The following is a 56,561-nucleotide window of genomic DNA, read 5'->3' as shown; positions in this document are numbered from 1 at the left end:
CCGGCCGGCGATCTCGGTCGGCGGCAGATAGCCGGCGTCGTACGCCGCGGCGTCGCAGAACACGACGCGGGCGGCCGGTACGTCGCGCGCCTCCGCGTACGAGGCGATGGCGCCCAGGGCCTTGCCGAGCAGGGCGCTGTTCATCGAGCCCGACGTGTCGAGGACGACGCCGAAGGTGCAGCGGGGCGTCTCCTCCATGGGGAAGTACCGGCCCGCGCGCGGGATGTCCGGGGTGGAGGCCTGTCGGCGGGCGGGGCGCGCGTAGGAGCGTACCGGCTCCGGCCGGGGCACGTACTCGTCGAACCAGCGGGCGAGTCTCGCGTCCCACGGCACGGGCGGATGGGCGAGGGCCCGGATCTCCTGGATCAGCCCGGCGGGCAGCAGTCCACGCTCACCGCACTGGTGCAGATCGAACCCCTGGACCAGACCGCGCCGGTAGAAGTCGTCCAGGTCGGTGTACGGGCGAGCCGCCGCGTGCGGCAGCGGCCCGCCCATGATGTCGCCGACGCCCTTGCCCCGCAGCGTCGCGTGCCGCCGTCGCCTGCGCAGATCCATGGCGATGCGGTCGTACACCTCCTCGACGGACAGGTCCCTCAGCTCCGGGTCGTACAACAGCCCTTCAGGCATGTCGCCGACGCGCATCTGCACGAGCCAGTCGTTCACGACGTAGTCGGCGGCGACGTTGAAGAGGAACGGGTCGCGGGCGCCCGCGCGTTCGCCGTGCCGCAGGGCAGCGTGCAGCATCTCGTGGGCGAGGATGAAACGCCATTCCTCGTCGGTGAAGGTGCGCAGCGGATTGATGTAGATCTCTCCGGCGGCGGAGCTCACGGCGGCGATCGAGATGCCCTGCGCGCGGGCCAGTTCGGCGTCGGCGACAACGGTGAGACCGGCCGCGAGCCCGCCGAGCAGCGGGTACGAGGACACGAACCAGTTCAGCGCGCGATTCCAGGGCCGCTGCGGAACGCGCTCGCCGGTGACCCGGTCGCGGCGTCCGCCCGCCACGTCCATGGCGGCGGACACGCTGCGGGTGAGCGCGTGCGCGAAGGAGGTCTCCCAGTCGGTAACGGTGGTGTCCCACGCCGGCCAGACCGTCAGGACCTGGTCGGGATGTTCGCCCGCGGTGCCGCAGCGTTCGTAGGCGGCTGGGATGCCGTCGCGACGCCAGCGGGCGGCGAGTTGCTCCTCGTCGCCGCCCGGATACGTCTCGGGGAGGTGATCGGGAGGGCTGCCCATCGGGAAAGTGAGCAGGAAGCGGTTGACGACGGTGCAGCGGGCGGCGAGGTCGAACCGGTCGGGCTGCTCGCGCCGCCTGTCCTTGGCCGCGGGCACGTGGCCGAAGCCCAGATGCAGCAGACAGTGCGCCAAGTTCCAGGCCCAGTGGGCCGGTTCGGCCCGCTTGGTGGGATGGACGTGGACGGTGCCGTTCGAGTCGACGGTCGCCAGCCCACCGGCCGGCGTCAGGACGCACTTGTGCTGCCGGCAGAAGTCCGCCTGGACAGCGGCGAAGGCCGGATTGCGTTTGACCATCGCGAGTCCGGCCGCGAACGCCTCCGTGGCCGGGTCCGGCTTGCCCTTCTTTCCGCCCGTCTTCCCTGCAGGTGCGGTCGTCATCGCCGCGCCTCGACCAGCCTGGGCATGTCCCGTGCGGCCTCCACCAGGAACCAGGCAGGCAGCACCGGCTGTCCGTCGGCGTCGTCCGCGATGACGGTCTGCGCGACCTCGACGGAGATCTCCGCGAGCTGGACGAGCAGCGACTTGGAGCGGTAGACGGTCTGACGCAGGGACGCCGAGACGTGTTCCTTCTGCCGGGGCAGCTCCTTCACGAGCCGCCCCCGGAACGCCTCCGCGAGGTAGTAGAGGAGGTCCCTGTCCTCGAGCCGGGTCGGCCAGGAGGCGTCGCCCTTGAGGATCGCCTCGATGCCGAAGGTGTGCCGCACGATCCTCGCGTAGCCGCAGAAGGAGACGGCGTGCGCGGGCGTGAGCGTGCCGTGCACGATCACCTTCAGGGTGTCCTCGTCGAGGCCGGGCCCGAAGGAGTGCAGCGCGTCGGAGAGCATGTGCCAGGAGCGGGGGGTGGAGAACGGCTCCTCGGTCTTCGGCGGCTGCGACCAGAGGTGGTCGGGACGGTCGGTGAGATAGTCCGTCACCCAGGGGTGGATTCCGTGCTCCCCTGCCCACACCAGCCAGTCCTCCGCCGAAGCCCGCAGATGGACATGGGTGAGCCGGTTGACCAGCGCGGACGCGATCGGCCTCGCCAGCGCGTTGTCCGTGGCGCGGTTGCCGGCGCCGATGACGATCGATCCGGCGGGCAGCTCGTACGACCCGATCCGCCGGTCCAGGATCAGCGAGTAGAACGCCTTCTGGACATCGGGGGTGGCGGCGTTGAGCTCATCGAGGAAGAGGCAGTACGGCTCGTCGCGGGCGATGGTCTCCGGCGGGCAGAACACGGACCGTCCGTCGCGGATCTGCGGCACGCCGATCAGGTCCTCGGGCGCGAGCTGCGTCCCCAGGAGACTGACGCACTCCAGCCCCAGCGACTCGGCGAACCTCCGTACGAGCGACGACTTCCCGATCCCCGGCGCTCCCCACAGGAACACGGGCCGCACGGTGGCGAGCCCCAGCAGCAGTTCGGGGATCTGAGCGGGAGTGACGGTGACGGCAGCCTGCACGTGGAGGTGTTCCTTCGGGCCTCGGGAGATCGGGCCCGCCCAGTGTGAGCGGGCCCGGTGCCTCACCGCAGCCGATTTTTGCGCGCGCCGTGACCGGCTCGTCGGGGCGTGATCGGTGGTTGGAGGACGGCCACCGTGGCGGCCGGCCATCGGACATCGTCCTGCTGTCAGTGGCCGCCTCTACCGTGGAGGACGGTGTATCAACACGGCAGCAGAGACGGGAGCACCATCATGTCGGCGACGAGCGGCCCTGTGCCGGAGCTGCCCGAGATCGTGGGGCGTGACGAGTTCGACGCCCTTGTCATCAGGACCGACTACGGCGACGACCGGGTCTGGCAAGCAGTGCTGGCGGACCTGGCCCAGCCGGGGGGTGACAACGGCGAGTTCGAGGGCAGGGTCCACCTCGTCGACGATCGCGTCTGGGCGGGTGCCACCCCCGACGAGGTCCTCGCCGCTGTCCGCCGGGACGAGGACCTGAGCGTGGTGTTCCTGGCCGACAACGTGACCATGCGGTCGGTACACCGCGCGCTGCTGGCGCTCGACATCGACACCGAGGAAGAGGACCTCGACCCGGTGCACTACCAGGAGCTCATCGACTCGCCCCCGCCTCGCGAGTTCCGGACGGCTCCGTCCGGCGTCCACGACATCGATGCGAATCTGTCGATCGCCAACATGGACTTCGAGGAGTACGCCGAGGAAGCGTCCACGGACCCCGACGGCCTGTACCGGTCCTTCCGGTGAGCCGCCGAGGTCTCAGGGCGTCCTGCTGTTTCCACTGCTCATGGTCGATGGCCTGATCGGCGCGGCCGTCGCGGTCGCCGCGATCGGCATCGCCGTCGCACCGCACCTGACGGCGGTCTTCGGCCTGGCCGAGCGGGTCGCCCCGCTCGAACGCATGGGCGAAGCCATGGCGTTCCTGGGCAGCGGTCTGATCATCGGCCAGGGTGCGGCGGCCCTGGCGGCGGGCCGGCTCGCCGACCGCTCGGGTTTCGGAGCGGCGTTCGCCTGCAGCTGCGCTGCGGGCCTGGTGGCGGTCACCGTGGCCATGACACAGGTACGCCCCAGGACGTTCGCGCCTGCGGACGTCCCACCTCCGCTCGCAGCAGCGGGCGGCGTGCGCTGATCCGGTGCCGTGGCGGCGGACGCCGGGCCGGCCGGTAGACGGGCGCGCTCAGCCCTCGTCCGGCTCCAGCCGCAGCGAGATCGAGTTGATGCAGTACCGCTGGTCCGTCGGCGTCGGGTAGCCCTCGCCCTCGAAGACATGGCCCAGATGCGAGCCGCACCGGGCGCACCGCACCTCCGTGCGGACCATGCCGTGGGAGGTGTCCGCGATGAGTTCGACGGCGTCCGTGTCCCGCGGGTCGTAGAACGACGGCCAGCCGCAGTGGGACTCGAACTTGGTGTCGGAGCGGAACAGCTCGGCTCCGCAGGCGCGGCACGAGTACGTGCCCACCGTCTTCGTGTCCGTGTATTCGCCCACGAACGCGGGCTCCGTGCCGGCCTGGCGCAGGACCGCGTACTCCGCGGGGGTCAGTTCCGCCCGCCACTGCTCGTCGGGCTTTTCGACCTCGTACGACATCAAGCGCTCCCTCAGTTCGACAGGCGGGCCAGGATCGCCGGACCGAGGTCCGTGACGTCACCCGCGCCCATCGTGAGAACGAGATCACCCGGCGTCGCCATTCCCGCGATCGCCTCCGGGACGGCCGCCTTGTCGTGGACCCCCGTGACCTCCGCGCCGGCCGCACGGGCGGCGTCGATGATCAGGTCGCTGGTGATGCCCGGGATCGGGTCCTCGCGGGCCGGGTAGATGTCGAGAACGACCGAGGCGTCGGCCAGGGCGAGCGCCTGGCCCATCTCCGTGCCCAGCTCCTGGGTACGGGAGAAGAGGTGGGGCTGGAAGACCACCAGCAGCCGCGATTCGGATGCCGCGCCGCGCATGGCTTCGAGGTCGGCGGTCATCTCGGTGGGGTGGTGCGCGTACGAGTCGATGACCTGGACGCCCGCCGCCTCGCCCTTGAGCTGGAGGCGGCGCTTGACGCCCGTGTACGCGCCGATCGCGGAAGCCAGGTTGTGCGCCGGGATACCGAGGGCGACACCGGCGGCGAGCGCGGCCACCGCGTTGTGCGCGTAGTGGCTGCCGGGGACGGAGACCGTGAAGGTCAGGAACTTTCCGTTCAGCAGGATCGTGACCTCGCTGGTCAGGCCTCGGGGGGTGACCTTGTGGACGCGGACGTCGGCGGTCTGCGACGCGCCGTACGTGACGACCTTGAGCGACGACTGCTCGCGGACGCGGGACGTCAGTTCGACCGCGCCGGGCTGGTCCGCCGAGATCACCAGCGTGCCGCCGGGCACGATCTTGCCGACGAAGGTCTCGAACGACTCGTAGATCTCGTCCATCGACGCGTAGTTGGCGTGGTGGTCCAGTTCCACGTTGAGGACGATCGCGACCTCGGGGTCGTACTTCTGGAAGCTGCGGTCGCTCTCGTCGGCCTCGGCGACGAAGATGTCGCCCTCTCCGTGCCGCGCGTTCGTGCCGGGCCCCGCGAGGTCTCCGCCGATCGCGTACGACGGGTCCAGGCCCAGCTCGGTCAGGGCGACGGCGAGCATCGAGGTCGTCGTGGTCTTGCCGTGGGTGCCGGCGACGGCGATCGAGCGCAGGCCGGTCATCAAGGAGGCGAGCGCGTCCGAGCGGTGCACCACCGGCACGGACAGCTCGGCGGCGCGCGCCAGCTCCGGGTTGTCGGGGCGAATGGCGCTGGAGACGACAACACAGCTGGCATCGGAGGCCAGGTGCTCGGCCGCGTGCCCGATGTGGACGGTGGCGCCGAGCTCGCGCAGGGCCTCGGCGGTCGCCGACTCCTTGGCGTCGCTGCCCGCCACCTTCGCGCCGCGCTGGGCGAGGATCTTGGCGATGCCCGACATACCGGCTCCGCCGATGCCGATGAAGTGCGGGCGCTCCATCGCGCCAGGGACGGCGGGTGCCATGAGCTTCTCTCCCCAAGATGAACGAGTACGTGCAGCTGCCCACCCTATTGCCTGTGGCGCTACTCGCTGTGCGCGAAGAGCTTCAGCACCGGCACGCCGACCTTGTGACGGGCTCTGGAGGCCCAGTCGCGGTGGAAGAACTCCTCCACGTAGTGCGGCTCGGTGAGCACGATCACCTCGTCGGCGTCGGCCTCGTCGACGACCGACTTCAGCTTGTCGAGCGGATGGTCCTCCACGAGGTGGCCCACGGCTTCGCAGCCCGCCGCCCGCAGGGCGGCCAGTGAGTGTTCCAGGGCTCGCTCCGCGGGGGCCTTGGCCTTCTCCCCCGCCAGCTCGTCGACCTCGCGGACCGCTTCCTTCAGCTCGCCGACCGCCACGTCGTCGATGGCTCGCAGCAGTACGTCGGCCTGGTCGCCGCGCGGCTGCATCAGCACCACGAACGAGACACCTTCGTCCCCGTGCAGAGTGGTGACGAACTCCACGTCCTCCGAGGTCAGGGGCTTCTCGATCATCAGTACGCTTGTGAACACGTCAGGAGCCCTTCTGCGGAAACGGCGGAACTGCGTGGACTACGGGGACGGCGGAACTGCGGTACTCGGCGGGACTCAGTGGTACTGCGGAAACCATCCTTCCCCTTGCCCGCACCGGGTCTGCGAGGTAAGTGTGCCCGGCGTACGACAAGCGGAACGGTAAATTCCGCCGATTGTCAGACGCGGCGGTACCGGGTGAACAGGAATCCCGCCTCCTCCAGTACCGAGTTCAGGGCGAACCGTGCCGGGTCGGGCAGCCCCGGTCCGCCCGCGATGCGCTGCGCATCCCCCACCGTCATCGTCGGCGACACCGTCAGACACAGCTCATCCAGTACCCCGGCCGCCGCGAATTGACCCAGCATCCTCGGACCTCCCTCGGTCAGCAGCCGCACCAAGCCCCGCTCCGCCAGGGCTCGCACGGCCCTGGCGGGGTCCACCCCGGGCCCGTCACCAGCGACGACGACCTCCGCCCCGGCCTTCTCGGCATCGCGGATCCGGTCCGGTGAAGCGGCGGCCCCGGTCAGCACCAGGGTCGGCACCAGCGGCTCCGTGAACAGCGGGAGCGAGAAGTCCAGCCGCAGTGAAGCGCTCACGACGGCGATCGCCGGCGCCGGTCCCTGGCCTGCCGCGGCCCTGCGCTCGGCGAAGGCCTCCCGGGCGCGGGCGGGCCGGTAGCCCTCCAGCCGTACGGTCTCCGCGCCCACCACCACGGCGTCGGCGAGGCCCCTCAGCGTCCCGAAGATCCGCATGTCGGCGTCGGAGGAGATGGGCTGCGAGCGGCCGTCGTGCTGGGCCGCGCCGTCGAGGGAGGAGACCATGTTGGCGCGCAGCCAGGCACCGCCGACCCCGCCCCGGGCCACGGCCGCGCCGGCCGCCGGGGCGTCCTTCGCACCCGCCCCGCCGCCGGCGGCGGGGCCGTGCTCCGGATAGGCGTAGGCCTCGGCGAGCTCGTCCAGCGACCACTCCCGGTCGTCGGCTGCCGCTGTCTGGTCGGTCACAGGGAACAGGCGTCGCATACGGTGCAGTCTGGCACGCGCTTACAGTTGAGTACTGTGCCGACCAGCCCGATAGCAGAAGCCGCTCCCCTGTCGCTGTGCGCCCGCGAGCCGCATGTCCCCGCCGACCGCCTGGTCGCCGAGATGGTGCCGCCGCCGCGCTTCGACTCGGTCCGCTTCGACACGTACGTCCCCGATCCCGACCAGTCCAGCCAGATCGAGGCCGTCAAGGTACTGAGCGACTTCGCCCAGGGCCTCGGCGGTGCGCATGCGACCGGCAGCGGCCGGCGGCGCTGGTTCGCGAAGAAGCCCGCCGCCCCCACCGGGCCACGCGGCGTCTACCTCGACGGCGGTTACGGCGTCGGCAAGACCCACCTGCTCGCCTCGCTGTGGCACGCCACTCCCGCGGAACCGTCGCTCAAGGCGTTCGGCACCTTCGTCGAACTGACCAACCTGGTCGGCGCGCTCGGCTTCCAGCAGACCGTGCAGACACTGAGCGGGCACCGGCTGCTGTGCATCGACGAATTCGAACTGGACGATCCGGGCGACACCGTCCTCGTCTCCACACTGCTGCGCAGGCTGGTCGAGGCGGGCGTCGCGCTGGCGGCGACCTCCAACACGCTGCCCGGCAAGCTGGGCGAGGGCCGGTTCGCCGCCGCCGACTTCCTCCGTGAGATCCAGGGCCTGTCCGCGCACTTCCGGCCGCTGCGGATCGACGGCGAGGACTACCGCCACCGGGGCCTGCCCGAGGCCCCTCCCCCGTACTCGGACGAGCAGGTCACCAAGACCGCGTACGCCACCGGGGGCGCCTCGCTCGACGACTTCCCGAGCCTGCTGGAGCACCTCGCGAAGGTTCACCCCAGCCGTTACGGGGCGCTGACCGACGGAGTGCGGGCGGTCTGCCTCACCGAGGTCACGCCGGTGCCCGACCAGTCGACCGCACTGCGGCTGGTCGTGCTCGCCGACCGGCTGTACGACAGGGAGGTCCCGGTGCTCGCCTCCGGCCTGCCCTTCGATCAGCTGTTCAGTGACGAAATGCTGAACGGGGGCTACCGGAAGAAGTATTTCCGGGCGATCTCCCGGCTCACCGCCCTGGCGCGCGACGCCAAGGCCCTGGTGGCGCAGTAGGTTTGCCGCGTAACCCGATCTGAAGGGAACCACCATGGCCACCACCCGCCAGGCTCACACCGTCTGGGAAGGCAGTCTCCTCGAGGGCAAGGGCGTCGTCACCCTGGACTCCTCCGGCGTCGGCGAGTACCCGGTCACCTGGGCGGCTCGCAGCGAGCCCGCCGAGAGTGGCCGCACCAGCCCGGAGGAGCTGATCGCAGCCGCTCACTCCGCCTGCTTCAACATGGCGTTCTCGCACGCCCTCGCTGGTGCGGGCTCCCCGCCGGCCCGCCTGAACACCAAGGCCGAGGTGACCTTCCAGCCCGGTGAGGGCATCACCGGCATCCACCTCACCGTCGAGGGCGACGTCCCCGGCCTGGACGAGGCCGCGTTCGCCAAGGCCGCCGAGGACGCCAAGGCGAACTGCCCGGTCAGCCAGGCCCTCACCGGTACGAACATCACCCTCACCGCGTCGCTCGCCTAGCACAGAGGCACCTTGAGGCACAGTGGCCCGCACGGTTACATGTCGTGTTGCCTGCGTGATACACACGTGCGGGTCACATCTCCTGTCCTCCCCCATGACTTTCGGCATGGGCGGTACCCCACAGGGAGTTGCCTTATGTCTGCAACACGACGTCAAGTCCTGACCCGTACCGGCGCGGTGGGCACCGGGATCGCCTTCAGCGGTGCGTTCGCCGAGCTCTTCGCGGGCACCGCGGCCGCCCGCGGGAACGGCGGCTACGGCCCTCTGATTCCTGACCCGGACGGCATGCTCGATCTGCCGAGAGGCTTCCGCTACAAGGTTCTTTCCCGCGAGGGCGATCAACTGCGTTCGGGCGAGGGACCGGTCCCGACCAACCATGACGGCATGGCCGCGTTCGCCGGCCGCCGCGGCCGGGTCCATCTGGTGCGCAATCACGAGAACCGGCACAACGGCAGGATCGGCGTACCGACCGTCGAGGGGCTGACGTACGACCCGATGGGCAAGGGCGGCTGCACGGCCCTCGAACTCGACGGCCGCAACAACGTCCGGAACGAGTACGTCGCCATCGCCGGCACCGCGGTCAACTGCGCCGGGGGCCCCTCCCCCTGGGGCACTTGGCTGACCTGCGAGGAGACCGAGGACAAGGCCGGCACCAACGGCTACACCAAGGACCACGGCTTCATCTTCGAGGTCGACGGCGGGGACCCCCACCGCACGGGAGCCGTTCCGCTCACGGCCATGGGCCGCTTCCAGCACGAGGCCATCGCCATCGATCCCAGGAGCGGGATCGTGTACGAGACGGAGGACGCGTTCGAGCGACCGTTCGGACTGTTCTACCGTTTCCTGCCCCACAAGCCCCTGGGCGGCACGGGCTCACTGCGTGCGGGCGGCGCGCTGGAGGCCATGCGGGTGCCGGGCGTCGCGGACCTGTCGGAGATCCAGGAGATCGGCGCGTCGTTCGACCGGATCGAGTGGGTGCCGGTGCCGGACAGCCAGGCGAAGGAAACACCCATCAGGCTGCAGGACTTCGGCCCCAAGGGCATCACGCACGCCCAGAAGCTGGAGGGCTGTTACTGGGGCGGGACGTCCGTGTACTTCATCTCCAGCTTCGCCCGCAGCTCCGAGGGCTCGGCGGGCGACCACTTCGGTCAGGTGTGGAAGTACGAGCCGCACCGGCGCAGGCTCACCCTGGTGATCGTCTTCGGGCCCGACACGGACATCCAACTGCCGGGCGAGTCGCCGGACAACATCTGCCTGGCGCCCAGCGGCGGGCTGATGGTGTGCGAGGACGGCGGCGGCGTGCAGCACGTGTACGGGCTGACCAAGCGCGGCGACGTGTATCCGATGGCGCGCAACGCGCAGAACATCGGCACGGAAACCGAGCCGGAGTGGGGCGAGTTCGCGGGTGTCGCGTTCTCACCGGACGGTGACACCATGTACGTGAACTGCTACACGCCCGGTACGACGTTCGCGGTCACGGGACGTTGGCACTGAGCTGACCACGGCCCCGGGACGGACACATCGTCCGTCCCGGGGCCGCGGCCGTTTCCGCGCTCTACTCGATGACGAGCTCGACGGTCAGGTTGCCGCGGGTCGCCTTGGAGTACGGGCAGTACGCGTGGGTCTTCTCGAGCAGCTCGCGGCCCGGCTCGCCCTGCAGGTGGTCGGGAAGCTCGACGCGCATGATGACCGAGAGGCCGAAGCCGCCGTCGGTGTCCTTGCCGATGCTGACCTCGGCGGTCACGGAGGCGTCCTTGACGTCGATCTTCTCCTGGCGGCCGATCGCGCCCATCGCGCTGGCGAAGCAGGCGGCGTACCCGGCGGCGAAGAGCTGCTCGGGGTTGGTGCCCTGGCCGTTGCCACCGAGAGCCGCGGGGAAGGCGAGCGGCAGGTCGATCTGACCGTCGGAGCTGACGGCGCGGCCTTCGCGGCCGTTGGCGGTGGCGACAGCGGTGTAGAGCGCGTCCATGGGTGCATCCCTCTTCGTGATGTCGGGGTCGGGAACCGATGACACAAATCAAAGCACACGATTCAGTTGTGCACAACTTAATGGCTCGCAGCTTGGTAGGGTGGAGGGATGGAGAAGACGCTGCGGGACGTTCCGGACGAGGACTTCCTCCTCCTCGAGCATCAGATCTGCTTCTCGCTGCACGCGGCGGCGCGAGCTTTCAACGGCGTGTACCGCACGGCGCTCAAGGACCTCGGGCTCACCTACCCCCAGTACCTGGTGATGCTGGTGCTGTGGGAACACGGCGAGCTGCCGGTCAAGCAGATCGGCGAACATCTGCGACTGGACTCCGGCACGCTGTCACCCCTGCTGAAGCGGCTCGAGTCGACGGGCTACGTGGAGCGCCGGCGCAGCACTCACGACGAACGCTCGGTCACCGCACGCCCCACGGCGGCGGGTACGGCCCTGCGAGAGAAGGCGCTGGCCACCCCGCGCAGGATCGCCGAGGCGACAGGTCTCCCCCTGGACCGCCTGCGCGCGCTGCGCGAGGAACTGGACGCACTGACGGCCCGCCTCGACACAGCCGCCAGATGATGTCTCGGGGCGCCGCACCGTCCGGTCCCGCCGGTCTCCGCCCCGCGCCGGGCCCTGCGCCTCGAGCTCTCCTCTGCGCCCTGACGCCGTCCGAGCTGCCCTCGGCGGGACTGACGCCGTCCGCCGGCCGGCATACGGCGCGGGGCACGGTACCGATCCGGACGCAGCCCGACGAGCCGGCGCCGGGCAGAACCCGAACGCCGGGACGAGCCGGGTCCGGGCAGAGCCCGATGTGCCGGGTCGGGGCGGAGCCCGGTTCGGGGAGGGCCGGGGTGGGGGGAAGCCCGCGCAGCGGACCCGCGGAAAACCGTGCGCGGAGCACGCTTCCGAGCAGGAGAATCACCCCGTGATCACCACACCCATCACCATGGACCTCCTCCGCGGCGCCCTGGAGCTGGAGCGCACCGCGCACGGGCTGCTGCCGCACCGGCTGCCCTGCCGGGCCCGGGCGCAGTCCGCCGACGGGCAGCTGGCCATGGCGGAGGCCCAGCCCTCCGGCGTACGGCTGGTGTTCCGCACGCGGGCGACCACCGTCGAACTGGACGCGCTCCGCACCAAGAACGCCTACGTGGGCGCCCCGCCCCGCCCCGACGGCGTGTACGACCTGCTCGTCGACGGCAAGCTCGCCGGGCAGTCCGGTGTGACCGGCGGCAACGTCCTGATGGTGGACATGACCACCGGGGCGGCGGAAACCCGGCCCGGCCCGGCGGGCACCGTCCGGTTCTCCGGCCTCCCCGACACCATGAAGGACGTCGAGATCTGGCTGCCGTACAACGAGATGACCCACCTGGTCTCCCTGCGCACCGACGCCCCCGCCGAGCCCCTGCCGGACCGCGGCCGCAGGAAGTGGCTGCACCACGGCAGCTCGATCAGCCACGGCTCCAACGCCGCGAGCCCCAGCACCATCTGGCCCGCCCTGGCGGGCTCCCTCGGTGGTGTGGAACTGACCAACCTGGGCCTGGGCGGCAGCGCCCTGCTCGACCCGTTCACCGCCCGCGCCATGCGAGACACCCCGGCGGACCTGATCAGCGTCAAGATCGGCATCAACCTCGTCAACACCGACCTGATGCGCCTGCGGGCCTTCGGCCCCGCGGTGCACGGTTTCCTCGACACCATCCGCGAGGGCCACCCCACCGCTCCGCTCCTGGTCGTCTCGCCCGTCCTGTGCCCCATCCACGAGGACACGCCCGGCCCCTCCGTCCCGGACTTCAGCGATCTCAGCGCGGGCACGCTCCGGTTCCGGGCCGCGGGCGACCCCGCCGAACGGGCCGCCGGGAAGCTGACACTCAACGTCATCCGGGACGAACTGGCCCGCATCGTGAAGCAGCGCGCAGCCGACGACCCGAACCTGCACCACCTCGACGGCCGCGACCTCTACGGCGCGGCGGACTTCGCCGAGCTGCCGCTGCCCGATCAGCTTCACCCGGACGCCGCCACGCACCGCCGCATCGGGGAACGCTTCGCCGCGCTCGCTTTCGGCTCCGGCGGCCCGTTCGCCGCCGAGCGCACCTGACACGCCCCCTCATCGGTTTCCGAACTAGAACCGCAGCTCAGCCGCCACTCGGTCGTGCGCCATCAGCTCGTCGTCCGGCACGAACACCACCTCCGCGCCCCTGTCCAGCGCCCTTTCCACCAGCTCGTCGACGATGTCCTCCCGTACCGCGGGATCGGTCACGTCCGAGTCGTCGGCCGGTCGCAGGTGCTCGCCGTCGACGCGGACGGTCCGTTGGTAGTGTTCCTCGACGACGACGAGACCGGCCCGGCCCTCCTGTACCGACTGCCAGACCTCGTCGAGGCCGGCCGCGAAGGCATGGCGGCCGATGGCGGCGTCGAGGCGTCCCTCGACACGGGCCGCCTCCGCACGGCGGTATTCGTCCAGCGCGGGTCGCAGTTCCTTGAGCAGCTCCGGTGCGGGGCCGTCGGTGAGCCCGCCCTTGACCACCCGCGCCGCCGGTGACAAGGGACGTGCGGCCGTCGACGCCTCCTCCAGCAGGGCGAGGGCGGGCGCGAGGCCGACCAGGAACAGCGGCCTCGGCTCGGCCGCGAGCACGGCGGCGATCGCGTTGTCGACGTCCCGCATGAACTGGCGGGTCGTTTCGTCGGTGAAGGTGCTCGCCACGTCGCCCTGGCGCTCCTCGCGCTGCGGGTTGGGCGGCTCCTGCGGCAGCACCTTCGGGAAGCCGCCTCCGGTGTGCTGCCGTACCGACGTCTCCGAGCCGCTCCACAGCGTGGCCCGGTCCGCGGCCACCACCAGGACCCAGTAGGGCCTGGCCTGCGCCTTGGCGGAGACGAGGTTGCGGGTGAGATAGCTGTCGCTGAGGACGACCCGTTCGGGCACGCTGCGCGGCAGGGTCCACAGCTGGTGGTCGTCGGCGCCGGCGAAGATCGCCAGGCCGTCGAGGAACCGCCGCAGGTCGATGTCGTCGGCGGCCTTCTCCAGCTGTGTCTTGATGCCGAGACGCGCCTGGCGGCTGATGGCGTCGTCGGCGTCGAGCCTGCGCCCCGCCTCGGCCATCAGGTTCCGCAGCCGTACGGCGTCCTGCCCGTTGTCCGGCTCGCGCCGGTGCGTGGGCATGGTGAGGGAGAGGGCCGGATAGGCCTTCGGCTCCCTCAGCTTCTGCAGCAGTTCAGGTGTCAGGGCGTCGGTGTCCATGTCTTCCTCTCGGCAGGATCCGAACGAGAGGGCCTAGGCCCCCGTGCTCGACCAATCAACCTTCCCTCTGCGCCACACGGCCCGCATCCGGACGGCGGATGCCCGCCCGGCGGCAGGGCCGCGGGGCGGGCATGGTCGGCGCACCGGTGGAGGGCTACTTCACGGAGCCCGCCATCACGCCCTGCACGAAGTGCCGCTGGAAGGCGAAGAAGACGACCAGCGGAACCACCAGGGACAGGAAGGCACCCGGCGCGAGGACGCCGATGTTGCTGCCGAACTGGCGCATCTGGGACTGGAGCGCCACCGTCAGCGGCTGGGACTCGCTGTCCGCGAAGAGCAGGGCGACGAGCATGTCGTTCCAGACCCAGAGGAACTGGAAGATCGCCAGGCTCGCGATGGCCGGCCGCCCGAGCGGCAGGACGAGCCGGGAGAAGATCCGCCACTCCGAGCCGCCGTCCATCCGAGCGGCCTCCAGCATCTCCCTCGGGATCTCGGCGAAGTAGTTGCGCAGCAGGAAGATCGCGAACGGCAGCCCGTAGGCGACATGGAAGAGGATGACGCCCGCGACGGTGCCGAACAGCCCGACCGCGCCGAACAGCTTCGCCACCGGCAGCAGCCCGATCTGGACCGGCACCACGAGCAGGCCGACGACGACCAGGAAGATCGCGTCACGGCCGGGGAACTCCAGCCACGCGAAGGCGTATCCGGCGAGCGCCGCGATGCCGACGACGAGCAGGGTGGCGGGCACCGAGATCAGGACCGTGTTCCAGAAGGCCCCGGCGATGCCGGAGTCCTCGAAGAGCGCGCTGTAGTTGTCCAGGGACAGCTGTGACGGGTCGGTCAGCGCCGTCCACCAGCCGTCGGACGCGTTGTCCCGCTCGGAGCGCAGGGAGGACAGGAAGAGACCGGCCAGCGGGGTGATCCAGATCAGCGCGACCACGATCAGCAGTGCCTGGACCATCGAGCTGCTCAGCCACTTGGCGAGTCCACCCTTGCGCCGCGGACGGGTCGGGGCAGGGGTACGGGCCGGTGCCGCCGGCGCGGCCGGCCGGCGTTCGACGGTGGTCTGGCCGCTCATGCTCCGCTCCTTCTGAAGCGCCGGACGTTGAAGATCATGGCCGGTACGACCAGCAGGAGCAGCAGGACGCTGAGGGCACTGCCGAGGCCCTGGTCGTTGCCGCCGCCGAAGGACACCAGCCACATCCGGGTGGCCAGTACGTTGGCCTCTTCCTGGACCGGGCCGGGCGCGATGATGTAGACGAGGTCGAATACCTTCATCACGTTGATGACCAGCGTCACGAAGACGACGGTCAGCACGGGGGCGAGCAGCGGCACGGTGATCCTGCGGAAGATCTGGCCCTCGCTCGCGCCGTCCATCCTGGCCGCCTCCAGCGCGTCGCGCGGGATCGCGGCGAGCCCGGCGCCGATGAGGACCATCGCGAAGCCGGTCCACACCCACAGATAGGCGCCGATGATGGCCGGGGTGACCAGGGCGGGGCCGAGCCAGTTCACGCCTTCGTAGGGCGCTGCGAAGTTGGCCGCGGGCAGACGGACGGTGTACTCGCCGTCGGCCAGACCCTGGAAGCGGTAAGAGCCGTCGGCGGCGGTCGTGACGGTGGCGGCGACCTTGCCGTCGCGTACCGCCTCGACGGTCATACCGGGCAGGCCCTTCTCCGCCGGGTCGACCTTGCCCTGGGTGCCGCCGCCGCCCGGGGCGAAGTCGAGGTAGGCGACACCGCCGATGCCGTCCGGGCCGGGTGCGGCGTCGGCCTTGGCGGGCTTGGCGCCGGCGGGCATCGCGTCGGGCGCCACGCCGACGAAGCCGAGGTCCACCGATCCGCCGCCGGGGCGCACGGTGTCCTGTGTGGCGTACGGCCCGCCGGCCTTTCCGGTCAGGCCCTGGTTCTCGCGGGCGCGGGCCGTCGGGTAGGCGGCCGGGTCCTCGAAGGTGTCATGGACGCCGACGACGACCGCGTTGAGGACGCCGCGGTCCGGATCCTGTTCGTAGGCGAGCCGGAAGATGATGCCCGCTGCGAGGAAGGACACGGCCATGGGCAGGAACAGCACCAGCTTGAACGCGGTGGCCCAGCGGACCTTCTCGGTGAGGACCGCCAGCATCAGCCCGAGACCGGTCAGCAGAACCGGTGCCACGACGACCCAGATGGTGCTGTTGCGGATGGCCTTGAGGGTGGCGGGGTCCTGGAAGATCTCCGTGTAGTTGGCGGCGCCGACGAACTGTTCGCCGCTCGCGTCGAACAGGCTGCGCCCGACGGAGAAGAGGACGGGGTAGACGACGAGGGCGCCGAGCAGCAGCACGGCCGGCAGGACGAAGAGGACCGCGAGGCGGCGCTTTCTGCGTTGGGCGCGGCGCCGCGGGTCGAGCGCGGCGCCGGCCTTGGGGGCACGGGCCCCGCCGGGGGCCTGTGCCTTGAGGGTGTCGGCCATGGTGGTCGGCCTCAGTTCCCGTACGCCTTGGCGGCCGCGGCCTCGAGCTTCGCCGCGGTGGCCTTGGGGTCGGACGGGTCGCGCAGGAAGTCCTGGAGCAGCTTCCACTCACCGGCGCCCTTGGTGCCGCCGAAGGCGGCGGGCGCCTGGTCCGACATGTCGAAGCGGACCGAGTTGCCGGCCCCGACGAGGGATTCGGCCGTGGAGCGGGTGGTGTCGTCGCCGTACGCGTCGAGGTTCACGTCCTTGTTGGGCGACAGGAAGCCGCCGGCGCCTGCCCAGATCTCGGCAGCCTCCGGGGTGGCGAGGAACTCGAGCAGCTTCATGCCGGCCTTGGCGTTCTTGCCGTCCTTGAGGACCACCGCCGCGTCTCCGCCGCTGACCACGGGGGCCTTGCCGCCGCCGACGGCGGGGAACGGGAAGAAGTCGGCGTCCTCGCCGAGCTTGCGGCCGAACTCGTCCTTGGCTATGCCGCCGACGAAGTCGCCTTCGTAGACCATGCCCGCCTTGGGCTCGGGACCGAAGACCTGCTCGACGGAGGCCGGGAAGTCGGTGCGCAGCGCGGCCTTCGCCCCGCCGGCGACGAGCTGGTCGTCCTTGAACAGTTCGCCCAGTGTGGACAGTGCCGCAACGACGCTCTCGTCGGTCCACTTGAGCTCGTGCTTCGCGAGCTGGTCGTACTTCTCGGGTCCGGCCTGGGAGAGGTAGATGTTCTCGAACCAGTCGGTGAGGGTCCAGCCGTCCTCGCCGGCGACGGAGAAGGCGGGGCGGCCGGAGTCGGCGAGGGTGCGGCCCGTCTTGAGAAGGTCTTCGTACGTCTTGGGTGCGCCGACGCCGGCCTGGGTGAACGCCTCGGGGCTGTACCAGACGGTCGACTTGTGGGCGGCCTTGAAGTAGAGCCCGTAGTACGTGTTGTCGACGGTGCCGTAGTTCTTCCACACCGGGGCGAGGCCCGCCGTGGCCGTCTTCGCGGTCTTGTCGGACAGCGGCTCGAGCCAGCCCTCCTTCGCGAACTGCTGGAGCACGCCGACCTGGGGGACCATCACGACGTCCGGTGCGTTGCCGCCCTCGATCTTGCTGCCGACGAAGGTGGAGACGTTGTCGCCGGAGGGGACGAAGACGGTCTTGGCGCCGGTCTTCTCGGTGAAGGCGTCCAGCACCTTCTTGAAGTTCTTCTGCTCGCTGCCGGTCCACACGCCGGCCACGGTCACGGTCTGGCCGCTGAGTTCGCCGCCGCTCGCGGGTCCGGTGGTGCCGCCGCAGGCGGTGGCGCCGAGGGCGAGGCCGAGCACGGCCGAGGTCGCGGCCGTCGTGCGCAGGGTGGTGCTTCTGGCGATTCGTCGCATGGTGAGGGTCCTTCCGGGAGGGGCGGGGGAGGTCCGGCCGACGGGTCGGGGTCGGGGTCGGGCAGGCGCTACGGGAGGGTCGAGTCGCCGGTCCACCAGGCGGCGGTCGCTCCGGGGAGCACACCGTCGGGGCAGGGACCGCTGGCGAGCAGGGGCGTTCCGGTCACGGGGGCGGGCACCGGCTCCGTACCGAAGTTGACCGCGCAGATGAGGCCGTCGCCGCGGGTCATCGCGAGGACCTGCGGGGGCGCGTCCAGCCAGCGCAGCGTGCCTTCGCCCAACTGCGGCAGGCTTCGCCTCAGTTGCAGTCCGTCGCGGTACAGGTGCCAGAAGGAGCGGGTGTCGGCCAGGGCCCGGTCGGTGGCATGGTCCGCGAACCACTCGGGCTGCGGAAGCCACGGCCGGGCCCCGGCCGCGCCCTGGCTGAAGCCGAACGGGGAAGCGTGGCCCGACCAGGGCAGCGGAACCCGGCAGCCGTCGCGGATGCGCTTGCGGCTGCCGGTGCGGTGGAAGATCGGGTCGGTGAGCACGTCGTCGGGCAGGTCGAGCACCTCGGGGAGGCCGAGCTCCTCGCCCTGGTAGACGTAGGCGGCACCGGGAAGGGCGAGCATGAGCAGGGCCGCGGCGCGGGCGCGGGCGGCGCCGAGTCCGCTGGCTTCGACGCCGGGCTCGCCCGCGTAACGGGTGACCGTGCGGACCTGGTCGTGGTTGTTGAGCACCCAGGTGACGGTGGACCCGGTGCCGGCGATGTCGCGTATCGCCTCGTCGATCGTCGACCGGAAGGCGTCCGCGTCCCAGGGGGCGCTGAGCAGGTCGAAGAAGAAGGCCTGGTGCAGTTCGTCGCTGCGGACGTACAGGGCGTGTTCACGGGCGGTGGGCACGGAGACCTCGCCGACCAGGAGCCGGTCGTGCCCGTCGTCGGCGGCGTACTCGTCGCACACCGAGCGCCAGCGGCGCCACACGTCGTGGACCTCGGGCTGGTTCCAGGCAAGCGGGTTGACGGAGTCGCGGGAGCGCTCGTCGGCGGCCGGGTCGTCGGAGTCGGGCAGCTCGGGGTGCTTGAAGAGACCCGCGGCGACATCGATCCGGAAGCCGTCGACGCCCCGGTCCAGCCAGAAGCGCAGGACCTGCTCGAAGTCGTCACCGACAGCCGGGTCACGCCAGTTGAGGTCGGGCTGCTCGGGGGTGAAGAGGTGGAGATACCACTCACCGGGCGTCCCGTCGGGCTCGGTGACCCGGCTCCACGCGGGGCCGCCGAACATGGCGCGCCAGTTGTTGGGCGGCTCGGCACCGTCCGGGCCGCGGCCGGGCGCGAAGTGGAAGCGGGAGCGGGCCGCGCCGCCGGGGCCGGCGGCGCGTGCCTCACGGAACCACGGGTGCTCGCTGGAGCAGTGGTTGGGGACGATGTCGAGCAGCAGCTTGAGCCCGAGACGGCGGGCGTCGGCCATGAGCCGGTCGAATTCGGCGAGGTCGCCGTAGACGGGGTCGACGCCCTGGTAGTCGGCGACGTCGTAGCCGTGGTCGTGCTGCGGCGACGGGTAGAACGGGCTGAGCCAGATGCCGTCGACACCGAGCTTCCGCAGGTAGGGAAGCCCGGCGCGTACGCCGGCCAGGTCGCCGATGCCGTCCCCGGTGCTGTCGAGGAAGCTGCGGACGTAGACCTGGTAGATCACCGCGTCACGCCACCAGGGGTCAGGGGTGGTGGCGGTGCGGGAGGGGCGGCCGGTGCCGGCCGGAAGCGTGCTGAGCATCTCGCGTCGACCTGTTTCTGCTGGATGCGAGGGCGCCCCGGATCGGGTGCGCTGTTATGCATGCATGTTAAGTAGCAGTGACTGGAAGGTGTCAACGATGCGTCCGGAAACAGCATGAAGCTGGGGTGATTTGCCCGAGAATGCAGGGGTGCACAGCCGCGAGCCCCTACTTAACGAGAAAGTAGGCGCTCGGGTGGAGATGCTCGACGCGGCGTGCGAATGTCAGCCTCTGCGGGAAATGGCCTCGAGCTCGCGCGCGAGACGCGCCACCGCCTCCGCGGGCGTCTGCCGCAGCGCCATCACGTCCTGCACCACCGCTTGTACGGCCAGGCTCACCTGGTCGTACCGCGGGCTCTTGGGGCGCGGCACCGCCGACAGCACGCTCTGGCGCAGCGTGGGCAGATACGGATGGGCCTTGATCAGCTCCGGATCCTCGTACAGCGCGGCCCGCACCGGCGGCAGCGAGCCCTTGGTGAGCACCTGCCGCTGGACCCGTTCACTGGTGAGGTAGGCGATCAGGTCGGCGGCAGAGGCGGGATGCCGGGAATGGCTGCTGACAGCGAGGTTGGATCCGCCCAGCACGCTCGTGCCCGGCCCGTCGGGACCCGGCAGCGGCACCGCGCCGAACCTGCCCGCCACCTTCGAGCCCTTGGCGCCGGCATCCGCGTACACATAGGGCCAGTTGCGGAGGAAGAGCAGCCGGCCGTCCTGGAACGCCTGCCGGGACTCCTCCTCCTTGTAGCGGAGCGCCGCGCGGGCGATCCAGCCGTCCCGCACTCCGTCGGCGAGGAACGTCAGACCGGCGCGGGCGGCCTCGGAGTCGATGGTGACCCGGTCGCCGTCGTCCCGGAGGATCGAGCCGCCGGCCGAATGGACCGCCTCCGTGGCGTTGACGGTGAGCCCTTCGTACGGCAGGAACTGTCCCGCGTAACCGTCCAGGCCGTATTCCGGGCCGAGCGTCCGCGCCTGCCGGGCCAGCTCGGCCCAGGTGCGCGGCGGCTTCTCGCCCTCGCGGTCGAGGATGTCCTTGCGGTAATAGAGCAGTCCGGCGTTGGTGACGTACGGGACCGCGTACAGCCGTCCGTCGAAAGTGGCGGTGTCCACGACCGGCCGCAGGAAGGCGTCGAGCGGGAAGCGGTCACGCTTCAACGGGGAGATCCAGCCCGCCGCGGCGAACTCGGACGTCCAGGCGACGTCGATGTTCAGCACGTCAAAACGATCGCTGCCGGAACGCAGTTCGCTGATCATCTGCGCCCGGGTCTCGTCCGCCGAGTCCGGAAGCTCGACCAGGGTGACCCGCTCGTCGGGATGAGCGCTGTTCCAGTCGTCGAGCAGCGGCGAGAGATAGTCGGTCAGATCGCCCGCCGTCACCAGCGTCATGGGGCCACGGCCCGCGGGATCCGCTCCCGGGCCGTGGGTGGCGAAACCGGCATAACCCGCCAGCAGCACCGCCACGACCAGGAGTCCCCTACCCGCGGCACGCATCCACCGCATAGGTTCCTCCCAGTGCACGATCCGGCTGCGCTGCCGACCAGTGCGGCCTATATATACCCGTTAGGCATGGGCGATACTAGACGTCCAGGCAGACGAGGCGAGTGCCGCACGACACACGTCCGATGCCCGGCCAACAGGAAACTACCGCAGCGGGAGAGAGGGGGAGCGCGTGCGGCTGCCGCTCCTGGCACTCCTCACCCGTGGCCCCGCGCATGGTTACGAGCTGAAGCAGGACCTTGAGAAGCTCCTGGGCGCCGCGTACCCTCAGCCGAACGTCGGCCAGATCTACGTCACTCTCGGCCGACTCGAGAAGAGCGGTCTGATCGACGGCGAGGACGTCGAGCAGTCGGGCCGGCCCAACAAGCGCACGTACCGGCTGACCGACGCCGGGCGTGAGGCGGTCCAGGTCTGGTTCGAGGAGACCACGGACGAACCGCGGGTGCGCGACGAGTTCTTCATGAAGGTCGCCCTCGCACCGGAATCGGGACTCGCCGACCCCATCGCCCTGATCAACAAACAGCGGCGGCAGTACCTCAACACCATGCGGGACCTGTCGAAGCTGGCCGCCGCGGAGGACCGGGACAACAGGGTCTCCCAGCTGCTGATCGAGGGCGCCATGCTGCATCTGCAGGCAGACCTGGACTGGCTGGAACGCTGTCAGGAGGAGCTGGAATGAGCGACGCCACAGCGTCTGACGGCGAGCGTGCCGCCGCACCGATCGTGCGAGCCGCGCAACTGACCAAGACGCACCACGGCGAGGGCGCGCCGGTGCACGCCGTGCGGGGCGTGGACCTGACCGTGCGCCCCGGCGAGTTCGTCGCGGTCACCGGGCCGTCCGGCGCCGGGAAGTCCACGCTGCTGCATCTGATCGGCGGGCTCCAGCGACCCGACAGCGGAAAGCTGTGGCTCGACGGGCAGCGCGTCGACGAATACCGCGAGGCCCGCTGGGCGGTGCTGCGACGGCGCAGCATCGGTGTCGTCTTCCAGTTCTTCAACCTGGTCTCAAACCTCACCGTCGCCGACAACGTCGAACTGCCCGCCCTGCTCGCCGGGGCCTCCCCGAGGGCCGCCCGCGAGTCCCGCGCCGAACTCCTCGCCGAGCTGGGCCTCGAAGGCCGCGAGAAGTCCATGCCCGGCGAACTCTCCGGAGGCGAGCAGCAGCGGGTCGCCCTCGCCAGGGCCCTCGTCAACCACCCCGCGCTGCTCCTCGCCGACGAACCGGCCGGCAGCCTCGACAGCAAGGGCACGCGGGAGGTGCTGCGGCTGCTCTCCCGCTTCCACCAGCGGGGGCAGACGATCCTGATGGTCACCCATGACGCCCGGATGGCCAGCGCAGCCGACCGTGTCATCAGCTTCTTCGACGGGCGCATCGCGGACGACGCGGAGCTCGGCGGCGGCCGCCGGGGCCCCGGTGGCGGAGTGTCCGGCGTACTCGAACTGAAGGACTGACCGTGCGGGCCACTCTGCGCTGGGCGCACGCCGATTTCCGCGCACACCGCGGCGAAGCCCTGTTCGTCGTTCTGGCCAGTGCCGGCATCATCGCCTCCCTGCTGCTGGCCGGCGCGTTGTTCAGCTATGCCGCGAACCCGTGGCAGCGGATCTTCAACCAGTCCCAGGGCGCGCACATCTGGCTGCAGACCAAGGCAGGGGCCGACCCCGCGGCCCTGACCCGGCTCGACGGGGTCACCGCCCTCTCCGGCCCGTACCGGACCGCCGGCACCACCGTCGAGTCGCGGGGCGCGCGGGCGGGTGTGGCGCTGCGGGCCGCGGACGTACGGCCGCCGGACGTCGGCCGGCCGCTTGTCACCTCCGGGAGCTGGCTCGTCCCGCCGGACGGCGGCGACACGGCCGACACCGTCGTCCTGGAGAGCTCGGTCGCACGGGCGCTGTGGGCGGAGCCCGGCGACACCGTGCGGGTCACGGGGCCCGACGGCGCCGCGCACCCATTGCGGGTCACCGGCGTCGCGGAGGCGGCCGAGCCCCGCTACCAACCCGGCGGCGGGCCCGGCGTCGGCTGGGTGCGGTCGGACACCTTCGACACGATCGCCCCCGGCGGCACCGGGCAGAGCGTCGGGCTGCGACTGGACGATCCCGACGACACCGACTTCATGGTCCAGCGGGCCGTGACCGTCCTGGGCGCCGACCGCGTCGCCGAGGTCACCAAGTGGCAGCAGGCACGGGCCGAGGCCGGCGGCGACGACCGGCTGCTCGGCCAGCTGTTCGCCGTCTTCGGTCTCGGCGCGCTGCTGGCGGCCGCGCTCGCCGCGTCCGGGGCGATCAGCGCCCGGGTACGCGGGCAGCTGCGGGACATCGCCGTGCTCAAGGCCGTCGGGTTCACACCGGGCCAGGTGGTGCGCGGCTTCCTCGTGCAGCATCTGGCCTTCGCCCTGCTCGGAGTCGCGCTCGGCACGGCGGCGATCGCCGCCCTCGGTGCGCGGATACCGGGCCGGATCGGCGACGCGGCAGCGCTGTGGCAGGACCTGCCCGGTTACGCGGCCCTGATGATCGGCGTGCCGTGCGGTGCGGTGCTGCTGATCGCCGGGGCCACTGGGCTCGCCGCCTGGCGCGCCGGCCGTGTACCTCCGGTGCCCGTGGCCCGGGCCGCACAGCGTTCGGCCGCGCCGATGACCGCGCTCGGCCGCCGGGCGCTCGGGATGCGGGTGCCTCCGGCGCTGGTGCTGGGGTGGCGGTCCGCCTTCCCGCGCAGGGGCCGGACGTTCGTCGCGGTGGCGCGGCCGGCGCTCCCGCTGGTACTGATCACCGTCGCCCTCGTGGCCTGGTCGACCCTCGACCAGTTTCGCGGCCGACCCGCGCAGATGGGACTTCCGGCGGCACTGACCGTACGGGCGCAGCAGCCCGGCGGGCCGGCGGAGAACGAGCTGCGGCGCACGCTCGCGCAGGTCCCGGACGTCATCGCGGTCCATCCGGGCGCCGAGATGGCGGCGCTCGTCCCCGGACAGACCGGCACGATCACCCTGCGCGGACTCGGCACCGCCCGCGACCCCTTCCCATCGGCGGTCGTCGAGGGCCGGGCGGCCCGCGGCCCGGACGAGGCCGTCGCCGGTCAGGGGTTGCTCGACCTTCTCGGTGTACGGGTCGGCGACTGGGTCCGGATGACGGTCGAGGGCCGGCCCCAGATCCTGCACATCGTGGGGCGCAGCATCGAGCCCGAGTCCGGCGGCCGGATCATCTCCACCACCATCGACGCCCTGCGGGAACGCGACCCGGGGCTGCGTCCCGACTTCCACGCGCTGGTGTTGGCGGACGGCTCGGACCCGCGGGCGGTGAGCGCCGCGCTCGCCGGGGCGGCGGGCGGAACGCTGGAGATCCGGGAGACACCGAATCCGGCGGACCGGCTGGAGCCCGCACGGGGGGTGATCGCGGCCCTCATCGCCGTCCTCGCCCTGATCGGGCTGACCGAGCTGCTGACGCTGATCAGCACCGGGGTACGCGACCGGGGCCGGGACCTGCTCGCCCTGAAGGCGATCGGGCTGACGCCCCGGCAAATCGGCGCGATCATCGTGACCGGGGCCGCACTGACGGCGCTGGTGTCGGCCGTCGTGGGGACCGCCCTCGGGGCGGTCTCGGGCAGTTGGCTGGTGGACGTCCAGGGCAGCTCGAGCGGTATGGGGGCGGGTATCGCGCATCTGCCGCCGTGGCCGGTGCTGGTGGTCGTGGTCGTCGGTGCCGTGCTGGGAGCGGTGGCTGCGGCCTCGCTGCCGGCGACGCGGGCGGCGCGGCGGCGGCCGGCGGACTCGCTGAGCGACACACTCTGAGCACGGTCCGGGGGGCGGGCGCGGTGCGCCCACCCCCCGGATCGGTGCGGGTCAGGGGTCAGTTGTCGTCGAAGCCTCCCTGCTGCCGACCGTCGTCCTGGCCCGCCTGACCGTCCTGGCCGTCCTGCTCCTGGCCCGCTTGACCGCCCTGGTCCTGACCGTCCTGGCCGTCCTGCTCCTGGCCCGCTTGACCGCCCTGGTCCTGACCGGCCTGACCGCCCTGCTCCTGGCCCGCTTGACCGCCCTGGTCCTGTCCGCCCTGGTCCTGGCCTGCCTGACCGTCCTGGTTCTGACCGTCCTGGCCCTGGTCGCCCGCGCCGCCGCCCGCGCCGATCTGCGCACCGACCGCGGCCAGCGCCGTCGTCACCGGCTGGAAGAACGTCTCACCGCCCGAGGTGCAGTCCCCGCTGCCTCCCGAGGTCAGCCCGATCGCGCTGCCGTCACGGGTGAACAGGGCACCACCGCTGTCGCCCGGCTCGGCGCAGACGTTCGTCTGGATGAGGCCGGTGACCGTGCCCTCCGGGTAGTTCACGGTCGCGTTCAACCCGGTGACCTGGCCGTCGTTCAGTCCGGTGGTGCTGCCCATCCGGACGACTTCCTGCCCGACAGCGGCGTCGTCCGCGCGCACGATGTCCAGCGTCTGGCCGTTGCCGAGGTCGACGCTGCTCGGGGCCTGCGTCGCCGGGTCGTCGTACGTGACGAGGGCGAAGTCGCCGTCGCCGGGGAACGTCGCGGCCTGAACCGTACCGATCGGGGCGCCGTTCGGATCTTCGGACCACTGGTCGGCCGCCACCGCGCAGTGTCCGGCGGTGAGGAAGCCGGGCTGTCCGCCGTCGGTGGTCACGTTGAAGCCGAGCGAACAGCGTGACCCGCCGCCGAAGATGGCGTCGCCGCCCTCGAGGAACGGCTTGAACTCGCCCGCGGACTTCTGGATCCGGGCCATTCCGGAGCCGAGCGACCGAACGGTGGACTCCAGTCGGTTCCAGCTGTCGCCGGCGACCGTGCGGTCCGCCGTGACGAGAATCCGGTTCGTCCTCGGATCGACGGCCCACGCCGTGCCGGGGATGGTGGCCTTGTCGGCCAGTGTGCTCGTCGCGGACTTCAGTTCGCCCATGCTGTTCTCGACGGGCCGTGCCACGGCGCCGGCCTCGTTGACCTGGGCGACCACGTCGTTGCTGTCGCCGACCACGTTGACGACGACCTGCTGCTTCTGTGCGTCGTAGTACGCACCCGCGTATGCGTCACCCAGCTCGGGTCCCAACTGCGACACGAGGTCCTGCGCCGCCGCGGCGCTCATCGTTCTGGGAGCCGCTTCCGGCTCGGAACCGGAGCCGGACTGCGATGCGTTGGCGTGGGGCAGCAGCACCGCGGCCGCGGCGATGCCCACCGCCCCGGCTCCTGCAAGCACGGCCTTTCGCTTGGGTATTCGCCTGTGACTCAACTCGCCGCCTCCTGCGGGGATACGGAATCCGGTTGTCGGCGACAAACCGGGGGACGCGTCCGACCGTTGATACGGATGAGGCGGGAGTTGTACTCATCGCGACTGTGAAATCGTGAACTGACCGGCCGTCAAGAAGCGGCCCGGACAAGGATTCAGGAGGGCAGACGGCTGCCGCACCGGCTGCAGAATCGCGCCGCCGAGTCCTCGGCGGGGTGGTCGCAGTCCGGGCAGATACGGCCGAGCATGCAGGCGGGCTCGCCGTCGGCGGCGTGTTCACGGACCGCCGCCGCGTTGCCGATGGTCAGGCCCGGGCGGCGGCGGTGCGCCGTGACATGGATCAGGCCGTCGGGCCCGGCGGACAGCGAGCGCGCCATGCCGTGCGGCAGCCAGGCCACGCTGCCCGGCTCCAGCTCCTGCCGCGCTCCCCCGATCTCCAGCTCGCCGCTGCCTGCGAGCACGCACAGCAGCACGTCCAGGTCCGGCTCGACATGGCTCGGGCCCCGGGTGCCGGGCGGAAGCCGGATGAGGTTGGCGTCCAACTGCCGCGCGACAGGGGTCAGGCGCCAGATGGCGCCGCCCTGCTTGTCGGGCGCCGCGAGGAGGTCCCGTACGCCGGCGAGCACACCGGCCGTCGGGGGCACTGTCATGGCGTTCCTCCAGAGCATGCGGACCAAAGAGCCGAGGGCATGATTGCACAGTGCAATCCATGCGCCGGAATTGTCATATGCGCCCACGCCCCCGGAGCGACCCTGACGTGGCCCCACGATGGCTCCCGGTCCCGGCGGATTGGCGCCGGTGTTCATACGGGGCGCCACGCCCGCACACCGCGCGCCCGTGATCCTGCCCGGCCACCCCTATGCCGAGGCGGCCGGCTTGTCATGGGCGACGAGCCACTGACGTACCGGGATGACCACCACGGACGCCGCCAGGATCACCGCTCCGCCCACCCGCAGGATCACGTCGTACGCGGCCTCCGGCGGACGCTCGGGTGCCATCGCCGTGATCGTCGCAGCCGCGGCGGCGAGGGCGATGGCACCAAGGGTGACGAGGAAGGTCAACAGGACACCGGAGGCCTCACCCGCCCTGGCAGGCGCCACGACCTGCTGGGTGGCGACGCTGGAGAACGTCCAGCCGAGGCCGAGGCCGAGACCGCACCACGCGAAGACGGGCGCATGGAGCCACCACGCGTTCACCAGGCTCAGGGCCGTCATCCCGGTGCCCGCCATCGGGGTGGCGGCATCGGTCCGGACGGCCTGCTCCGGCTCGTCGTGCAGGGGCACGTGTCTCCCCTCGACGAGGACGTGGCCGTGCCGCCGGCCGTTGCGCACCCCCGCCCCCATTGTCGGCGCGCCGACAGGGCGGCGCAGCCCGGCTCCGATCGCGGGCACAGCCCCCCGTGGGCACCATGGCAGAAGCGGTCCCGGCCCAGGGGCCGCTGGACACGTCCGGTCACGTCCGCGACGCCGACGGCACTCCGCGGCGACCCCGACCGCGGGAGGCGGACCACGGTGCACATCCTGCTGCCGGTCGTCTTCGCCGTGCTGGCCGCACTGAGCAACGCGTTCGCCACCGTGCTGCAGCGCAAGGCGGCCCTCGGCGTACCACGCTCCGACGGCCTTCGGGCCTCGCTGATGCTCGACCTGCTGCGGCAGCCCGTGTGGCTGGCCGGCATCCTGTCCGTCGTCGCCGCCGGTGTCTGCCAGGCGGTGGCGCTGGCGACCGGGCCGCTGACCATCGTTCAGCCGCTTTTTGTCCTCGAACTGCCGCTCGCCCTGGTCCTCGCGTCGCTGTTGCTGCACCGGCACATGCCGCGCATCGGCTGGGTCGCCGTGTCCGGCGTGGTCGTGGGCCTGGGCATCGCCCTCGCCGCCGCCTCGCCCTCGGGCAACCGCACCTACGTACCGCTGGACCGCTGGATCATGGCGCTCGTCGTCTGCGCCGCCGTGGTCCTCGCGCTCACCACCGCGGCGCTGCGGCGCCCGGAGGGTCGCGCACGCGCGGCCCTCCTCGGCACGGCCACCGCCATCAGCTACGCGGTGACCGCGGCACTGATGAAGGCCGCGATGCACATCCTGGACGACGGTGGCATCACGGCCTTCCTGACGGCGTGGCAGACCTACGCCTTCGCGGCATTCGGGGCGTGCGCGCTGTTCCTGCTGCAGAACGCGATGCAGGCCGGTCCGCTGGTCGCCTCCCAGCCGGCGCTCACCCTCGGCGACGCGGCGGTGAGCACGACCCTCGGCCTCGTGCTCTACGAGGAGCACGTCCGCACCGGTTGGTGGCTGATCCCCCAGGCGGTCGGCGTGGCCCTGGTGGCGGCGGGGGTGGTCGCCCTGGCGCGGATGCCCCTGGCCCAGTCGCTGGTCGGCGAGGAGCGGCAAGCGGCCGCACCCTGACAGCCGGTCAGCGTGTCCGCCGGAAGGGTTGCCGGGTCCTGATGGGCCCTACGGGGTGGACGGGCTCTCCGGACCAGAGGGGCGCTCCCGACCGGACGGGCTCGTCGAGCCGGACAGGCGTGCCTTTCTCAGGGCCTGACGGACCGACCAGACCACGGCCACCAGCGGCACGGCGGCGACCGCGCCCACCACACCTGCCGCGACGGCTCCACCGACGACCGACAGCGCGACCACCACGGGATGCAGCCGGACGGCCCAGCTCATCACGATCGGATGGAGCAGATGCCCCTCGATCTGCCCGATGACCACGATCAGGGCGACGACCACGGCCGCGATGACCGGCCCCTTGGCTGCGAGCGCCACCACCGCGGCCACCGCGAGGGCGATGGGTGAGCCGACGAGGGGGATGAACGCGGCGAAGAACTCCAGCAGGGCCAGCGGCAGCGCGAGCGGCACGCCGAGAGCGAAGAGGGCGATCCCGACCAGGACGGCGTTGGTGGCTGCCACCAGCAGGATGCCGTGCGTGTAGCCGGTGAAGGTCCGCCAGGCGGCCCGGCCCGCGACCGTCGCACGCTCGCGGGTGCCGAGCGGCAGCTGGTTGCAGAACCACCCCCACTGCCGGTCGCCGGAGTGGACGAAGAAGACCGAGCAGAACAGTGCGAGGGCGAACACGGTCAGCACTTCGACCAGCCGTCCGGCGCCGCTCAGCGCCTCACTGACCACGGCGGACCGGTGGCTGGACAGCAACTGGCCGATACGGGACTGGACGTCGGTGAGGGCTTCGGGGTCGACGCGGAACGGCGGCTGCTCCAGCCAGTTCTCGATCCTCTCGATGCCGGAACCGAACTCGCGCACCAGCGTGGTGCGCTCCCCCGCGACCGCCGCGCCGACCAGCGCGAACACACCGAGGACAATCGCGATGACGCCGAGCAGTGCGACGGCGACGGCGAGCGGACGCGGCAGGAACCGACCCATCAGGTCGGCCACCGGCCGCAGCACGGCGGTGAGCACCAGGCCGAGGAAGACGGCCACGGCGATCTCGTGGAAGCGCCCGAGGACGGCGAAGACGCTGTAGACGGCGACGGCCACCACGATGACCCGCCACGCGTACGCGGCGGCGGTCCTCAGGGCGTCGGGAACGCGCGCCGCGCCAGCGGTGACGTGCGGTGGGCGCTCTGGCGGTTCCGACGACCTGGAGGGCATGCCCAACCGCGTACCACCGCACGCGCCGCACGCCACGCGCGCGGCGCGTCATTCGCCCGAAGGTACCTCGGGCGGGTCGGCCGTCCGGCCGGTCAGCCGGAGCACGCCGTCCGCTCGGCCTCCCGCCATTCGCAGACCGGACACAGCGTCGCCCCCTTGACCGATTCCAGGTACTCCGTCGGCCGGCGGCACAGCACGCACTCGGCGAAGGGACCGTCGGCGGCAGCCTCGGCCTGCTCGTCGGCCACCCGCTCCGGGATCCCGCAGTACGGCTCCTGCTGGTCCATACATACGACTCTAACCCGCGGCTCTGCCGCCGTCGGCGCCCCGCAGGGAGGCCATCACAGCGGCGATCGCGAAGGCCGCCGCGGCGATCAGCACCGCGCCGACGAGGGGCAGCACAGGCATCCGTACCGTCCCGGTCTGCGAGCCGGTGACCAGGGCGGTGACCGCGTATCCGGCGGGAGATCCGCTGGTCACCAGCGCCAGCAGAGCTGCCAGTGCGGTCGCCGCCAGCGACCATCCGCGGGCGTGCAGCAGCGGCCGGCTGCACAGCGCCCCGACCGCCGCCCCGACCAGCACGCAGACCGCGCCGGCGAGAAGCCCTCCGACCGCAGCGGACAGACGCGGGACCGCCACCTTGTGGTCGGCGCTCGACGGGTCGCTGATCAGCGCCACGACGGCGAGGGCCGACGCGCCCGGCACGGCGGCGCAGACGACGGCTGCCAGCAGCGAGGCCAGGTGGGCGCGACGAGGACCGGCGGCCGCGGCCGTGATGCTGCGCGCGGCCGACGGCTCCTGGGTGACACAGACCCGGACGAGCCATGCGGTGACCGGCAGCAGCGGGGCGGCCGCGTAACCGAGGGAGTCCAGGACCGGCCCGCCGCCCTGGACGCCGATGGCGAGCACGGCGCCGTAGAGAAGGAAGGGCGGCAGCCAGCGCTGGGAGCGCAGGAGAAGCGCGGTGTGGTAGCCGAAGAGTGCGGTCATGTCGTGCGTGCCCTCGCGTCAGACGCCTGCGGGGAAAGCGTGTCGGCGTCCGGAACCCCGGGATCCGGTGCCGCAGGGTCGGGCGGCGCGGGGGCGGCCGACCCGGTGTGCGTCGTCCGCGGGGCGTCGTCGTCGCCGAGCTGCCTGATGTGCCACGGCGGCCGAGCCGTGAGGAGTGCGGCCAGCAGCAGGTCGGAGTACGCGGGCGAGACGGTCAGGACCGAGCCGCCGGCGTGCGCCGGCGCGTGGTCGGGGGCGCCGGGCAGTCCCTCGGGCACCGGCGCACCCGGCGGGCCCACAGCCACGATCCGTACGCGTGGGCCGGGCTTCCTCGCACCGGAAGGCGACGCGTCGGACAGGTGCACCAGCCGCCCGTCCCCCACGCGGAACTCCGCGTCGACCGCCTCCGCGAGCCGGCGCGGGTCGTGATCGACGTAGACGACGGCGGCGCCTGCCGCGACCCGTTCCGCGACGGCGAGGTCGAGCTGCTCGCGCGCCGCCGCGTCGAGGCCCGTCCAGGCCTCGTCGAGCACCAGCAGGTCCGGCCGGGCGAGCAGTGCCTGGGCCACGGCCACCTTCTGGCTGGTGCCCTTGGACAGTTCGCCGAGCACCGTAGTGGCATGACGTGCGGCACCGAAGCGTTCGAGCCATTCGCCCGCTCCGTCGGCCGCCTCCCGCCGGCCGAGACCGTGGATGCGCCCGAGGCGCGTCAGATAGCCGGCCGCGGTGAACGGCAGCGCGGCGGGGAAGCGTTCGGGAACGTACGCGGTAGGCGGCCGGCCGCTGATGGCGCCCTCGGTCGGAGTGTCGATGCCGGCGAGCAGCCTCAGCAGCGTCGACTTGCCACTGCCGTTCGTGCCGTGCACCCGGACGAGCGTCCCCGGGCGCAGCTCGAGGTCGACCTCGCGCAGCGCCCATGGCCCGCCGAGGCCGTAGCGACGGCCCACTTGCCTCAGTTTCAGCTCTGCGACGCTTTCTGCGGGGTGAGTTCGCTGGGCCGTACGATCACGAAGCCCTCGCCCTCCAGCTTGAGCTGCACCGCCTCGCCCGAACCGCCGCGGATCATCGAGCCGACGGACTGCGATCGGTGCAGCGAGGTGTGGAGTTGGGCGCTCCAGCCGACGACCGCGTCCGTGTCGACGAAGACCGGCTGCTGGTGCGAGACCGGGATGACGATCGGGTTGCCCTCGCAGATCACACCGAGCTTGCCGTAACCGGTGAAGACGCTGTTGAACAGCCCGCCGCCGGTCATGCCCGCGCCCTTGACCGTCTTGATCTCGTACGACAGCGTCGCGTCGAAGCAGAGCACGTTGCGCCCGTTTATCGTCAGCGCGTCGCCCTGCTCCATGTCGACGATGAAGCAGTTGGCGGCCTCGTGCGCGAACCACGCCTCGCCCTGGCCGCGCACCGCCATCAGCGCGAGCCCCTCACCCGTGACGGCGCGCTTGAGCATGCCGCCGATCCCCTGGCCCTTGCGCTCGAACTGGAGATTGCCGCGGAAGGCGATCATCGAGCCCTGCCTGGCGTGCATCTCGCCGTTGACCGCGTACTTGATCGACTTGGCGTTCTGCAGGGTCATTCCGGGCACCGTGGCCTGCTGTGCCATGTTCTCCGTGGAGAAAAGATCACTCTTCATGGGAGGCATCGTCGCCCGGAGGCAGCCGTTCCGCCAACAACCCACTGTCCGGCGGCTGGCAGACTTGCGGTGTGAGCAGCGAAGACACCCGTGAAATCCTTCCCGACAGCCCCTTCAGGCACGAGACGTCGTCCCGCGATGCCGCACCGCAGTTCGTCCTGCCGCTGGTGGTGCGCATCGAGAAGGCGGCCCCGCCGTCCCGTACGGACGCGCTGGAGACCGCAGCTCGCGCGGTGCTCGAGATCCTCGCGGACGAGCGCTCCACCGGCGAGGGCGAGTGGGCGCGGGCGATGCGGGACTGGCAGGACGCCCGCATCCGCAAGGTCGTGCGGCGGGCGCGCGGCGCGGAGTGGCGCAAGGCCTGCACGCTGCCGGGTATCACGGTGACGGGCGGAGGGGCGGACGCGGAGACGGACGAGGCGCGGGCCGGAGGGGCCGCCCAGGTACGGGTGTTTCCGCCCGTACCACTCGACAGCTGGCCCAAGGAGCTGGCGAAGCTCCAGGTGTCCGGCACCGAACTCGACGACCCGGAGCCGCCTGCGGCCCCGGACCCGGCACGCCCCGTCCTGTGGCTCAGTCCCGAACTGGAGATGTCCGCGGGCAAGGCCATGGCCCAGGCCGGACACGGCGCCCAACTCGCCTGGCTCGACCTGTCGGAGGCGGACCGCAAGGCATGGCGGGAAACCGGCTTCGCACTGTCCGTGCGGACGGCGGCCCCGGCAGACTGGCGCGCACTCACGGCGCGCGGACTGCCGGTCGTACGCGACGCGGGGTTCACGGAAATCGCTCCGGGCTCGTGCACGGTGGTCGCCGACCACCCGTCGTTGCGCGGACGAGCCGGGCGTTGAACATCCCGGGCCCCGGGTGCGTACTCCTCGGTACCGCCGAGTAGTTTGACCGGCTAAGTTCGACTGGCGGTCGGCCGGCGGGCCGACCGGCCAGTCTGCCGGTCGGTTGGTTGGTTGCCGTGTAACGCATCGGCTCTGGAGGCACATTGTTGCGGCGCATCAACGGAACAGCACTCATCATCGCGGCTCTGGTCGTCACGGTCGGCGCGCTCGCCTTCCCCGTGTGGTCCTACGCCGACCGTTCCGGCACCGGTCAGGACAATCTCAACGCCTCGAGCGTGGCCACCCAGTGGGGGCCGCTCTCGGCCACCGACCGCGACTTCCTCGTCAAAGTGCGCCTGGCCGGGCTGTGGGAGCTCCCGGCCGGGCAGCAGGCGATAGAACGCGCGCCCACAGAAGCCATCAAGGCGACGGGCGACCACCTCGTCGTCGGCCACACCGACCTGGACGAGCGGGCGCGCAGCGTCGCGGCACAGCTCGGCGTCGAGCTGCCCAACCAGCCGACCGAGCAGCAGCAGGGCTGGCTGCGGGAGCTCTCTGCGGCGCAGGGCGAGGAGTACGAGCGCAAGTTCGCCCAGCTGCTGCGGACGGCACACGGCAAGGTCTTCGCGTTGATAGCGGAGGTCAGGCACACCACCCGCAACACCCTGATCCGGCAGCTCGCCACGGACGCCAACCAAACGGTGCTCGACCACATCACCATGCTCGAACAGACCGGCCGGGTCGACTTCGACGCGATCGCCAACGACGCCGCGGCCGGGGCGACGGCCAGCCCGAGCGGCCCGCCGCCGCCGGACGGCAACCTTCCGCCGTCGCCGCCGGCGGTCACGCCGACCGGGGGCCAGTCGTTCACGTCGCGGCCCACGCCGCAGCCGGGCGCTCCCACCGCGGTCAACACCGACCGCCCGGCCCCGCAGGACCCGGTCCCGGCGGGCTGACGGCGGCGCTCCGCCCCTGCGGCTTGACTGCGGTGGGGGCCCAATGGACATAACCGGGGCGAGCCCCGGACCGCGGACCCCGCGCTCGACGCGGTGTCCGGCCACGCCGGACGGGCTGACGAAGTCGGCCGCGACGGCGAGGCACGGCGCGGGGGTTCGGGGGCGTTGACCCCGAACCCCCTACCGAGGGCGGGCGCCAGGCCGCAGGAGAAGCCTCGGGCGCGGGCGCGTGAGTTCGGGGCGGAACCCCGAACCCATCCACGGAACACGGGCGCCGGCTCCGGGGGAACACGGCGGCAGCACACTCGAGCCCCGCTGCGGGCCACCCCCACGGCCGCCAGGCCGTCGGAGGAGTTTCGGGCGCGGCCCGACGCGCGCAGGGTCGTAGGGGTGCGGTCTCCTGCACGGGCCGGTCGGGGCGGAACCTCAAATCAACCTCTGAACGTCCCCCCTTTCGGATTCACCGCGCCGTTCCGGGGCCATGACCCCTGCACCGTCAGACAGCGGGGCGTGGAGGAGGGGGACCATGGAACTGGGCATCGGAATCGGCTGGCGGCCGGAGATCGCGGACACGGTGGAGCGGCTGCCGGGGCTCGACTGGGTCGAGGTCGTCGCGGAGAACATCTGCCCCGGCCATCTGCCTCCCGCGCTGCTCCGGCTGCGCTCGCGCGGCATCCGCGTCGTCCCGCACGGCGTCTCGCTCGGCCTCGGCGGCGCGGACCGCCCGTCGCAGCAGCGCCTGGCGGACCTCGCCGAGCGGGCGGAGGCGCTGGGCGCCCCGCTCGTCACGGAACACATCGCGTTCGTACGGGCGGGAGGGGAGTTGACCGCCTCCCCCGCGCTGGAGGCGGGCCATCTGCTGCCGGTCCCCCGTACCTGGGACGCGCTGTCCGTGCTGTGCGAGAACGTGCGCGTCGCGCAGGACTCGCTGCCGGTGCCGCTGGCGCTGGAGAACATCGCGGCGATGATCTCCTGGCCGGACGAGGAGCTCACCGAGGGCCAGTTCCTCGCAGAGCTCGTCGAGCGGACCGGTGTGCGGCTGCTGATCGATGTGGCCAACCTCCACACCAACCACGTCAACCGCGGTGAGGCCCCGTCGGCGGCGCTGGACGAGCTCCCGGTCGAGGCGATCGCGTACGTCCACGTCGCGGGCGGCGTGGAGCGGGACGGGATCTGGCACGACACCCACGCCCACCCGGTCACGCAGCCCGTCCTGGACGTGCTGTCGGACCTCCGGGCCCGGGTGAGCCCGCCCGGGGTCCTGCTGGAGAGGGACGACGACTTTCCGTCCGCGGCGGAGTTGGAGAGCGAACTGGCGACGATCCGCACGACGTTGTCGGCGGTGCCTCAAGCCCCGCCGTCGATTGAGGCGCGGGACCCTGGACGGCGCCCCGGCAAGGGGGCACGTTCAGGCCCGGCGGCCGCAGCGGAGGGCGCGGGGCCGAGTCCCGGCAAGGGGGCGCGTCCGGCCCCGCCGGCATCCGCGGCGCGGGCGCACGCTGACTCCGGAGCCCGCGAGCGCCTCGGGCTGGCGCAGGCCGCCGTGTTGTCCGCGCTCGTCGCCGGGACCCCAGCCCCCGAGGGGTTCGACGCACGCCGGCTGCGTGTGCAGAGCCGGGCGCTCGCCGCGAAGCGGGCCGACATCGTGGGCAAGGTGGCGCCCGAGCTGCCGGAGATTCTCGGCGCGGGCTACCGGCCCGCGTTCCTCGCCTACGCCAAGGGCCGCCCCCTGCACGCCGGATACCGCCGCGACGCGCTTCGGTTCGCCGAGCATCTGCTGGCTGCCGGCCACCTTGAGGACGGTGACGCACGACGCCGGCTCACGCTCTGGTGGCAGGAGCGGGCCGCCGCCCGGCCGCCCCGCAGGGCGACCCGCCTCGTACGCGCCGCGCGTGCCGCGCTCGTGGGGAGGTGAGCGGCCGTGGGCATCCTGGCTCTGCTGGTTCACCTCGCCGTCGGTATCTCCTCCGTGCTGCTGATCGTCCGGGTGTCCGCCGCCCGGCCCGCGTCGCCCCGCGGCACCTCCGCCCGTGCGCACGACGTCTACGAGGCGGCTTTCCTGGCGGGCGGCCCGGCCAGGGTCGTCGACACCGCGCTCGCCGCCCTCCATGCGGACGGGCGGATCGCCGTCGGCGGCCCCGGTGTCCTGTCCCTGCTGCGACCGGTCGCCCACGACCCGGTGGAGCGGGCGGTGTTCGCCCAGCTCGCGCACGCGCCGAGCGGGGCTCTGCACACTGTGCGGCTGAACACGATGCGCAGTCCGGCCGTGCAGGAGATCGGCGACGTGCTTGCCGCTCGCGGGCTGATGGTGCCGCCCGGCGGCACCGGGCCGGCAGCGTGGGGCGTGGCGCAGGCCGCCGCCTGTGCGATCGGGCTGCCGCTCGCGTTCGTACTCACCCTCATCGAGTCCTTCGGCGATGCCTCCTACGACTCCGGAGTGCCGTTCGTCTTCCTGGTCTTCCCCGTGCTGGTGGCCGGCACTGTGATCGGCGCCATGCAGGCCGGCCGCGCCCGGCGGCGCGTCATCCCGGCCGGTCACAGCGCTCTGCGCGCGTACCGGGCCGAGCACGCCCGGCCGCAGTCGTCGGCCGAGCTGGTGGCTCTGCACGGCATGCGCGGTGTGCCGGATCCGGCTCTGCGGGCGCAGTTGGGGGCGGCGGCCCGGTTCCGCGCGACGCCGACGGGAACGGGGACGGGGACGCACGGGGACTCGTGGTCGTACACCTCGTACGGCCCGGAGCCCGTGTGGTGCGCCGGTTCGTCGCCGGGCTCCGGGTGCGGCAGCTCGAGCGGCGGCTCCGGGTGCGGCGGTTCGAGCGGGTCGAGCTGCGGCGGTTCGAGCGGCGGCTCCAGCTGCGGCGGCTCGAGCAGCAGCTCCTGACGCACCGGCATCGGGGTCATTGATCCGGAAACCGCCGAGACGGTGCTTTACTTCGCGAACCTCCCCTGCCAAAGATCCCTTTCGTTCCATGGCCGCCGCCCGGCCGCCCCGCGCACGAAGGGAACGCGATGAGAGCATCTGCGAAGTACGGGGCCGTGGCAGGCCTCAGTTCCTTGGTCCTCGCTTCCGTCGCCGTCGCCCCCGCCGACGGAGCAGCCGTCACCGACGCCGAGTTGCACGGCACCGTGGTGGCCGCCGAGCGTGCCGCGGCGGCCGGTGTCGCGTTCGGCCGCTGCCCCGCCGTGGAGAAGCTGCCCAAGTCGGTGCAGTGCGGCACGGTGGAAGTGCCGCTCGACTACGCCGACCCTTCGGGCCGGCAGATCGAACTGACCGTCAGCCGCGTCAGGGCGAGCGGCAAGAAGGCGGAGCGTCAGGGGGCGTTCGTCTACAACCCCGGCGGCCCCGGCGCCTCCAGCATGCGCTTCCCCCTCGCCGCGAAGACGGCCGAATGGAAGCGGATCGCCAAGGCGTACGACATCGTCGGTTACGCGCCGCGCGGCGTCGGCCGGTCCGCCCCGCTGTCGTGCCAGGACCCCGGGGACTTCCTCGAAGCGCCCACGCTCGCGCCGACCCACCCCTCCGCCTCGTACAAGATGGAGCGTGTCGCCGAGGCCCAGGCGTACGCCAAGGGCTGTGCGGACAAGGCGGGCGCGACGCTGCGCCACTACACCTCGCTCAACAACGCCCGCGACCTCGACGTGCTGAGGGCCGCGCTCGGCGAGAAGAAGCTCACCTTCATGGGCGCCTCGTACGGCACCTACTTCGGTGCGCTGTACGCGGCGATGTTCCCGTCCCATGTGCGCCGCATGGTCTTCGACTCGGCGGTCAACCCCGCACCCAAGCAGATCTGGTACCGCAACAACCTGGACCAGTCCGAGGCCTTCGAGAGCCGGTGGGCCGACTTCCGTGCCTGGGTGGCCAAGCACGACGCCACCTACCACCTGGGGGCGACGCCCGAGGAGGTGGCGCGCAGCTACGAGCAAGTGCGGGCCCGGCTCACGGAGAAGCCCGCGGGCGGCAAGGTCGGCCCCGGTCAGCTGCATGCCGCGTTCCTCGGTGCCGGCTACTACGACGAATACTGGCCGGTGCGCGCGAAGGCCCTGGCGGAGTACCTGGAGGGCGATCCGCAGCCGCTGATCGACCAGGCCGCCCCCGACCCCGACGGGGCGAAGGAGGCGGAGAACGGCAACGCCGTCTACACGGCGGTCGAGTGCAACGACGCCCCCTGGCCGGAGGACTTCTACGTCTGGGACCTCGACAACACGCTGCTGGCGCAGCGCGCGCCGTTCGAGACGTGGGACAACGCCTGGATGAACCTGCCCTGCGCCTTCTGGCCGGCGCCCCGGCAGCAGCCGCTGGACGTCCGCACGGAGCCCGGGGAGCTGCCCGACACATTGATCCTGGCCGCGGAACGGGACGCCGCCACCCCCTACGAGGGGGCGCTCGAGCTGCAGCGGCGGCTGGCCGGCTCCGTGCTGATCACGGAGGAGGACGCGGGCACGCACGGCATCGGCGCCGGCAGCAACAGCTGCGTCAACACCTACCTGGAGGACTATCTGCTGCGGGGTGAGACACCGGTGCGGCGCGCATCATGCGCGCCGCACCCGGAGCCCGACCCGGTGTCGCTGGACGGGCGGGCGGAGCAGCGGAAGCTGCCGCACGCCGTCTGATCTTCCGGGTCACATGGACGGCTGAGTGTCCGCCTGGAACGGGCGGACACTCAGCCGTCAAGTCGTTCGCGGACGGGACCTTACGCGAGTCCCGCCACGAGGTCGGCCACGCTCTTGCGGCGGCCGGTGTAGAAGGGCACTTCCTCGCGGACGTGCATGCGGGCCTCGGAGGCGCGCAGGTGACGCATCAGGTCGACGATGCGGTACAGCTCGTCCGCCTCGAAGGCCAGCAGCCACTCGTAGTCGCCGAGCGAGAACGAGGCGACCGTGTTGGCCCGGACGTCCGGGTAGCCGCGGGCCATCTTGCCGTGGTCCGCCAGCATCCGGCGGCGGTCCTCGTCGGGCAGCAGGTACCAGTCGTAGGAGCGCACGAACGGGTACACCGAGACGTAGTTGCGCGGCGTCTCGTCGGCAAGGAAGGCCGGAATGTGCGACTTGTTGAACTCGGCGGGGCGGTGCAGCGCCATGTTCGACCACACCGGTTCGAGTGCGCGGCCGAGGCGGGTGCGCCGGAAGCGGTTGTACGCGTCCTGGAGCTCGTCGGCGGTCTCGGCGTGCCACCAGATCATCACGTCGGCGTCGGCGCGCAGCCCGGAGACGTCGTACGTGCCGCGCACGGTGACGTCCTTGGCAGCGAGCTGGTCGAACAGCTCCTGGACCTCGTCGGCGTAGCCGGAGCGCGCCGTGCTGTCATCGGTTAGCACGTCTCGAAGCTTGAAGACGGACCACAGCGTGTACCGGATGACCTCGTTGAGGTCCTTGGCCTTCTTGCCTGCGTTCGGGATCTTTTCTGGCGCACTCATACGGCTATTGTCCCGCGTCCCGATCAGTGCCCCGCGCCAGGGTCGGCGTGGCGAGAATCTCGTCGGCCGCGCGCTGTCCGCTCGCGATGCAGGCGGGGATGCCGACCCCGTCGTACACGGCGCCGCACACCCGGAGGCCCGGCAGCTCGGCGATCTCGTCGCGGATGCGGGCGACGCGGGTGAGGTGGCCCACCGGATACTGCGGCAGGCCGCCGGTCCACCGGGTGACCTCGGTGGCGACCGGACGGGCCGTGAGCCCGACCGCGGCGGCGAGGTCGGTCAGGGAGACGTCGACGAGCTCGGCGTCCTCCCGTTCGAGGGCCTCCTCCTCGCCGTAGCGGCCGACGGAGGTGCGCAGCACGAACAGGTCCCCGGCGCCGCGCGCGACCCAGCCCCACTTGTGGGAGGAGAAGGTGGACGCCTTGATCGTGCGGCCGTCCACGGGCGGGACGAGGAACCCGCTGCCGGCAGGCATCCCGGCCACGTCGGAGCGCCGGAAGGCCATGGTGACCAGCGCCATGGAGGCGTACTCGACCTGTCCCAGCTCGGTCGCCGCGACCGGGGACTCGGCGGCGAGCAGCGCGGACGCGGACCAGGCGGGGGCGGCGAGCACGACGCCATCGGCGGTGAGCGTCTCGCGGTCGGTGCGGATCTGCCAGCCGGTCGCGCCGCGGATCAGGCCGAGGACCGGTGTCTCGGTGCGGATGTCGCCGCCCTGGGCGCGCACGGCGTCGGCGACCGCGCCCGGCAGGGTGCCGATGCCGCCGTCGATGCCCATGAAGACCGGTCCGCCGGCCTGCTGCCCGGCAGCGGCGCGTGTCTGGATGTCGCGTACTCCTTCGAGGAGCGAGGCGTGAGTCCTGGCGGCCTCGAAGAGCTGGGGGACGGCCGCGCGCATCGAGATGCGGTAGGCGTCCCCCGCGTACACCCCGCCGAGGAGGGGTTCGACGAGGCGGTCGACGACCTCTCTGCCGAGGCGTTCGGCGACGTACGCGCCGACGGCCACGTCGTCGCCGAGTTCCGCCGGCGCGAGGTCCTTCTCGTGCTCGATACGGGCGAGGCCCTCCGGCGAGAGCAGTCCGGCGAGCGCGGACGGGTCGCCCGGCACGCCCATCACATGGCCCTTCGGCATGGGCCGCAGTGCGTCACGGGTCCAGACCGAGGAGGCCGCCGTGGCCGGCGGTTCGAGCCGGTCGCCGAGACCGACCGCGCGGGCGAGATCGGTGCCCTCGGTGCGGCGGGCGAGCATCGACTCGGCGCCGAGGTCCACGCGTACGCCCTCGATCTCGCCGGAGTGCAGCTTGCCGCCGACCCGGTCGGTGGCCTCGAGGAGGGTGACGCGCAGGCCGGAGGCGAGCAGCCGGTGCGCGGCGGCGAGACCGGCGATGCCGCCGCCGATGACGACGACGTGACGCGCTGGTGTGTCCACGTTCATGGTCCAACTCTCTCAAACGCCGTTCCGAGTCCCGACCGTGACCGGTTCGGGACCGCAGCCGGGCAACCCGGCCCGGCGCCGCCACGTCGAACCTGCAAACACATTCACCACCCGATCCCGGGGGGCCGGTATGCGTGCACGGCGTGCGTTCGCGGTACTACTTCTCACTGCCTCGCTCGGCCTCGCCGGGTGCGGCGCAGGCAATTCGTCCGGCGACGGCGCGCAGAGCGCGGAGAAACCCGCCGCGGCCGATGCCAAGGAGGGTGCAGCCGGCTCCGGCTACGCCGCCGACGAGGCGGCCGGGAAACCGGCGGAGGGCGGGACGGGGCAGGACGGCGCCGCGAAACCGTCCGTGCTGCCGAAGGCACACGTCATCCGCACCGCCGAGCTCGCCGTCGAGGTCAAGGACGCCACGAAGGCGCTCGCCGCCGCCCGGCGTTCGGCGGAGAGCGCCGGCGGCCGGGTCGAGAACGAGAGCACGGAGCGGATCGACGACACGCACATCACCTCCCATGTCGTGCTGCGCGTCCCCCAGGAGCGGTACGACTCCGTCCTGGCCGAACTCGCGGGCGCCGGCAAGCTGTTGACCCGTCAGGCCGAGGCGAAGGATGTCACCGACCAGGTGGTGGACGTGGAGAGCCGCATCGCGACGCAGCGGGCGAGCGTGGCCAGAGTGCGGGTGCTGATGGACCGGGCGACGAAGCTGTCCGACGTCGTCGCCCTGGAAGGGCAGCTGAGCACCCGACAGGCCGATCTCGAGTCGCTGCTGGCGCAGCAGGCGGCGCTGAACGACCGTACGTCCCTGGCGACGATCACGCTGACGCTCTCGGAGAAGGAACGCGAGGAGCCCAAGAAGGAGGACGACGGCCCCGGCTTCCTGGACGCGCTCGGCGGCGGCTGGGACGCGCTGGTCGCGACGCTGCGCTGGATCACGGTGGCGGTCGGCGCAGTGGCGCCGTTCGCCGCGGTGGGAGCAGTGCTCTACGTGCTGTGGCGGTGTCTGGTGCGGCCCCGGCTGCGCAAGCGTCCCGCCGCCGCTCCCCCGGCGGCGCCGGCCGCGCGGGACTGAACCTCCGCTTGTTTGTAGCGTGTTCCCCATGACAGCAACCGAGCGTCTGGTAATCATCGGGGGCGATGCGGCGGGCATGTCCGCCGCATCGCAGGCACGCAGGATGAAGAGCGCGGGCGAACTGGAGATCGTGGCCTTCGAGCGCGGTCACTTCAGCTCGTTCTCCGCGTGCGGCATCCCGTACTGGGTGAGCGGCGACGTGGCCGAGCGCGACGAGCTGATCGCCCGGTCACCGGAGGAGCACCGCGAACGCGCCATCGATCTGCGGATGCGCACCGAGGTGACGGAGATCGACGTCCCGGGCGGGCGGGTGTGCTCGCGCGACCTGGCGAGCGGTGCGGAGTCCTGGACCGGCTACGACAAGCTGGTGATCGCCACCGGCGCCCGGCCCGTACGCCCCGCGCTTCCCGGCATCGACGCGCCGGGCGTCCACGGAGTACAGACCCTCGACGACGGTCAGGCGCTGCTGGACACCCTCACCCGGACCGAGGGGCGGCGCGCGGTGGTCGTGGGCGCCGGATACATCGGCGTCGAGATGGCGGAGGCGCTGCTCAAGCGGGGCTACGAGGTCACGGTCGTCGACCGCGGTGAGCAGCCCATGTCCACGCTCGACCCGGACATGGGCCGGCTGGTCCGCGAAGCGATGTCCGGGATGGGCATCACGACGGTCTCAGGAACGGCCGTCACCAAGATCCTGATGGGCGACGACGGCCGCGTCCGTGCGGTCGCGACCGACGACGCCGAGTACCCGGCGGACGTGGTCGTCCTCGGGATCGGCGTCGAACCGGAGACCGGCCTGGCCCGCGCGGCTGGCCTGCCGCTGGGCCGCCACGGCGGCCTCCTCACCGACCTGGCGATGCGGGTCCGCGGCCACGACAACATCTGGGCGGGAGGCGACTGCGTCGAGGTCCTCGACCTCGTCTCCGGCCGCGAACGCCACATCGCGCTCGGCACCCACGCGAACAAGCACGGCCAGATCATCGGCGCGAACGCGGGCGGCGGCTACGGCAGTTTCCCGGGCGTGGTCGGCACGGCGGTCAGCAAGGTCTGCGAACTGGAGATCGCCCGCACGGGCCTGCGCGAGAAGGACGCGCGTGCGGTGGGCCTGCAGTACGTGACGGCGACGATCGAGTCGACGAGCCGCGCCGGCTACTTCCCCGGCGCGGCCCCCATGACGGTCAAGATGCTCGCGGAACGCCGTACGGGCCGCCTGCTGGGCGTCCAGATCGTGGGCCGCGAGGGCGCCGGCAAGCGCGTCGACATCGCTGCGGTGGCGTTGACGGCCCGCATGACGGTCGAACAGATGACAACCCTGGACCTCGGCTACGCCCCGCCGTTCTCCCCGGTCTGGGACCCGGTCCTCGTCGCGGCCCGCAAGGCGACGACGGCGGTCCGGAAGGCTGGGATTTAGAGCTGCGGCGGCACCGGGCCCGGGCAGCCGCACCCGGAGCCTGTCACGTCTGACGCCTACCGCGCCGTCTGCTCGTGCACGTACGCAACCAGGCGGGTCAGTGCCTCCGGGTCCGTGGTCGGGAGGACGCCGTGGCCGAGGTTGAAGATGTGGCCCTCCAGTCCGGCCGCCGCGTCCAGGACCTCGCGGGTCCGCCGCTCCACGGCCTCCGGGGTGGAGAACAGCACGGCCGGGTCCAGGTTCCCCTGGAGCGCCTTGCCGGGCCCGACCCGGCGTGCGGCCTCGTCCAGCGGGACGCGCCAGTCGACGCCGACCACGTCCGCGCCCGCCTCGCCCATCAGGCCAAGGAGCTCGCCCGTACCCACACCGAAGTGGATGCGGGGCACACCGTAGGACGCGACGGACTCGAAGACCTTCGCCGACGCCGGCATCACCGAGCGCCGGTAGTCCGCGGGGGCGAGGGCGCCGACCCACGAGTCGAAGAGCTGGACCGCGGAGGCGCCCGCCTCGATCTGGACCTTCAGGAAGGCGGAGGTGATCTCCGCGAGCCGGTCCAGCAGGTCGGCCCACAGCTGCGGGTCGCCGTACATGAGGGCCTTGGTGTGCTCGTGGTTGCGCGACGGGCCGCCCTCCACGAGGTAGCTCGCGAGGGTGAACGGCGCTCCCGCGAACCCGATCAGCGGAGTCGAGCCGAGCTCACGGGTCAGCATGCCCATCGCCTCGGTGACGTACGGGACGTCCTCCGGCGTGAGGTTCCGCAGTCGCGCGAGGTCCGCGCGGGTACGGATCGGCTCCGCGACCACCGGGCCGACGCCCGGCTTGATGTCGAGGTCGATACCGATCGCCTTCAGCGGCACCACGATGTCGCTGAAGAAGATCGCCGCGTCGACCTTGTGCCGCCGTACCGGCTGCAGCGTGATCTCTGTGACGAGCTCGGGCCGCATGCACGACTCGAGCATCGGGATGCCCTCGCGCACCTTCATGTACTCGGGCAGTGAGCGCCCCGCCTGACGCATGAACCAGACCGGCGTGTGCGGCACCGGCTCGCGGCGGCACGCCTTCATGAAAGCGGAGTCGTACGTCGTCGTCTGGTGGCCCAGGGGGCGGATGTTGGCGCTCACGCCCTGAATCTTCGCATGCAGGCGAGAAGTGGCTGCCCCGGCCCGGGTGTCCCTCCCTGCGCGAAGCGCCCGTTCCGCCTACTCTTCCCCGCATGGCTGCGGCTCAGGGACATTTTTCCGATCATTCCAACAGCGCTGAGGACAAGGGGAGCGCCGAAGCGAGCGCCGAACCCGATGCCGTGCCGCACGCGTTCCGTCAGGCGGTCGAGGCGCTGCGGTCGGCACGGCTGCGGCCGGAACTCGAGATCGAACCGACGCGGCCTCCGCAGCGGCTCGCCCCACACGCGTACGCGCTGGAGGCGGCGGTCGTCGACGGCGACGACGATCTGGCGGACGGCCGTCTGGTGCTGCTGCACGAGCCGGCGGGCCACGAGGCGTGGCAGGGCACGTTCCGGATGGTGACGCTGGTGCGCGCGGAATTGGAACCGGAGATGGCGGCCGACCCGCTGCTTCCCGAGGTGTGCTGGTCATGGCTGACCGGCGCGCTGGAGGCGCGCGGGCTGTCGTACGGGGAGCCGAGCGGCACCGTCACCCGCGCGGGGTCTCACTATTTCGGAGGACTCGCGGACCGCCGTCCCGCGACCCAGATCGAGATCCGTGCGTCATGGACCCCGCGCGAGGGCCAGGGCGGCGTCCCGGACACCGCCGCACACCTTGTGGCCTGGTGCGATCTGCTCTGTCAGGTCGCCGGCCTGCCGCCGTCGCCTGCGGGTCCGGCGGACAACGCGACGGGTGTGGTGAGCCTGCCGCAGCGCCGCGGCCCGCAGCAGGCCTGAAAGGGGCGGGCCGCGGTTCGGGGAGACTGGCCGCGGCCGTACGCAGGAACGTCGCGCTGGAACGGTTCGCTCGTAGGATGATCGATCGCCTGTCCGAATTGCCCCGATAATTACTCACCAAATCGTGATCATTCTCTAAAGGCGGACGGGTTTGGTGCCGAAGAGGTCAATGACCTAACTGCACGGTTCGCCCCGGCTTCATCCCCGAGCCGGCTCCGTCCCGCACCTTTCCAGGAGGCCTGGTGTCCGTTCTTCTCGAGCAGCCCGCAAGCCTGGTCGCCTACCGCCCGAACAAACCGACGGCCATGGTCGTCGTGGCCGACCCGCGCGTCCGTTCCACCGTCACCCGCCACCTGTGGGCACTCGGAGTCCGTGACGTCATCGAGGCATCGTCCATCGCGGAGGCACGTCCCCGCGTCGGCAACCCGCGCGACATCTGCGTGGCCGACGTCCACCTGCCCGACGGTTCCGGGCTGACCCTCCTCTCCGAGACCCGCGCGGCGGGCTGGCCCAACGGCCTGGCGCTGTCCGCGGCCGACGACATCGGCGCCGTGCGCAACGCCCTGGCCGGCGGTGTCAAGGGCTACGTCGTCACCGGCACCCGTACCAACATCGGACACCCCACCCGCCCCGGCGCCGCCCCCATCGGCGCTGCGGCGAACCGTATGCACCGCCGCCCCCCGGGTGCCCCGAGCCACCCGGGCGGCTACCGCGAGCTGTCCGGCCGGGAGGTCGAGGTGCTGCGCCTCGTCGCCGAGGGGCAGTCCAACAAGGCCATCGGCGTCTCGATGGGCCTGTCCGCGCTGACCGTCAAGAGCCACCTCGCACGTATCGCACGCAAGCTGGGCACGGGCGACCGGGCCGGAATGGTGGCCGTGGCACTGCGCACCGGAATCATCCACTGATCCCCTGACATGTCTTCCGCGCCCGTCGACGGAACGTTCCGTCGACGGGCGCGTTCCGTTCACAGATACCCTTGACACGTGACCGACGCCCAAGAGACCGCAGCAGACACAGCACTGCGAACCACCGGGGGCGCTCCCTCGGACGACGTCGAATCGGCGCCGATCCCGCTGTTGGAGCCCAGAGAGGGCATCCCGCCGGTGGTCGCCGACGAGGACGCCCTCGCCGAGGTGATCGCCGCCTTCGCGGCGGGCACCGGCCCCGTCGCCGTCGACGCCGAGCGCGCGTCCGGCTACCGGTACGGCCAGCGTGCCTACCTCGTACAGCTGCGCCGCGAGGGGGCGGGCACCGCGCTCATCGACCCGGTCGGCTGCCCCGACCTGGCGGGGCTCGGTGACGCGCTCGCCGACGCGGAGTGGATCCTGCACGCCGCCACCCAGGACCTGCCGTGCCTGCGCGAAATAGGCATGGTGCCCACCCGGATCTTCGACACCGAGCTCGCCGGGCGGCTCGGCGGCTTCCCGCGGGTCGGTCTCGGGGCGATGGTCGAGGGCGTCCTCGGCTACGCCCTGGAGAAGGGCCACTCGGCGGTCGACTGGTCCACCCGCCCGCTGCCCGAGCCCTGGCTGCGTTACGCGGCACTCGACGTGGAGCTCCTGGTCGACCTCCGCGACGCGCTGGAGAAGGACCTGGACCGGCAGGGCAAGCTCGAATGGGCCCGCCAGGAGTTCGACGCGATCGCGTCCGCCCCGCCGCCGCCCCCGCGCCGCGACCCCTGGCGGCGTACGTCCGGGATGCACAAGGTGCGCCGGCGCCGGCAGATGGCGGTGGTACGGGAGATGTGGACGGTCCGCGACCGGGTCGCCCAGCGCCGTGATGTGTCCCCCGGCAAGGTGCTCAGCGACGCCGCGATCGTGGAGGCGGCGCTCGCGCTGCCCGCGAACGTGCACGCGCTCACGGCGCTCCCCGGGTTCGGGCACCGGATGGGCCGGCGCCAGCTCGAGCAGTGGCAGGCCGCGGTCGAGCGGGCGAAGGCCCTCCCCGACTCCGAGCTGCCGCAGCCCGGCCAGCCGCTGAACGGCCCGCCGCCGCCGCGGTCGTGGGCCGACAAGGACCCGGCCGCCGCCTCGCGGCTCTCCGCCGCGCGCGCGGCGATCTCCGCGCTGGCGGAAGAGCTGAACATGCCGCAGGAGAACCTGATCACGCCGGACACGGTGCGGCGGGTGTGCTGGGAGCCGCCGGTCGTCGAGGTGTCGGTGGCGACGGTCGCGGACGCGCTGACCGAGCTGGGCGCGCGCCCATGGCAGGTCGAACAGGTCGCGCCCCTGCTGACGGAGGCACTGAGCGCGGGCTCGGCGTAACCGGGGGCGCCCTCGGCGCCCTTGTCAGAGCTGCGCCCCGAACCCCGCCGCCTCGAACGCCGGCGAGGCTGAAGGTCGCCCGCCGGCGGGGCCGGGTCGTCGCACAGCGGAAAGATCGGCCCGGCTGCTGACCAGCCCCCAAGGGTGTGAACCACCCGCGGACAGGGCGGAGCCCGACGGAGAAAGCCGGTTCCAGCCTTCAGGCCGCCGGGGGCAGGCCCGAGGCACCGGGGCCCCGTACCCGGAACGATGGAGCCCCCAAAGCGCCGCGCACACGCAGTCGCGGTCCGGGCGGAGCCCAATGGGAAGGAGCCGGCGCCCACGGCCGCCAAGCCGCAGGGCCGAGGCGCCGGGTGCCCCCGGGGGCGGAGCCCCCGCGCCCCCGCGAGGGATGCCGCACCGGGTCCGGGCAGAGCCCGGTTTCGGAGAGGGGCGGGGAGGGGAAAAAGCCCGCCGCGGGCGTCGCCCCGTGCCCGGCGCCCGTGTGACGTTCACCGCTCCCGCCCCCGGGACTGTGCACTCCGGTTACCCGCAAGTAGCATGAGGGAAGCAAGCGCACGCTCAGGCGTGTGCGCCGCAGCAGTGCCACCCCGCACCCTGGAGGAGAGCCATCGTGCCTCGTACCGTCAGGGACGTCGTCTTCGTCGACGGCGTCCGCACCCCGTTCGGCAAGGCGGGCCCGAAGGGCATCTACCACGAGACCCGCGCCGACGATCTCGTCGTGAAGGCCATCCGGGAGCTGCTGCGCCGCAACCCGGCTCTCGACCCGAAGAAGATCGACGAGGTCGCCATCGCCGCGACCACGCAGATCGGTGACCAGGGTCTGACCCTCGGCCGTACCGCCGGCATCCTCGCCGGTCTGCCGCAGTCCGTGCCCGGCTACTCGATCGACCGTATGTGCGCGGGCGCGCTGACCGCCGTCACGAGCGTCGCCGGTTCCATCGCGTTCGGCGCGTACGACGCCGTCATCGCCGGTGGTGTCGAGCACATGGGCCGCCACCCCATGGGTGAGGGCGTCGACCCGAACCCGCGCTTCGTCAGCGAGAAGCTCGTCGACGAGTCGGCCCTCTTCATGGGCATGACCGCGGAGAACCTGCACGACCGGTACCCGCACATCACCAAGCAGCGCACCGACGAGTACGCGGTGCGTTCGCAGGAGAAGGCCGCGAAGGCGTACGCCGACGGCAAGATCCAGCAGGACCTCGTGCCGGTCTCTGTGCGCCGTACCAACGCCGAGGCCGGCGAGACCGGCTGGGGCCTCGTCACCGCCGACGAGCCGATGCGCCCGGGCACCACGCTCGAGTCGCTCGCGAACCTGAAGACGCCGTTCCGCGTCCACGGCCGCGTCACCGCCGGCAACGCCGCGGGCCTGAACGACGGCGCCACCGCCTCGATCATCGCCTCCGAGGACTTCGCCCGCGAGAACGGCCTGCCGGTCAAGATGCGCCTCGTCTCGTACGCCTTCGCCGGCGTCGAGCCCGAGGTCATGGGCTACGGCCCGATCCCGTCGACCGAGAAGGCACTCGCCCAGGCGGGCCTGTCGATCGAGGACATCAACCTCTTCGAGATCAACGAGGCCTTCGCCGTCCAGGTCCTCGCCTTCCTGGACCACTACGGCATCGCCGACGACGACCCGCGCGTCAACCAGTACGGCGGCGCCATCGCGTACGGCCACCCGCTGGCTTCCTCCGGCGTGCGTCTGATGACGCAGCTGGCCCGCCAGTTCGAGGAGCAGCCCGAGGTGCGCTACGGCCTGACCACCATGTGCGTCGGCTTCGGCATGGGCGCCACGGTCATCTGGGAGAACCCGAACCACAAGGACGCCGGAGGCAACAAGTGAGCGAGCGCAGCGAGCGAACAATGAAAAGGTGCAGCACGTGCGAATGCTCGACCGAGCGAAGCGAGGGAGCGGCATGAGCACCACCGAACTCCTGAAGGGCGCGGCCGAGCTGTTCCCGGACGAGGTCGTCACCAGCGCGCACGTACGCCACCTCGACCTCCCCTCCGGCGCCGGGCGCTTCGCGCTCATCACGCTGGACAACGGCCTGGACCACACCAAGCCGACCACCTTCGGCCCGCAGTCGCTCGCGAACCTGAACGCCGCGATCGACCAGGTCGAGGTCGAGGCCGAGGCCGGCGACATCGTCGGTGTCGGCGTCACCGGCAAGCCGTTCATCTTCGCGGTCGGCGCCGACCTCAAGGGCGTCGAGCTGCTGAAGCAGCACTCCGACGCGCTGGCCATCGGCAAGGGCGGCCACGACGTCTTCAAGCGCCTCGCCGGCCTCGCGGTCCCGACCTTCGCGTACTACAACGGCGCGGCCATGGGCGGCGGTGTCGAGGTCGGTCTGCACTGCTCGTACCGCACGGTCTCCCAGGCGATCCCGGCCTTCTCGCTGCCCGAGGTCTTCCTCGGTCTCGTCCCCGGCTGGGGCGGCTGCACGATCCTGCCGAACCTGATCGGCGCCGACCGCGCGGTCTCGGTCATCATCGAGAACTCGCTCAACCAGAACAAGCAGCTCAAGGGCGCTCAGGTCCACGAGCTGGGCATCGCCGACGCGATCTTCGAGGGCGCCGACTTCCTCGAGCAGTCCCTCATCTGGACGGCGTCCGTCCTCAAGGGCGAGATCGTCGTCGAACGCGCAGACGTCGACCGCGGTGAGGGCTGGGACCAGGCCGTCGCCCGCGGCCGGTTCATCGCCGACTCCAAGGTGCACGGCGCGGCCCCGGCCGCCTACCGCGCCCTCGACATCATCGAGGCGTCCAAGGACGGCGACCTGCAGAAGGGCTTCGACGCCGAGGACCAGGCCCTGGCCGACCTCATCATGGGCGGCGAACTGCGCTCCGGCATCTACGCGTTCAACCTGGTGCAGAAGCGCGCCAAGCGTCCCGCCGGAGCGCCGGACAAGAGCCTGGCCCGCCCGGTCACCAAGGTCGGCGTCGTCGGCGCCGGCCTGATGGCCTCTCAGCTCGCGCTGCTGTTCCTGCGCCGCCTCGAGGTGCCGGTCGTGCTGACCGACATCGACCAGGAGCGTGTCGACAAGGGTGTGGGCTACGTCCAGGCCGAGATCGACAAGCTGCTCGGCAAGGGCCGCATCAACCAGGACAAGGCCAACCGCCTCAAGGCTCTGGTGAGCGGTGTGCTCGACAAGGCCGAGGGTTTCGCGGACGCGGACTTCATCATCGAGGCCGTGTTCGAGGAGATGGGTGTCAAGCAGAAGGTGTTCGCGGAGGTCGAGGCGGTCGCCCCGGCGCACGCGATCCTCGCCACCAACACCTCCTCCCTCTCCGTGTCGGAGATGGCGTCGAAGCTGAAGAACCCCGAGCGGGTCGTCGGCTTCCACTTCTTCAACCCGGTCGCGATCCTCCCGCTGCTGGAGATCGTCCGCGGTGAGAAGACGGACGACGCGTCGCTGGCCACCGCTTTCGGTGTCGCGAAGAAGCTGAAGAAGACCGCGGTCCTCACCAAGGACGCCCCGGCGTTCGTCGTGAACCGCATCCTCACCCGCTTCATGGGCGAGATCCAGAACGTCATCGACGAGGGCACTCCGGTGGCGACCGCGGAGAAGGCGATCGAGCCGCTCGGTCTGCCGATGTCCCCGCTGGTCCTGCTGGAGCTGGTCGGCCCGGCCATCGGCCTGCACGTCTCCGAGACCCTGAACCGCGCTTTCCCGGAGCGTTTCAAGGTCTCCCCCAACCTGAAGGCCGTCGTCGAGGCCGGTAAGCGCGGCTTCTACGTCTACGACTCGGGCAAGCCCGAGCTGGACCCGGAGGTCGCGGCCCTCCTCAAGCAGGGCGACAGCGTCCTGACGGAGGAGCAGGTCCGCGACCGCGTCCTGGACGCCGTCGCGCAGGAGATCGGCCTGATGCTGGAGGAGGGTGTCGTGGCCGAGGCCCAGGACATCGACCTCTGCCTGATCACGGGTGCCGGCTGGCCCTTCCACCTGGGCGGCATCACGCCGTACCTGGACCGCGAGGGTGTCTCGGAGCGGGTGAACGGCAAGCGGTTCCTGGCGCAGGGCGTGGCGAGCGTTCCCGCGTAACGCCTGCACGGAAACGTAAGAAGAGGGCTCCCGCTCGTGCGGGGGCCCTCTTCTTCTGATTCTTCTGTGCCGCGTCGGATCAGGCCCCCGCGCGCGGGGCGCCGTGCCGCGCGGGTCAGTAGCCGAAGTGCGACGCCCCGGCCGCAACGGGCAGCACCGCGAAGGGAACGAGGGCCGCCGGGGACTCCATGCCGTTCACGTCCACGGCGAACACCTCCACGGTGTGCATGCCCTCCTGCCAGGGCCAGCCGGAGTCCCACGTCCACCGTCCATCGGCCGCGACCGGGCTACCGCCCAGGAGGGTGCCGCCCGCTCTGAACCCCACTCGCGAGGCTCCGGGCGCGAAGCCGGCGAACTGCACTGCTGCCCCCATGAGTTGCTCGTACGCCTCGGGAGCCCGGACCACCGGCGCCCCCGCCGGCTGCCCGTGCACACCCGGCGCGACGCTCTGGGCACCGGTCGGCACCTGCATCCCGGGCACGACGACGGCCGCCGCCGCGTCCTCCGTGGTGAACGCGACCTCGACCCCCTTCGTGTGGCCTCCCGCCGCATCCCATGCGACGCACTTGACCCGGTGTTCGCCCTTGCTCCACGGCTTGCTCAGTTTCCAGGACCAGGTTCCGTCCGGCGCCACGGAAGGCGATCCCAGGAACTTGCCGCGTTCCCACAGGCTCACCCGTACGGCGCCCATGGCGGTGCCACTGAAGTACACGCCGTCCCGGGGAGTTCGGGTATGGGGCAGCGGGTGCAGGACGACGGGCGGCGGGATGTCGGTTCCCTTGTCCCGAGAGTTCGCGGACAGGTAGGCGTCGATGGCCGACCTGTCGCGGTCCGGCTCCTCGTAGCCATTGCGCACCATGCCCAGCCGCGGGGGGAGTCCGTCGGCGAGCATGTTCACGAGTCCCATGAGGAACGGCACATTCCGTCGGGTGACCTGGGCGTGGCCTGTGATGAAGGGGGACTCGCTGTAGATGAAGTTGAAGTTGTCGTATCCCTGGAAGAGCGCCAGGAAAGGCTCGACCTGCTCCGGGAACTGCTCGTCCTGCGGCGAGGAGAGCAGGTAGATGTTGGTGTGCCGGCTGGCGTTGGACCGTACGAGGTCGGGAATGATCGAGTCGACGATCCGTACATTCTCCTGCGGCACCCCCTCGCCGAGCATGAACCGGGCGACCTTGGGGTGCACCTTCTGCACATAGGTGCCGACGAGGAACTGCGGCACCAGGGAGACGATGTTGCGGAACCCGTAGCGCAGGCCGAAGAAGAGAGCCGCGCTGCCGCCCTTCGAGCCACCCCACATCGTGACGTCGTCCGGTGTCAGGTCCAGGGCCTTCATCACCTTGGTGATGACGCCGGCCACGGACTGTTCCAGGGCGAAGTCCATGTCCTTGCACAGGTAGTAGCTGTTCATGCCGTGGAACTTGTCGCGGATCCACAGGATGTTGGCCCGCACCGGGTCGAACACGCCGTTCGACCAGCCGTAGTCGTCAGTGACCGCGAAGTTGGCGAACACGACGACCAGATGCCGGTTGCCGCCCTTCGCGTGGGAGAACCGGTACTCGACGGGATACGCACCGGAGGTGTCGATCCCCTGGATCAGCTCGCGACCCTTCGACGCTGCTTTGGGCATGTGTGGCTTCCACTCGTGAGTTGTTCGAAATCGACGAAGGTGTTCAGTGCCGCGGGCTGAAGTACCCGGCCGGTTCGGACGCGTTCATGACGGTGAAGGTCACCGTGGCCGGCGGGGACTCCCCGCCGTTCGCGTCCACCCCGATGACCTCGACCAGGTGCGGCCCCGGTGGCCACGCCCAGCCCGGCTCCCAGATCCAGGCGCCGTCCGGCCGGACCCCGCTCCCGCCCAGCAGCGCACCGTTCTGCCGGAATCGGACCTGCACCGCACCCGCGGCGGCGCCGTGGAAGGCGACCGTGGTCCCCGCCACCGCCTGCTGCGGGCCAGGTGCCGAGACGACCGGCGTCGGCACGCCAGGTGCGGCGGGGGCAGGTCCTCGCACCGGCGCCGGCGTGCCGTGCGGGACGCCTGTGGCCACGGCCTCGGCGGGAACCGCCGTCGGGGCGGTGGCGGCCCCGTCCGCCGCCGTGAAGGGGATCTCCGTCGTCGGCGAGTGGTACCCGGCCGGGTCCACGGCGAAAATCTTGACGCGGTGCTCCCCCTTCGCCCATGGCTTGGCCGGCTCCCAGGTCCAGGTGCCGTCCGGGGCCACGGGCGGCGAACCCAGGAACTTGCCCTTCTCCCACAGGCTCACCCGGACCGCCCCCGAGGCGTAGCCGGTGAAGCGCGAACCGGTGAGCGGCACCAGGCCGCCCGCCGCCGGAACACTCACCATCGGGGGCGGGAACGCGTCCGCCTGCACCTTGGCGGTGGAGGCGAGGAAGGTGTCGATGGCCGACGTGTCCCGGTCGGGCTCCTCGTAGCCGTTGCGGATCGTGCCGATGCGCGGCGCGATTCCGTCGACCAGCAGGTAGCCGATCCCCAGGAGGGGCGGCACGTTCCGCACGGTCACCTTGTTGTGCTCCGTGATGAACGGGGACTCGCTGAAGACGAAGTTGAAGTTGGGGTACCGCTGCAGCATCCCGAGGAAGGGCTCGATCTGGGTGGGGTACTGCTCGTCCTGCGGGGACGACACCAGGTAGATGTTGGCCTCCTGGTTCGCGCCCGCCATCAGCAGATCGGGGAGGACGGAGTCGAGGGACCGCACGTCCTGCTCGGCGAGGCCCTCCCCCATCACGCTCCGGCCGACCTTCGGATAGACGTCCCGGACGAAGGTGCCGATGCGGAACTGCGGCGCGGACGCCACGATGTTCCGGAAGCCGTACCGCAGCCCGAAGTAGAGGGCCGCGCTGCCGCCCTTGGAACTGCCCCACAGCGTGACGTCGTTCGGGGTCAGGTCGAGGGACTTCATCACTCTGGCGATGAGGTCGATCACGGACCTCTCGACGCCGAAGTCCATCTCCCTGCACAGGTAATAGGTGAGCCCGCCCGCGAAACGGTCGCGGATCCAGAGGATGTTGGACCGCAGGTCGTCGAGGACTCCGGTCGACCAGCCGTAGTCGTCCGGAGCGGCAAGGTTGGCGAACACCACCGTGAGGTGGCGGTTGCCCTTCTTGGCATGGGCGAACCGGTACTCGACGGGATACACACCGGACGTGTCGATCCCGGTGACGATGTCGCGCCCCTTCGACGCTGCTTTGGGCATGTGCGGCTTTCCTCGTGAGTAGTTCGGATTCGGCGCCGTGGGCGGTCAGTACCGCGGCGTGAAGTAGCCGGTCGGCACGGAGGCGGGCATGACGGTGAAAGCGGTCAGGGTGGGCGGGGACTCCATGCCGGTCGTGTCCACGGAGACGGCCTCGACCAGATGCGGCCCCTCCGGCCACGCCCAGCCCGGCTCCCAGCCCCAGTTCCCGTTCGGTGCGACCCCGACCGAGCCCAGGACCACGCCGTTCTCACGGAACCGGACCTCCGCGGCGCCCATCGCGTGCCCGTGGAAGGCGACCGCGGTCGCCACCGGGTGCTGCGGGCCGGGCGCGGTGACGACCGGCGGGCGGAGCGGCCGGCCGGGATGCAGCCCGGTGTCAGCGGCGAACGGGGCGCCGGGGCCGGGGTTCGCGCCCACCGCCGGGAGCGGAGCCGCGGCCCGGTCCGACACCGTGAAGGGCACCTCGACCCGGGCCGAATGGAAGCCGGCCGGGGACACCGCGAAGATCTTGACCGAATGCTTCCCCCGCGTCCACGTCCTCTCCGGCTCCCAGGTCCAGGCGCCGTCGGGGGCGACCGGCGGCGACGCCAGGAACTTGCCGTTCTCCCACATGCTCACCCGCACCGCGCCGGGGGCGTGCCCGATGAAGCGGACGCCGGTGGCGGGAACCTCGCTGTTGACGCCCGGGGTCGTGACCTCCGGGGGCGGGAACGCGTCGGCGTTCTGGACCTTGGCGGTCGAGGCGAGGTAGGCGTCGACGGCCGACTGGTCGCGGTCGAACTCCTCCTGGGCGTGCCGTGCGAAGCCCAGGCGCGGGGCGTAACCGTCGGCCAGCAGGTTCAGCAGGCCGACCAGCGCCGGCACGTTGCGCCTCGTCGCCGTGGCATGGCCCTGGATCGTCGGCGATTCGCTGTGCAGGTAGTTGAAGTTCTCGTACCCGTGGAACATGCCGAGGAACGGCTCGACCTGCACGGTGTAGTGCTCGTCCTGCGGAGAGGAGAGCACGTAGATGTTGGCGCCCCGGTTCGCCTGACGCCGCACGAGATCGGGGATGAGCGCGTCCAGGATCCGTGCGTTGTGCGCCGGCGCCCCTTCGCCGAGCATGTAGGCGCCGACCTTCGGGTGCCGCTTCTCCAGGGCGTCGCCGATGAGGAACTGGGGGACGATGGCCACGATGTTCCGATAACCGTGCATCAGCCCGAGGTACAGGGCCGCACTGCCGCCCTTGGACCCGCCCCACAGGGTGACCTGGTCCGGCGTCAGCCCCAGCGCCCGCACGAAGTTCGCGATGAGGGCCTGCACCGAGTCCGCCAGGCCGAAGTCCATGTTCCGGCACAGGTAGTAGGCGTTCATTCCGTCGAAGCGGTCGCGAATCCACAGGATGTTGGCACGGACGTTGTCGAAGACACCGTTGGACCACCCGTAGTCCTCGGGCGCCGAGAAGTTGGCGAACACCACGACGAGGTGGCGGTTGCCGCTCTTCGCGTGGGAGAAGCGGTACTCGACCGGAAACGTCCCCGAGGCCTCGATCCCGTTGAACAGCTTCCGCCCGCTCGAAGGTGCTTTGGACATGTACGGAACTCCAGTCTC

50 protein-coding genes (1 of these 50 cut by a window edge) are annotated in these 56,561 nt (G+C 71.5%); 23 read left to right on the top strand and 27 right to left on the bottom strand.

Going from position 1 to position 56,561, the window contains the following annotated elements:
- Both ACIQ7Q_RS26540 and ACIQ7Q_RS26535 read right to left on the bottom strand, forming a co-directional pair.
- A protein-coding gene (locus ACIQ7Q_RS26540) for a hypothetical protein (protein WP_403867046.1) crosses the window boundary here: on the bottom strand, positions 1-1,611 show its 5' portion. 210 nt of this gene lie to the left of the window's left edge; 1,611 of the gene's 1,821 nt are visible here — the first part of the coding sequence; it begins with the start codon at positions 1,609-1,611; its stop codon lies beyond the left edge, outside the window.
- Positions 1,608-2,669 carry an ATP-binding protein gene (locus tag ACIQ7Q_RS26535; RefSeq protein ID WP_403867043.1) on the bottom strand — a complete coding sequence of 354 codons (1,062 nt, stop codon included), beginning with the start codon at positions 2,667-2,669 and terminating at the stop codon, positions 1,608-1,610. Before ACIQ7Q_RS26535 ends, ACIQ7Q_RS26540 begins: the two co-directional genes overlap by 4 nt.
- A gap of 231 nt (positions 2,670-2,900) precedes the next feature.
- Between ACIQ7Q_RS26535 and ACIQ7Q_RS26530 the strand changes: the two genes are divergently transcribed.
- A complete protein-coding gene (locus tag ACIQ7Q_RS26530) occupies positions 2,901-3,410 on the top strand; it encodes a DUF6924 domain-containing protein (RefSeq protein ID WP_403867040.1) in 510 nt (169 codons plus the stop codon).
- 40 nt (positions 3,411-3,450) lie between these two features.
- Complete coding sequence (locus ACIQ7Q_RS26525; RefSeq protein WP_403867037.1) at positions 3,451-3,792, top strand: hypothetical protein; 342 nt, start codon at positions 3,451-3,453, stop codon at positions 3,790-3,792.
- Positions 3,793-3,840: 48 nt separating this feature from the next.
- On the opposite strand, the gene msrB is transcribed toward ACIQ7Q_RS26525, so the two are convergent.
- The 4 genes from msrB to ACIQ7Q_RS26505 form a co-directional block, all read right to left on the bottom strand.
- Positions 3,841-4,248: a peptide-methionine (R)-S-oxide reductase MsrB gene (gene msrB / locus ACIQ7Q_RS26520; RefSeq protein WP_403867035.1), complete on the bottom strand. Its 408-nt coding sequence runs from the start codon at positions 4,246-4,248 to the stop codon at positions 3,841-3,843.
- An 11-nt stretch (positions 4,249-4,259) separates the two neighbouring features.
- The gene (gene murC, locus ACIQ7Q_RS26515) at positions 4,260-5,654 is read right to left on the bottom strand and encodes a UDP-N-acetylmuramate--L-alanine ligase (RefSeq protein ID WP_403867032.1); all 1,395 of its coding nucleotides are present in this window, start codon (positions 5,652-5,654) and stop codon (positions 4,260-4,262) included.
- 59 nt (positions 5,655-5,713) lie between these two features.
- Entirely contained in the window at positions 5,714-6,184 is a 471-nt protein-coding gene (locus tag ACIQ7Q_RS26510) for an indole-3-glycerol phosphate synthase (protein WP_403867029.1), read from the bottom strand.
- Between the two features lie 176 nt (positions 6,185-6,360).
- Complete coding sequence (locus ACIQ7Q_RS26505; RefSeq protein ID WP_403867026.1) at positions 6,361-7,200, bottom strand: pyrimidine reductase family protein; 840 nt, start codon at positions 7,198-7,200, stop codon at positions 6,361-6,363.
- Positions 7,201-7,227: 27 nt separating this feature from the next.
- On the opposite strand from ACIQ7Q_RS26505, the gene zapE reads away from it, so the two are divergent.
- The 3 genes from zapE to ACIQ7Q_RS26490 all read left to right on the top strand — a co-directional run bounded on the left by zapE (position 7,228) and on the right by ACIQ7Q_RS26490 (position 10,264).
- Positions 7,228-8,307, top strand: coding sequence for a cell division protein ZapE (gene zapE, locus ACIQ7Q_RS26500; RefSeq protein ID WP_403867023.1), 1,080 nt, complete (start codon positions 7,228-7,230; stop codon positions 8,305-8,307).
- A 34-nt stretch (positions 8,308-8,341) separates the two neighbouring features.
- On the top strand, positions 8,342-8,770 hold the full coding sequence (locus ACIQ7Q_RS26495; protein ID WP_403867020.1) for an OsmC family peroxiredoxin: 429 nt from the start codon (positions 8,342-8,344) through the stop codon (positions 8,768-8,770).
- Positions 8,771-8,905: 135 nt separating this feature from the next.
- A complete protein-coding gene (locus ACIQ7Q_RS26490; RefSeq protein WP_403867017.1) occupies positions 8,906-10,264 on the top strand; it encodes an alkaline phosphatase PhoX in 1,359 nt (452 codons plus the stop codon).
- A gap of 61 nt (positions 10,265-10,325) precedes the next feature.
- On the opposite strand, the gene ACIQ7Q_RS26485 is transcribed toward ACIQ7Q_RS26490, so the two are convergent.
- Positions 10,326-10,739, bottom strand: a complete 414-nt coding sequence (locus ACIQ7Q_RS26485) for an organic hydroperoxide resistance protein (protein WP_403867014.1) — start codon at positions 10,737-10,739, stop codon at positions 10,326-10,328.
- A gap of 108 nt (positions 10,740-10,847) precedes the next feature.
- Here ACIQ7Q_RS26485 and ACIQ7Q_RS26480 point away from each other — a divergent pair, with 108 nt between their 5' ends.
- Positions 10,848-11,312, top strand: coding sequence for a MarR family winged helix-turn-helix transcriptional regulator (locus ACIQ7Q_RS26480; protein ID WP_403867011.1), 465 nt, complete (start codon positions 10,848-10,850; stop codon positions 11,310-11,312).
- Positions 11,313-11,679: 367 nt separating this feature from the next.
- Positions 11,680-12,825 carry a GDSL-type esterase/lipase family protein gene (locus ACIQ7Q_RS26475; protein ID WP_403867155.1) on the top strand — a complete coding sequence of 382 codons (1,146 nt, stop codon included), beginning with the start codon at positions 11,680-11,682 and terminating at the stop codon, positions 12,823-12,825.
- 24 nt (positions 12,826-12,849) lie between these two features.
- On the opposite strand, the gene ACIQ7Q_RS26470 is transcribed toward ACIQ7Q_RS26475, so the two are convergent.
- From ACIQ7Q_RS26470 to ACIQ7Q_RS26445, 6 genes are all read right to left on the bottom strand, one after another.
- On the bottom strand, positions 12,850-13,965 hold the full coding sequence (locus ACIQ7Q_RS26470) for a chemotaxis protein (RefSeq protein WP_403867008.1): 1,116 nt from the start codon (positions 13,963-13,965) through the stop codon (positions 12,850-12,852).
- Between the two features lie 154 nt (positions 13,966-14,119).
- The gene (locus tag ACIQ7Q_RS26465; RefSeq protein ID WP_403867152.1) at positions 14,120-14,926 is read right to left on the bottom strand and encodes a carbohydrate ABC transporter permease; all 807 of its coding nucleotides are present in this window, start codon (positions 14,924-14,926) and stop codon (positions 14,120-14,122) included.
- A gap of 113 nt (positions 14,927-15,039) precedes the next feature.
- The gene (locus tag ACIQ7Q_RS26460) at positions 15,040-16,410 is read right to left on the bottom strand and encodes an ABC transporter permease subunit (protein WP_403867005.1); all 1,371 of its coding nucleotides are present in this window, start codon (positions 16,408-16,410) and stop codon (positions 15,040-15,042) included.
- A gap of 11 nt (positions 16,411-16,421) precedes the next feature.
- On the bottom strand, positions 16,422-17,756 hold the full coding sequence (locus tag ACIQ7Q_RS26455) for an ABC transporter substrate-binding protein (RefSeq protein WP_403867001.1): 1,335 nt from the start codon (positions 17,754-17,756) through the stop codon (positions 16,422-16,424).
- A 68-nt stretch (positions 17,757-17,824) separates the two neighbouring features.
- A complete protein-coding gene (locus ACIQ7Q_RS26450) occupies positions 17,825-19,507 on the bottom strand; it encodes a glycoside hydrolase family 13 protein (protein WP_403866998.1) in 1,683 nt (560 codons plus the stop codon).
- 222 nt (positions 19,508-19,729) lie between these two features.
- Positions 19,730-21,001 (bottom strand): ABC transporter substrate-binding protein, encoded by a 1,272-nt coding sequence (locus ACIQ7Q_RS26445; protein WP_403866995.1) that lies wholly within the window; start codon positions 20,999-21,001, stop codon positions 19,730-19,732.
- Positions 21,002-21,170: 169 nt separating this feature from the next.
- Here ACIQ7Q_RS26445 and ACIQ7Q_RS26440 point away from each other — a divergent pair, with 169 nt between their 5' ends.
- From ACIQ7Q_RS26440 to ACIQ7Q_RS26430, 3 genes are read left to right on the top strand one after another with little or no spacing between them, the layout of a single operon-like run.
- Entirely contained in the window at positions 21,171-21,677 is a 507-nt protein-coding gene (locus ACIQ7Q_RS26440) for a PadR family transcriptional regulator (protein ID WP_403866992.1), read from the top strand.
- The gene (locus ACIQ7Q_RS26435; protein ID WP_403866990.1) at positions 21,674-22,450 is read left to right on the top strand and encodes an ABC transporter ATP-binding protein; all 777 of its coding nucleotides are present in this window, start codon (positions 21,674-21,676) and stop codon (positions 22,448-22,450) included. Before ACIQ7Q_RS26440 ends, ACIQ7Q_RS26435 begins: the two co-directional genes overlap by 4 nt.
- Before the next feature lie 2 nt (positions 22,451-22,452).
- A complete protein-coding gene (locus ACIQ7Q_RS26430; RefSeq protein ID WP_403866987.1) occupies positions 22,453-24,777 on the top strand; it encodes an FtsX-like permease family protein in 2,325 nt (774 codons plus the stop codon).
- 58 nt (positions 24,778-24,835) lie between these two features.
- On the opposite strand, the gene ACIQ7Q_RS26425 is transcribed toward ACIQ7Q_RS26430, so the two are convergent.
- The 3 genes from ACIQ7Q_RS26425 to ACIQ7Q_RS26415 form a co-directional block, all read right to left on the bottom strand.
- Positions 24,836-26,218: a S1 family peptidase gene (locus ACIQ7Q_RS26425; protein ID WP_403866984.1), complete on the bottom strand. Its 1,383-nt coding sequence runs from the start codon at positions 26,216-26,218 to the stop codon at positions 24,836-24,838.
- A gap of 152 nt (positions 26,219-26,370) precedes the next feature.
- Positions 26,371-26,865 (bottom strand): cupin domain-containing protein, encoded by a 495-nt coding sequence (locus ACIQ7Q_RS26420; protein WP_403866981.1) that lies wholly within the window; start codon positions 26,863-26,865, stop codon positions 26,371-26,373.
- Between the two features lie 207 nt (positions 26,866-27,072).
- The gene (locus ACIQ7Q_RS26415) at positions 27,073-27,606 is read right to left on the bottom strand and encodes a hypothetical protein (protein WP_403866978.1); all 534 of its coding nucleotides are present in this window, start codon (positions 27,604-27,606) and stop codon (positions 27,073-27,075) included.
- A 120-nt stretch (positions 27,607-27,726) separates the two neighbouring features.
- Between ACIQ7Q_RS26415 and ACIQ7Q_RS26410 the strand changes: the two genes are divergently transcribed.
- Positions 27,727-28,614 (top strand): DMT family transporter, encoded by an 888-nt coding sequence (locus tag ACIQ7Q_RS26410; protein ID WP_403866975.1) that lies wholly within the window; start codon positions 27,727-27,729, stop codon positions 28,612-28,614.
- A gap of 48 nt (positions 28,615-28,662) precedes the next feature.
- On the opposite strand, the gene ACIQ7Q_RS26405 is transcribed toward ACIQ7Q_RS26410, so the two are convergent.
- The 5 genes from ACIQ7Q_RS26405 to ACIQ7Q_RS26385 form a co-directional block, all read right to left on the bottom strand.
- Positions 28,663-29,817, bottom strand: coding sequence for an AI-2E family transporter (locus tag ACIQ7Q_RS26405; RefSeq protein WP_403866972.1), 1,155 nt, complete (start codon positions 29,815-29,817; stop codon positions 28,663-28,665).
- A 92-nt stretch (positions 29,818-29,909) separates the two neighbouring features.
- On the bottom strand, positions 29,910-30,104 hold the full coding sequence (locus ACIQ7Q_RS26400; RefSeq protein WP_403866969.1) for a hypothetical protein: 195 nt from the start codon (positions 30,102-30,104) through the stop codon (positions 29,910-29,912).
- Between the two features lie 10 nt (positions 30,105-30,114).
- Positions 30,115-30,807 carry an ABC transporter gene (locus tag ACIQ7Q_RS26395; RefSeq protein ID WP_403866967.1) on the bottom strand — a complete coding sequence of 231 codons (693 nt, stop codon included), beginning with the start codon at positions 30,805-30,807 and terminating at the stop codon, positions 30,115-30,117.
- On the bottom strand, positions 30,804-31,769 hold the full coding sequence (locus ACIQ7Q_RS26390; protein ID WP_403867150.1) for an ATP-binding cassette domain-containing protein: 966 nt from the start codon (positions 31,767-31,769) through the stop codon (positions 30,804-30,806). The genes ACIQ7Q_RS26395 and ACIQ7Q_RS26390 overlap by 4 nt, the downstream gene beginning before the upstream one ends.
- On the bottom strand, positions 31,766-32,443 hold the full coding sequence (locus ACIQ7Q_RS26385) for an AIM24 family protein (RefSeq protein WP_403866964.1): 678 nt from the start codon (positions 32,441-32,443) through the stop codon (positions 31,766-31,768). The genes ACIQ7Q_RS26390 and ACIQ7Q_RS26385 overlap by 4 nt, the downstream gene beginning before the upstream one ends.
- 71 nt (positions 32,444-32,514) lie before the next feature.
- On the opposite strand from ACIQ7Q_RS26385, the gene ACIQ7Q_RS26380 reads away from it, so the two are divergent.
- From ACIQ7Q_RS26380 to ACIQ7Q_RS26360, 5 genes are all read left to right on the top strand, one after another.
- On the top strand, positions 32,515-33,291 hold the full coding sequence (locus tag ACIQ7Q_RS26380; protein ID WP_403866961.1) for a peptidyl-tRNA hydrolase: 777 nt from the start codon (positions 32,515-32,517) through the stop codon (positions 33,289-33,291).
- Positions 33,292-33,440: 149 nt separating this feature from the next.
- Entirely contained in the window at positions 33,441-34,229 is a 789-nt protein-coding gene (locus ACIQ7Q_RS26375) for a DUF4142 domain-containing protein (RefSeq protein ID WP_403866958.1), read from the top strand.
- Positions 34,230-34,755: 526 nt separating this feature from the next.
- Positions 34,756-36,144, top strand: coding sequence for a DUF692 domain-containing protein (locus ACIQ7Q_RS26370; RefSeq protein ID WP_403866955.1), 1,389 nt, complete (start codon positions 34,756-34,758; stop codon positions 36,142-36,144).
- Positions 36,145-36,150: 6 nt separating this feature from the next.
- Positions 36,151-37,110, top strand: a complete 960-nt coding sequence (locus ACIQ7Q_RS26365) for a TIGR04222 domain-containing membrane protein (RefSeq protein ID WP_403866952.1) — start codon at positions 36,151-36,153, stop codon at positions 37,108-37,110.
- A 128-nt stretch (positions 37,111-37,238) separates the two neighbouring features.
- Positions 37,239-38,840: an alpha/beta hydrolase gene (locus tag ACIQ7Q_RS26360; RefSeq protein ID WP_403866949.1), complete on the top strand. Its 1,602-nt coding sequence runs from the start codon at positions 37,239-37,241 to the stop codon at positions 38,838-38,840.
- Between the two features lie 80 nt (positions 38,841-38,920).
- Here the strand turns inward: ACIQ7Q_RS26360 and hemQ are convergent, their stop codons facing one another.
- Both hemQ and hemG read right to left on the bottom strand, forming a co-directional pair.
- Positions 38,921-39,643 carry a hydrogen peroxide-dependent heme synthase gene (gene hemQ / locus ACIQ7Q_RS26355; RefSeq protein ID WP_403866946.1) on the bottom strand — a complete coding sequence of 241 codons (723 nt, stop codon included), beginning with the start codon at positions 39,641-39,643 and terminating at the stop codon, positions 38,921-38,923.
- A gap of 4 nt (positions 39,644-39,647) precedes the next feature.
- Complete coding sequence (hemG, locus tag ACIQ7Q_RS26350; RefSeq protein ID WP_403866943.1) at positions 39,648-41,078, bottom strand: protoporphyrinogen oxidase; 1,431 nt, start codon at positions 41,076-41,078, stop codon at positions 39,648-39,650.
- Positions 41,079-41,208: 130 nt separating this feature from the next.
- Between hemG and ACIQ7Q_RS26345 the strand changes: the two genes are divergently transcribed.
- Both ACIQ7Q_RS26345 and ACIQ7Q_RS26340 read left to right on the top strand, forming a co-directional pair.
- On the top strand, positions 41,209-42,147 hold the full coding sequence (locus ACIQ7Q_RS26345) for a DUF4349 domain-containing protein (protein ID WP_403866940.1): 939 nt from the start codon (positions 41,209-41,211) through the stop codon (positions 42,145-42,147).
- A 28-nt stretch (positions 42,148-42,175) separates the two neighbouring features.
- Positions 42,176-43,558 (top strand): FAD-dependent oxidoreductase, encoded by a 1,383-nt coding sequence (locus tag ACIQ7Q_RS26340; RefSeq protein WP_403866937.1) that lies wholly within the window; start codon positions 42,176-42,178, stop codon positions 43,556-43,558.
- 56 nt (positions 43,559-43,614) lie between these two features.
- On the opposite strand, the gene hemE is transcribed toward ACIQ7Q_RS26340, so the two are convergent.
- Positions 43,615-44,679, bottom strand: coding sequence for a uroporphyrinogen decarboxylase (hemE, locus tag ACIQ7Q_RS26335; protein ID WP_403866934.1), 1,065 nt, complete (start codon positions 44,677-44,679; stop codon positions 43,615-43,617).
- Positions 44,680-44,771: 92 nt separating this feature from the next.
- On the opposite strand from hemE, the gene ACIQ7Q_RS26330 reads away from it, so the two are divergent.
- The 5 genes from ACIQ7Q_RS26330 to ACIQ7Q_RS26310 all read left to right on the top strand — a co-directional run bounded on the left by ACIQ7Q_RS26330 (position 44,772) and on the right by ACIQ7Q_RS26310 (position 51,759).
- Positions 44,772-45,455: a DUF3000 domain-containing protein gene (locus tag ACIQ7Q_RS26330; RefSeq protein WP_403866931.1), complete on the top strand. Its 684-nt coding sequence runs from the start codon at positions 44,772-44,774 to the stop codon at positions 45,453-45,455.
- Positions 45,456-45,697: 242 nt separating this feature from the next.
- On the top strand, positions 45,698-46,360 hold the full coding sequence (locus tag ACIQ7Q_RS26325) for a response regulator transcription factor (protein ID WP_005310513.1): 663 nt from the start codon (positions 45,698-45,700) through the stop codon (positions 46,358-46,360).
- A gap of 78 nt (positions 46,361-46,438) precedes the next feature.
- Positions 46,439-47,719 carry an HRDC domain-containing protein gene (locus tag ACIQ7Q_RS26320; RefSeq protein ID WP_403866928.1) on the top strand — a complete coding sequence of 427 codons (1,281 nt, stop codon included), beginning with the start codon at positions 46,439-46,441 and terminating at the stop codon, positions 47,717-47,719.
- Between the two features lie 613 nt (positions 47,720-48,332).
- The gene (locus ACIQ7Q_RS26315; protein ID WP_403866925.1) at positions 48,333-49,559 is read left to right on the top strand and encodes a thiolase family protein; all 1,227 of its coding nucleotides are present in this window, start codon (positions 48,333-48,335) and stop codon (positions 49,557-49,559) included.
- 73 nt (positions 49,560-49,632) lie between these two features.
- The gene (locus ACIQ7Q_RS26310) at positions 49,633-51,759 is read left to right on the top strand and encodes a 3-hydroxyacyl-CoA dehydrogenase NAD-binding domain-containing protein (RefSeq protein ID WP_403866922.1); all 2,127 of its coding nucleotides are present in this window, start codon (positions 49,633-49,635) and stop codon (positions 51,757-51,759) included.
- A gap of 115 nt (positions 51,760-51,874) precedes the next feature.
- On the opposite strand, the gene ACIQ7Q_RS26305 is transcribed toward ACIQ7Q_RS26310, so the two are convergent.
- The 3 genes from ACIQ7Q_RS26305 to ACIQ7Q_RS26295 are packed head-to-tail and all read right to left on the bottom strand — an operon-like array spanning position 51,875 to position 56,543.
- Complete coding sequence (locus ACIQ7Q_RS26305; protein WP_403866919.1) at positions 51,875-53,386, bottom strand: hypothetical protein; 1,512 nt, start codon at positions 53,384-53,386, stop codon at positions 51,875-51,877.
- A gap of 43 nt (positions 53,387-53,429) precedes the next feature.
- The gene (locus ACIQ7Q_RS26300; protein ID WP_403866917.1) at positions 53,430-54,971 is read right to left on the bottom strand and encodes a hypothetical protein; all 1,542 of its coding nucleotides are present in this window, start codon (positions 54,969-54,971) and stop codon (positions 53,430-53,432) included.
- 45 nt (positions 54,972-55,016) lie between these two features.
- Entirely contained in the window at positions 55,017-56,543 is a 1,527-nt protein-coding gene (locus ACIQ7Q_RS26295; protein WP_403866914.1) for a hypothetical protein, read from the bottom strand.
- Positions 56,544-56,561: the final 18 nt, after the last annotated feature.

Source organism: Streptomyces sp. NPDC096176 (genome assembly GCF_044763255.1).
GTDB lineage: Bacteria > Actinomycetota > Actinomycetes > Streptomycetales > Streptomycetaceae > Streptomyces.
The sequence above is the reverse complement of the archived record's forward strand: the minus strand, read 5'-3'. Positions and strand labels throughout refer to the sequence as shown.

Coding starts and splice junctions, on each gene's coding strand:
- ACIQ7Q_RS26475 (WP_403867155.1), top strand. CDS start 11,680: ATGGACCTCCTCCGCGGCGCCCTGGAGCTGGAGCGCACCGCGCACGGG.
- ACIQ7Q_RS26480 (WP_403867011.1), top strand. CDS start 10,848: ATGGAGAAGACGCTGCGGGACGTTCCGGACGAGGACTTCCTCCTCCTC.
- hemQ (WP_403866946.1), bottom strand. CDS start 39,643: ATGAGTGCGCCAGAAAAGATCCCGAACGCAGGCAAGAAGGCCAAGGAC.
- ACIQ7Q_RS26495 (WP_403867020.1), top strand. CDS start 8,342: ATGGCCACCACCCGCCAGGCTCACACCGTCTGGGAAGGCAGTCTCCTC.
- ACIQ7Q_RS26465 (WP_403867152.1), bottom strand. CDS start 14,926: ATGGTCCAGGCACTGCTGATCGTGGTCGCGCTGATCTGGATCACCCCG.
- ACIQ7Q_RS26470 (WP_403867008.1), bottom strand. CDS start 13,965: ATGGACACCGACGCCCTGACACCTGAACTGCTGCAGAAGCTGAGGGAG.
- ACIQ7Q_RS26405 (WP_403866972.1), bottom strand. CDS start 29,817: ATGCCCTCCAGGTCGTCGGAACCGCCAGAGCGCCCACCGCACGTCACC.
- msrB (WP_403867035.1), bottom strand. CDS start 4,248: ATGTCGTACGAGGTCGAAAAGCCCGACGAGCAGTGGCGGGCGGAACTG.
- ACIQ7Q_RS26295 (WP_403866914.1), bottom strand. CDS start 56,543: ATGTCCAAAGCACCTTCGAGCGGGCGGAAGCTGTTCAACGGGATCGAG.
- ACIQ7Q_RS26450 (WP_403866998.1), bottom strand. CDS start 19,507: ATGCTCAGCACGCTTCCGGCCGGCACCGGCCGCCCCTCCCGCACCGCC.
- ACIQ7Q_RS26525 (WP_403867037.1), top strand. CDS start 3,451: ATGGTCGATGGCCTGATCGGCGCGGCCGTCGCGGTCGCCGCGATCGGC.
- ACIQ7Q_RS26400 (WP_403866969.1), bottom strand. CDS start 30,104: ATGGACCAGCAGGAGCCGTACTGCGGGATCCCGGAGCGGGTGGCCGAC.
- ACIQ7Q_RS26300 (WP_403866917.1), bottom strand. CDS start 54,971: ATGCCCAAAGCAGCGTCGAAGGGGCGCGACATCGTCACCGGGATCGAC.
- ACIQ7Q_RS26360 (WP_403866949.1), top strand. CDS start 37,239: ATGAGAGCATCTGCGAAGTACGGGGCCGTGGCAGGCCTCAGTTCCTTG.
- ACIQ7Q_RS26370 (WP_403866955.1), top strand. CDS start 34,756: ATGGAACTGGGCATCGGAATCGGCTGGCGGCCGGAGATCGCGGACACG.
- ACIQ7Q_RS26395 (WP_403866967.1), bottom strand. CDS start 30,807: ATGACCGCACTCTTCGGCTACCACACCGCGCTTCTCCTGCGCTCCCAG.
- hemG (WP_403866943.1), bottom strand. CDS start 41,078: ATGAACGTGGACACACCAGCGCGTCACGTCGTCGTCATCGGCGGCGGC.
- ACIQ7Q_RS26305 (WP_403866919.1), bottom strand. CDS start 53,386: ATGCCCAAAGCAGCGTCGAAGGGTCGCGAGCTGATCCAGGGGATCGAC.
- ACIQ7Q_RS26445 (WP_403866995.1), bottom strand. CDS start 21,001: ATGCGGTGGATGCGTGCCGCGGGTAGGGGACTCCTGGTCGTGGCGGTG.
- ACIQ7Q_RS26340 (WP_403866937.1), top strand. CDS start 42,176: ATGACAGCAACCGAGCGTCTGGTAATCATCGGGGGCGATGCGGCGGGC.
- ACIQ7Q_RS26505 (WP_403867026.1), bottom strand. CDS start 7,200: ATGCGACGCCTGTTCCCTGTGACCGACCAGACAGCGGCAGCCGACGAC.
- ACIQ7Q_RS26330 (WP_403866931.1), top strand. CDS start 44,772: ATGGCTGCGGCTCAGGGACATTTTTCCGATCATTCCAACAGCGCTGAG.
- ACIQ7Q_RS26420 (WP_403866981.1), bottom strand. CDS start 26,865: ATGACAGTGCCCCCGACGGCCGGTGTGCTCGCCGGCGTACGGGACCTC.
- murC (WP_403867032.1), bottom strand. CDS start 5,654: ATGGCACCCGCCGTCCCTGGCGCGATGGAGCGCCCGCACTTCATCGGC.
- ACIQ7Q_RS26455 (WP_403867001.1), bottom strand. CDS start 17,756: ATGCGACGAATCGCCAGAAGCACCACCCTGCGCACGACGGCCGCGACC.
- ACIQ7Q_RS26345 (WP_403866940.1), top strand. CDS start 41,209: ATGCGTGCACGGCGTGCGTTCGCGGTACTACTTCTCACTGCCTCGCTC.
- ACIQ7Q_RS26485 (WP_403867014.1), bottom strand. CDS start 10,739: ATGGACGCGCTCTACACCGCTGTCGCCACCGCCAACGGCCGCGAAGGC.
- ACIQ7Q_RS26460 (WP_403867005.1), bottom strand. CDS start 16,410: ATGGCCGACACCCTCAAGGCACAGGCCCCCGGCGGGGCCCGTGCCCCC.
- ACIQ7Q_RS26310 (WP_403866922.1), top strand. CDS start 49,633: ATGAGCACCACCGAACTCCTGAAGGGCGCGGCCGAGCTGTTCCCGGAC.
- ACIQ7Q_RS26435 (WP_403866990.1), top strand. CDS start 21,674: ATGAGCGACGCCACAGCGTCTGACGGCGAGCGTGCCGCCGCACCGATC.
- ACIQ7Q_RS26530 (WP_403867040.1), top strand. CDS start 2,901: ATGTCGGCGACGAGCGGCCCTGTGCCGGAGCTGCCCGAGATCGTGGGG.
- ACIQ7Q_RS26385 (WP_403866964.1), bottom strand. CDS start 32,443: ATGAAGAGTGATCTTTTCTCCACGGAGAACATGGCACAGCAGGCCACG.
- ACIQ7Q_RS26490 (WP_403867017.1), top strand. CDS start 8,906: ATGTCTGCAACACGACGTCAAGTCCTGACCCGTACCGGCGCGGTGGGC.